Annotated in this window: 51 protein-coding genes and 1 pseudogene (1 of these 52 cut by a window edge); 23 read left to right on the top strand and 29 right to left on the bottom strand. The window is 60.7% G+C overall.

Annotated elements, in window-relative coordinates:
- The 5 genes from P0D70_RS00260 to P0D70_RS00240 form a co-directional block, all read right to left on the bottom strand.
- On the bottom strand, positions 1-91 hold the start of the coding sequence (locus P0D70_RS00260; RefSeq protein WP_408181405.1) for a hypothetical protein. It extends 308 nt beyond the left edge of the window; only the first 91 of its 399 coding nucleotides appear in the window; it begins with the start codon at positions 89-91; its stop codon lies beyond the left edge, outside the window.
- A gap of 78 nt (positions 92-169) precedes the next feature.
- On the bottom strand, positions 170-697 hold the full coding sequence (locus P0D70_RS00255) for an HAD domain-containing protein (RefSeq protein WP_408181403.1): 528 nt from the start codon (positions 695-697) through the stop codon (positions 170-172).
- A 352-nt stretch (positions 698-1049) separates the two neighbouring features.
- On the bottom strand, positions 1050-1658 hold the full coding sequence (locus P0D70_RS00250) for an HAD domain-containing protein (RefSeq protein WP_408181400.1): 609 nt from the start codon (positions 1656-1658) through the stop codon (positions 1050-1052).
- Positions 1655-1867 carry a BPSL0761 family protein gene (locus P0D70_RS00245; protein ID WP_408181397.1) on the bottom strand — a complete coding sequence of 71 codons (213 nt, stop codon included), beginning with the start codon at positions 1865-1867 and terminating at the stop codon, positions 1655-1657. Before P0D70_RS00245 ends, P0D70_RS00250 begins: the two co-directional genes overlap by 4 nt.
- Before the next feature lie 553 nt (positions 1868-2420).
- Positions 2421-2951: a DUF6471 domain-containing protein gene (locus P0D70_RS00240; protein ID WP_408181395.1), complete on the bottom strand. Its 531-nt coding sequence runs from the start codon at positions 2949-2951 to the stop codon at positions 2421-2423.
- Positions 2952-4846: 1895 nt separating this feature from the next.
- Here P0D70_RS00240 and P0D70_RS00235 point away from each other — a divergent pair.
- The 7 genes and pseudogenes from P0D70_RS00235 (at position 4847) to P0D70_RS00205 (ending at position 13026) form a co-directional block, all read left to right on the top strand.
- The gene (locus P0D70_RS00235; RefSeq protein ID WP_408181393.1) at positions 4847-6169 is read left to right on the top strand and encodes a hypothetical protein; all 1323 of its coding nucleotides are present in this window, start codon (positions 4847-4849) and stop codon (positions 6167-6169) included.
- Positions 6170-6834: 665 nt separating this feature from the next.
- A complete protein-coding gene (locus P0D70_RS00230) occupies positions 6835-7767 on the top strand; it encodes a TnsD family Tn7-like transposition protein (protein ID WP_408181391.1) in 933 nt (310 codons plus the stop codon).
- Positions 7658-8005 (top strand): annotated as a pseudogene (locus P0D70_RS00225) (hypothetical protein); the annotation flags it as partial. The gene P0D70_RS00230 and the pseudogene P0D70_RS00225, both read left to right, overlap by 110 nt.
- A gap of 81 nt (positions 8006-8086) precedes the next feature.
- Positions 8087-9118 (top strand): hypothetical protein, encoded by a 1032-nt coding sequence (locus P0D70_RS00220; protein WP_408181838.1) that lies wholly within the window; start codon positions 8087-8089, stop codon positions 9116-9118.
- 10 nt (positions 9119-9128) lie between these two features.
- Positions 9129-10115 (top strand): TnsA endonuclease N-terminal domain-containing protein, encoded by a 987-nt coding sequence (locus P0D70_RS00215; protein ID WP_408181389.1) that lies wholly within the window; start codon positions 9129-9131, stop codon positions 10113-10115.
- Positions 10112-12484 (top strand): TnsB C-terminal domain-containing protein, encoded by a 2373-nt coding sequence (locus tag P0D70_RS00210; RefSeq protein WP_408181387.1) that lies wholly within the window; start codon positions 10112-10114, stop codon positions 12482-12484. Before P0D70_RS00215 ends, P0D70_RS00210 begins: the two co-directional genes overlap by 4 nt.
- Before the next feature lie 68 nt (positions 12485-12552).
- Positions 12553-13026 carry a hypothetical protein gene (locus tag P0D70_RS00205; protein WP_408181385.1) on the top strand — a complete coding sequence of 158 codons (474 nt, stop codon included), beginning with the start codon at positions 12553-12555 and terminating at the stop codon, positions 13024-13026.
- Between the two features lie 316 nt (positions 13027-13342).
- On the opposite strand, the gene P0D70_RS00200 is transcribed toward P0D70_RS00205, so the two are convergent.
- The 4 genes from P0D70_RS00200 to P0D70_RS00185 all read right to left on the bottom strand — a co-directional run bounded on the left by P0D70_RS00200 (position 13343) and on the right by P0D70_RS00185 (position 16664).
- The gene (locus tag P0D70_RS00200) at positions 13343-14758 is read right to left on the bottom strand and encodes a DUF1254 domain-containing protein (RefSeq protein WP_408181383.1); all 1416 of its coding nucleotides are present in this window, start codon (positions 14756-14758) and stop codon (positions 13343-13345) included.
- Positions 14759-14783: 25 nt separating this feature from the next.
- Positions 14784-15581: a hypothetical protein gene (locus P0D70_RS00195; RefSeq protein WP_408181381.1), complete on the bottom strand. Its 798-nt coding sequence runs from the start codon at positions 15579-15581 to the stop codon at positions 14784-14786.
- A 121-nt stretch (positions 15582-15702) separates the two neighbouring features.
- Complete coding sequence (locus P0D70_RS00190; RefSeq protein WP_408181379.1) at positions 15703-16305, bottom strand: hypothetical protein; 603 nt, start codon at positions 16303-16305, stop codon at positions 15703-15705.
- Between the two features lie 98 nt (positions 16306-16403).
- Positions 16404-16664 carry a DUF6723 family protein gene (locus P0D70_RS00185; protein ID WP_091798249.1) on the bottom strand — a complete coding sequence of 87 codons (261 nt, stop codon included), beginning with the start codon at positions 16662-16664 and terminating at the stop codon, positions 16404-16406.
- 305 nt (positions 16665-16969) lie between these two features.
- Between P0D70_RS00185 and P0D70_RS00180 the strand changes: the two genes are divergently transcribed.
- The 5 genes from P0D70_RS00180 (at position 16970) to P0D70_RS00160 (ending at position 22120) form a co-directional block, all read left to right on the top strand.
- Positions 16970-18199, top strand: a complete 1230-nt coding sequence (locus P0D70_RS00180; RefSeq protein WP_408181376.1) for an alkaline phosphatase family protein — start codon at positions 16970-16972, stop codon at positions 18197-18199.
- A gap of 8 nt (positions 18200-18207) precedes the next feature.
- On the top strand, positions 18208-19470 hold the full coding sequence (locus tag P0D70_RS00175; protein WP_408181374.1) for a cytochrome-c peroxidase: 1263 nt from the start codon (positions 18208-18210) through the stop codon (positions 19468-19470).
- A 115-nt stretch (positions 19471-19585) separates the two neighbouring features.
- Positions 19586-20239, top strand: a complete 654-nt coding sequence (locus P0D70_RS00170) for a lytic transglycosylase domain-containing protein (RefSeq protein ID WP_091798254.1) — start codon at positions 19586-19588, stop codon at positions 20237-20239.
- 163 nt (positions 20240-20402) lie between these two features.
- Positions 20403-21089: a DUF2242 domain-containing protein gene (locus tag P0D70_RS00165; protein WP_408181371.1), complete on the top strand. Its 687-nt coding sequence runs from the start codon at positions 20403-20405 to the stop codon at positions 21087-21089.
- Positions 21090-21868: 779 nt separating this feature from the next.
- Positions 21869-22120, top strand: coding sequence for a hypothetical protein (locus P0D70_RS00160; RefSeq protein WP_091798257.1), 252 nt, complete (start codon positions 21869-21871; stop codon positions 22118-22120).
- A gap of 98 nt (positions 22121-22218) precedes the next feature.
- On the opposite strand, the gene P0D70_RS00155 is transcribed toward P0D70_RS00160, so the two are convergent.
- Positions 22219-23151 carry a DMT family transporter gene (locus P0D70_RS00155; RefSeq protein WP_408181368.1) on the bottom strand — a complete coding sequence of 311 codons (933 nt, stop codon included), beginning with the start codon at positions 23149-23151 and terminating at the stop codon, positions 22219-22221.
- Positions 23152-23439: 288 nt separating this feature from the next.
- On the opposite strand from P0D70_RS00155, the gene P0D70_RS00150 reads away from it, so the two are divergent.
- Together P0D70_RS00150 and P0D70_RS00145 are read left to right on the top strand one after the other, a co-directional pair.
- Positions 23440-24192 (top strand): IclR family transcriptional regulator domain-containing protein, encoded by a 753-nt coding sequence (locus P0D70_RS00150; protein ID WP_091798262.1) that lies wholly within the window; start codon positions 23440-23442, stop codon positions 24190-24192.
- Between the two features lie 224 nt (positions 24193-24416).
- Entirely contained in the window at positions 24417-24629 is a 213-nt protein-coding gene (locus tag P0D70_RS00145; protein ID WP_091798264.1) for a hypothetical protein, read from the top strand.
- A 153-nt stretch (positions 24630-24782) separates the two neighbouring features.
- Here P0D70_RS00145 and P0D70_RS00140 read toward each other — a convergent pair whose 3' ends face one another.
- Positions 24783-25061 carry a hypothetical protein gene (locus P0D70_RS00140; protein ID WP_091798267.1) on the bottom strand — a complete coding sequence of 93 codons (279 nt, stop codon included), beginning with the start codon at positions 25059-25061 and terminating at the stop codon, positions 24783-24785.
- A 138-nt stretch (positions 25062-25199) separates the two neighbouring features.
- Positions 25200-25955, bottom strand: a complete 756-nt coding sequence (locus P0D70_RS00135) for a Mut7-C RNAse domain-containing protein (protein WP_091798270.1) — start codon at positions 25953-25955, stop codon at positions 25200-25202.
- Between the two features lie 94 nt (positions 25956-26049).
- On the opposite strand from P0D70_RS00135, the gene P0D70_RS00130 reads away from it, so the two are divergent.
- Together P0D70_RS00130 and P0D70_RS00125 are read left to right on the top strand one after the other, a co-directional pair.
- Positions 26050-26919, top strand: a complete 870-nt coding sequence (locus P0D70_RS00130) for an NAD(P)-dependent oxidoreductase (protein ID WP_408181363.1) — start codon at positions 26050-26052, stop codon at positions 26917-26919.
- A gap of 74 nt (positions 26920-26993) precedes the next feature.
- Positions 26994-27629 carry a LysE family translocator gene (locus P0D70_RS00125; protein WP_408181361.1) on the top strand — a complete coding sequence of 212 codons (636 nt, stop codon included), beginning with the start codon at positions 26994-26996 and terminating at the stop codon, positions 27627-27629.
- A gap of 290 nt (positions 27630-27919) precedes the next feature.
- Here the strand turns inward: P0D70_RS00125 and P0D70_RS00120 are convergent, their stop codons facing one another.
- From P0D70_RS00120 to P0D70_RS00095, 6 genes are all read right to left on the bottom strand, one after another.
- The gene (locus P0D70_RS00120) at positions 27920-28744 is read right to left on the bottom strand and encodes an OmpW/AlkL family protein (protein ID WP_408181358.1); all 825 of its coding nucleotides are present in this window, start codon (positions 28742-28744) and stop codon (positions 27920-27922) included.
- Between the two features lie 205 nt (positions 28745-28949).
- Entirely contained in the window at positions 28950-30194 is a 1245-nt protein-coding gene (locus tag P0D70_RS00115) for a DUF2957 domain-containing protein (protein ID WP_408181356.1), read from the bottom strand.
- 97 nt (positions 30195-30291) lie between these two features.
- Complete coding sequence (locus tag P0D70_RS00110) at positions 30292-31725, bottom strand: DUF2957 domain-containing protein (RefSeq protein ID WP_408181354.1); 1434 nt, start codon at positions 31723-31725, stop codon at positions 30292-30294.
- 492 nt (positions 31726-32217) lie between these two features.
- A complete protein-coding gene (gene argC / locus P0D70_RS00105; RefSeq protein WP_408181351.1) occupies positions 32218-33165 on the bottom strand; it encodes an N-acetyl-gamma-glutamyl-phosphate reductase in 948 nt (315 codons plus the stop codon).
- Positions 33166-33349: 184 nt separating this feature from the next.
- Positions 33350-33922, bottom strand: a complete 573-nt coding sequence (locus tag P0D70_RS00100; RefSeq protein WP_091798284.1) for a flavodoxin family protein — start codon at positions 33920-33922, stop codon at positions 33350-33352.
- Between the two features lie 224 nt (positions 33923-34146).
- On the bottom strand, positions 34147-34749 hold the full coding sequence (locus P0D70_RS00095; protein WP_408181348.1) for a YbhB/YbcL family Raf kinase inhibitor-like protein: 603 nt from the start codon (positions 34747-34749) through the stop codon (positions 34147-34149).
- A 265-nt stretch (positions 34750-35014) separates the two neighbouring features.
- On the opposite strand from P0D70_RS00095, the gene P0D70_RS00090 reads away from it, so the two are divergent.
- Positions 35015-35704 (top strand): response regulator, encoded by a 690-nt coding sequence (locus tag P0D70_RS00090; protein WP_091798289.1) that lies wholly within the window; start codon positions 35015-35017, stop codon positions 35702-35704.
- Positions 35705-35798: 94 nt separating this feature from the next.
- On the opposite strand, the gene P0D70_RS00085 is transcribed toward P0D70_RS00090, so the two are convergent.
- Positions 35799-36485 carry an orotate phosphoribosyltransferase gene (locus P0D70_RS00085; protein ID WP_007179868.1) on the bottom strand — a complete coding sequence of 229 codons (687 nt, stop codon included), beginning with the start codon at positions 36483-36485 and terminating at the stop codon, positions 35799-35801.
- A 398-nt stretch (positions 36486-36883) separates the two neighbouring features.
- Between P0D70_RS00085 and P0D70_RS00080 the strand changes: the two genes are divergently transcribed.
- Both P0D70_RS00080 and P0D70_RS00075 read left to right on the top strand, forming a co-directional pair.
- Entirely contained in the window at positions 36884-38116 is a 1233-nt protein-coding gene (locus tag P0D70_RS00080) for an MFS transporter (RefSeq protein WP_408181344.1), read from the top strand.
- A 312-nt stretch (positions 38117-38428) separates the two neighbouring features.
- The gene (locus tag P0D70_RS00075) at positions 38429-40711 is read left to right on the top strand and encodes an NADP-dependent malic enzyme (protein WP_408181341.1); all 2283 of its coding nucleotides are present in this window, start codon (positions 38429-38431) and stop codon (positions 40709-40711) included.
- A 448-nt stretch (positions 40712-41159) separates the two neighbouring features.
- Here the strand turns inward: P0D70_RS00075 and P0D70_RS00070 are convergent, their stop codons facing one another.
- The gene (locus P0D70_RS00070; RefSeq protein ID WP_408181339.1) at positions 41160-44759 is read right to left on the bottom strand and encodes an indolepyruvate ferredoxin oxidoreductase family protein; all 3600 of its coding nucleotides are present in this window, start codon (positions 44757-44759) and stop codon (positions 41160-41162) included.
- A gap of 361 nt (positions 44760-45120) precedes the next feature.
- Here P0D70_RS00070 and P0D70_RS00065 point away from each other — a divergent pair, with 361 nt between their 5' ends.
- Positions 45121-45321, top strand: coding sequence for a hypothetical protein (locus tag P0D70_RS00065; RefSeq protein WP_408181337.1), 201 nt, complete (start codon positions 45121-45123; stop codon positions 45319-45321).
- Between the two features lie 158 nt (positions 45322-45479).
- On the opposite strand, the gene hppD is transcribed toward P0D70_RS00065, so the two are convergent.
- Entirely contained in the window at positions 45480-46577 is a 1098-nt protein-coding gene (gene hppD, locus P0D70_RS00060; protein WP_091798299.1) for a 4-hydroxyphenylpyruvate dioxygenase, read from the bottom strand.
- A gap of 171 nt (positions 46578-46748) precedes the next feature.
- Between hppD and P0D70_RS00055 the strand changes: the two genes are divergently transcribed.
- Positions 46749-47246 (top strand): Lrp/AsnC family transcriptional regulator, encoded by a 498-nt coding sequence (locus P0D70_RS00055; RefSeq protein WP_408181335.1) that lies wholly within the window; start codon positions 46749-46751, stop codon positions 47244-47246.
- A 97-nt stretch (positions 47247-47343) separates the two neighbouring features.
- On the opposite strand, the gene P0D70_RS00050 is transcribed toward P0D70_RS00055, so the two are convergent.
- From P0D70_RS00050 to paaA, 8 genes are all read right to left on the bottom strand, one after another.
- Positions 47344-48018, bottom strand: a complete 675-nt coding sequence (locus tag P0D70_RS00050) for a GNAT family N-acetyltransferase (RefSeq protein ID WP_091798304.1) — start codon at positions 48016-48018, stop codon at positions 47344-47346.
- Between the two features lie 242 nt (positions 48019-48260).
- Positions 48261-48869, bottom strand: a complete 609-nt coding sequence (locus P0D70_RS00045; RefSeq protein WP_091798306.1) for a TetR/AcrR family transcriptional regulator — start codon at positions 48867-48869, stop codon at positions 48261-48263.
- Between the two features lie 14 nt (positions 48870-48883).
- Complete coding sequence (locus P0D70_RS00040) at positions 48884-49696, bottom strand: DUF1835 domain-containing protein (protein ID WP_091798309.1); 813 nt, start codon at positions 49694-49696, stop codon at positions 48884-48886.
- 114 nt (positions 49697-49810) lie between these two features.
- Entirely contained in the window at positions 49811-50899 is a 1089-nt protein-coding gene (gene paaE / locus P0D70_RS00035; RefSeq protein ID WP_408181331.1) for a 1,2-phenylacetyl-CoA epoxidase subunit PaaE, read from the bottom strand.
- 1 nt (position 50900) lies between these two features.
- The gene (gene paaD / locus P0D70_RS00030) at positions 50901-51461 is read right to left on the bottom strand and encodes a 1,2-phenylacetyl-CoA epoxidase subunit PaaD (RefSeq protein ID WP_091798313.1); all 561 of its coding nucleotides are present in this window, start codon (positions 51459-51461) and stop codon (positions 50901-50903) included.
- Positions 51462-51468: 7 nt separating this feature from the next.
- Positions 51469-52272 (bottom strand): 1,2-phenylacetyl-CoA epoxidase subunit PaaC, encoded by an 804-nt coding sequence (paaC, locus tag P0D70_RS00025; protein ID WP_408181328.1) that lies wholly within the window; start codon positions 52270-52272, stop codon positions 51469-51471.
- An 8-nt stretch (positions 52273-52280) separates the two neighbouring features.
- The gene (paaB, locus tag P0D70_RS00020) at positions 52281-52565 is read right to left on the bottom strand and encodes a 1,2-phenylacetyl-CoA epoxidase subunit PaaB (protein ID WP_007179854.1); all 285 of its coding nucleotides are present in this window, start codon (positions 52563-52565) and stop codon (positions 52281-52283) included.
- Positions 52566-52604: 39 nt separating this feature from the next.
- Positions 52605-53603, bottom strand: coding sequence for a 1,2-phenylacetyl-CoA epoxidase subunit PaaA (gene paaA / locus P0D70_RS00015; RefSeq protein WP_408181326.1), 999 nt, complete (start codon positions 53601-53603; stop codon positions 52605-52607).
- Positions 53604-53819: 216 nt separating this feature from the next.
- On the opposite strand from paaA, the gene P0D70_RS00010 reads away from it, so the two are divergent.
- Positions 53820-55442, top strand: a complete 1623-nt coding sequence (locus tag P0D70_RS00010) for an NAD(P)/FAD-dependent oxidoreductase (protein WP_408181324.1) — start codon at positions 53820-53822, stop codon at positions 55440-55442.
- A gap of 90 nt (positions 55443-55532) precedes the next feature.
- Complete coding sequence (locus P0D70_RS00005; RefSeq protein WP_408181322.1) at positions 55533-56804, top strand: SGNH/GDSL hydrolase family protein; 1272 nt, start codon at positions 55533-55535, stop codon at positions 56802-56804.
- The last annotated feature ends 191 nt before the right edge of the window (positions 56805-56995 follow it).

Here is a 56995-nt window from a genome sequence, read left to right as displayed (position 1 = left end):
AAGACGATAACTCTTCACGCAGCGCATCGTTCAGATAGTCGCGACTGGCTGCCATCCGTATGCTGTCAATTTTCTGCACAATCTCCTCCATTCCACTCCACGCTGGGCTTCTCAAGTTGGTCGTGGATTAGAAAGCCGACCGATAGCTACCCAGAAGACTTGTCGGCAATCAAGGCTTGGAAGCTGTTTCGAGCCACTCTCGTAGCTGTTTGCGAGCTTCCGGCGAGCCGAGTGCTGTTTCCGAATCTGTGTGCAGGAAGTGCTCTTCAAAACCCGGCGGCACGCCCCATGCGTCATCGTCCAATGCCAACCATTTCGCTACGCCGTGTTTGGCTGCGTGCCGCATGATGGACATCGTTTTCGCTGTGCCATCTTTTATTTCGCCTAGTCGAGGCGGCGTTCCAAGCGTCGTGCCAACGACTTTACGGCGCAGATGGTCTGGTAACAGGGCGATGGTCCTTCCGGCGCCCAGGCTTTGCAGCCAGGAAGTGGTGAGGACGAGTTGTACCTGCGAGTAGGGTGCGAGAATGTCAACGAGATAAGGCACAAACTCAAAAGGCCGCCGTCCCGTATCCAATGCGATATCGCCGACCTCATTTATTAGGCCATGACCAACGTTGAGCACGCCTCCGAAATTAAGGTAGAGCGTTGGTTCGTCGGCCAACAAGTGTTGCGAATGCCTGACTGGTATTGTCATCTTCTCCTCCGCTTCCGAGCGCGACGTAGTTCCGTTGATATGCCCGGGACGTTTAGAGTCGCAGGCATATCTGCGGCAGCGAGCGCGAATATAAGGGCGTTCCGCCGTCTTGCCGCCCGCGCTACGTCACCGCGCGGGTTTAGCATTGCCCTCGAGAATGCCTGACAGAGAAGGCAAAAAATGTCTCGATTTGATATCCGTGTTTCACCTCGCCGCGTCAGAGCTTTGCGGCGCCGCGCCAAGTGTCGCCCGAGTAGACGGGCGAATTCCTTCGCGACTCCACTCAGCGCATATGTGAGAACGCGCGATGTCTCGGAGCCGATGGCGACGTGCCGTCCATGGCGCTTAGACCTCATGTCGGGGGCGTCGACTGTGATATGCCGGCGCATGAGGAACTCTGCAATGCAAACATTTGCTCAAGGCGGCGAGCAAGTAACTTCTGCACGTCTTGGTCGCCAAGACCGACACCGTGCTGACAGTGAATTAAACGAGACTCGTAACCGTTAACGCCTCTCCGGTCGTCGTCAATCGCAAGCCAGCGGTTGAGCCCGTAACGTCGCACGTGGCGAAGAACTTGAGCGCCTCTTGGAATCTTGGACCACTCGGACACTGGCCCATCTTCTGGGTGATAAGTTGAGTCAACAATGCGCGCTCTTAGTGAGGCAATCGGGAAGCGCGAGCGGGTTTCCTCGAACCCCAACTCCTGCACCCAGGATGTACTTAACACGATAGCGACATCGCGATACGGAGCAAGAATTCGTTCGAGCAAATCGGCGAACTCGAAGAAAGGGGTGCTTGATGACCCTGGAACAATTCCGTCTTTCGTTCGATAAGCATTCGTGCGGTGCAGGCTGTGGTCGAGGTCCGTGTAAAGGACCTGTGAGGCGGCCGTTATGCGACGCGGACTGCACGATTGGTGGTCGATGGCCCGACCTCTCCTCTCTGGAGACTCGCGGTTCATATCTGCTTGCTCTTCAGTGCGCCCCAGATTTCCGGTAATGCGACTGCGGACAGCTCAAGGTCAACGTCAAGCGGATAGTGCTGGAGCACGCCTACCGCGACGGAGCGGAGCAGATTGACCACAGTGATTTCGTCACCAGCGGCGAGCGTCTGGAGCAACTGCCGAGCGTCTAATATGGCGCGAGTTCTTTCTTCAGGGGTGATGTTCATTGCCAGTTCTCCTGAAACAGTTCGTCCGTAACGTCGGTTTAGCCTGAAACGCCATGACGGTCGCGCCATTCGTCCCGAACATATTGACTGACGACAGCGCCCCCCTGGAGGTCCAATCAACACCTGCTGATGTGATGCCTCGCCGTCGGTCAGCGTCGAAAAATTGAACGGGAGAACTGATGTGGCCGTCGAGTCTATGAACGTTCCTGCCGACAAACTTACTGCTCACTCAACCGCGCTGCCATCCCTATGCCCATTTTCGACTCCGAAGTCTGAGGTGGGCGCAAGTCGGGTGGTTGGTCCGGTGCAGCCCACATGCCTCGCAGGCCATCTAGGACGCAGGAAAGCGCTTTTAGAGAGCGTGCAGGCGGTACGAGCCACTAAGGAAAGGCTCAATGCGAAGGAGTGTCGTCAAATGCCGTCGGTCTGGCGACGCTGTTGGTTGAGATAAATATCTCACTTTCATTCTAGGTCGCGTGAGGGAAAAGGCAAGCCCCGCGACATGTGGAGGCGGCGCTTAACGCGGGCCGGCATGTCGCTCATCCCTGGGAGGTCAGGTGCTAGGGTTGCCCTCGAGAGGCTCGCGGTCGAAATTTGCGGCCGCATGCAAATCGGCGAAGTCCAAGTATTGCTCGAGACTACTGCTGCCGAGCGCGGCGATGCATTGGAGAAATAGGGAGAGCGGGACAGAGCCGGAAGTCAGGTGAGTGGTAAGCGTGCGCTGGGAGATGTTCGTGCCCATTTGTCCTAGGCGCCGATTCAACTCGGCCGGCGTTACCCACGGCTGACGAGCAAGCTCTGCTGCAACCACGGCCCTCGCCCTGTCGTCCCAATCACCACTCGCGTGGATGGCAGTCTGCCAGAGAGCTGGCGCAGTCGCACCAGTTACCGAGATTACCTGAAGGAGGAGGCTCAGCCTCATCGTACCGCGTGAAATTCGGTTCGTCAGGGCGCGTATCGACTCTGGCGAACCGCGTTCTGCGAACTCCTCGATGAGCTCGGCGTAGGACTTGTCCTTGCGCGCGAGCGCAACGCGGATAACTCTGGATGCAAGCCTCTGCCAAACCGAATCGACCTCGCTCACGTTAGATTTCCTTGTTTTCCACCGCGATTGTCCTAGACTGAAAGTGAGAGATAAATCTCACTTGAGAAAGATAAAAAAACAGCGCTTGCGAGCACCCAGCGCAGGAGGGAGTTCGCGCAGAACTGACGGACAGAGCAGTCGATTTTAGATGGATGGGCAGGCGACCACCAGCTTTCACCGCAGCCCCTTACCTCACGTCGGGTATACGCCAGCGATTTCGTCCGGTTGATTTCACTGACGTTACCCAACGTGCATCCGACGAACATATCATTTGCCGGACTGCAGGGGTGCATATCAAGCAACTCAAATGCAACGTTTGCAAACTGAACGGGCATTTGCGCACCTTTGCGTGCGGTCCGCCGACCGTAATGCGCCGGACCTCTGATAGCAATCCGCGTGGACACGCGCAGCGCGGAGATTTTGGGCCAATGCGGTTGGCACTGGAACACGCGTGTACTCGCTCATTCAAAGCGGAAGGGCGAGTAACCATAAATGGGCTTCGTCTTACAGCTGGCGTCTATTCAGCCCTCATAGCGTCCAGTGTGAGAAGACGCATAAGGTTATCTAAAGTGATAGCCCGAACGCGGTGGTCCGATTTGGCTACGATTGCGCAGTAAATTCACTTTAGATTTTTTGAGACGACCGCACGGAAGCCCGATGGAATAAGCTTTTCGTGCTCGACTTTAGGTCGTCAACATTGCGCTCACAACAATGTACACGGTGTATATTTTAAGGATGCCTAATTTCATAAACACATGATTTGTAAGTGATTTATAAATCATCTAAATTTTAAGAAATACAGGTCTTTTTTAGAGGTATGAAGGGGTTATTGACGGACGTCGGGAATTGTGCATCCGAATTTTCGCTGTATCGGAAGCGCGTTAAGTCCAGTTGGCTCAAAAAAGATTTAAATTTTTTTGAAGCTGCCAATTCTTTGTTCAGAAAGGAAAAACGCCTCGACATTGTTGCGAGCGGCGCCGGGAATCAAGCATAGCCTCTTGCAACGAACCGCTCAGCGTGAAATTATCCCCTCCACTTTGAATCACATGGGGCCCAAGGACGTGCCGCGGGAGAAAAGATACGGAAGGGGGCACTTCTAAAGTTATCTAAAACGTTCGAGGCTGAAGTTTGTTTAGCCCGGCGCCCGGATAAGCATACTGCAGGTGTGTCCGACTCGGCGCGCGAAGCGCACCTCTAAGCGGCGCCAATGCGGGGCCAACGGGTTTTGTTCCAGCAGGACGTGTAACTCTAATTAGCGAGCGTATCGGGAAAACGGGTTTGTGCACGGTAGTTGACGAACACGGGCCCGGGGAATCAGATGCAAGGCATCGCGATGACGGCAATCATCGCGGTGAATCGAACCGGCGCGGAATCGCGCTAGGAGTAAGAAATGTAAGAGGCAAATAAATCACCGCCGCGTCGACGGATTCAATCGACCACAGACGACCGGTAAACGAAAAAAGGGACAGCGGCAACCGTCCCCTTTTGTCGTGGCGCGCCCTCAAGAGGGATACACCGCAGTACACAGAACTGCAGTCTCTCATGAGCGAGCGCTGGCGTCAACTCGCGCCTATGCCTCCGCCCGGAAGGCAGGGGCATTCTCGTCCCCAATTTGTAATCGTGAGAGGCAAAAAAGTGTTGTATTTCAGCAAGTTAGATTCATCGCCCAATGTGGCGCCAACCAACATTCATAGCTGCGGACAATCGTGTCGCTGGCGCGCTGATGCGTCTATCGGCGGACGAAGCGCAGTTCTATTCCCTTCGCGCCAGCGCGGAAGCGCATTTGCCCCGGGGATGCGTTGGCTTGCGGCAGCCGGCGAGGGAATCGGCCTCCTCCCGACACGAATTGCATCTCGACAACTGCGCGGTGCGGTGTTCCCGAATCGGGAGTCCGCGTGATGACGACCAAAGAGAGCGGCGCTGATGGCGTAATCGAGATGCTTCAGCCATCCCCGGTTCCAAACAACCCTTGCCTCGACTACCTACCGGTTTGGAATGGATTCGACGATGCGATGGACAGGCTAACCGTAGAGCCTATCCGGCTTGGCAATGGCCGCATGGAGTCTGACGGCGTTGCCAACTTTCCCACCTCAGTTCAAGCGCATCTGACCCGAGCAATCGTTGAGGCGATGTTTTTCAGTGCGCTTGAGCGCAATCCGGCTGATTTTGAGTACCAGCGCCTGATGTTTAACGCATCAGCCGTCCTAGCTGAAACCGAAGACTGTCACGGGCACGCCATATCTACAAAAGCTATATCTGTTCGCAATGACGGAGCTCGAGGCATTTTCGTGTTCATGCCCGCCGAGATGGGCCAGGACACACTGGTGAAAGCTATCGAAGACTATGTTGGCACGGAGAGCAAGTGGTTCTATGTGAACACTCCGCACAGAGGACAAATCGAAGTCAACAAGGTCAAGTCGCTCACGGTCCGGTTTCCGCCAAATGGCTCCCCGAAGCGCTTCGTGAAAACTCTGCTACACGCAATCGACACTGCGGCGCAAACGGGCTATGCAAATGAAACGACCGGCCCGTTCCACCGGCTCCCGGATGAGTGCGCATTCGCGATGTGTGCTCTATGCATCCGGCACAACATTGGCGTGATACTCGTTCCGGACATCACTGCGAAAGCCCTCGAGCAAAGTGGTGCCTCGGTCCTCCTCGGCGAGCTTTCTCAATTCGCGAAGCTTTCAGGCGTGCCTCTTGTCTGCCTTGGGTCCACGGGAGCGGCCTCTCGTCTTGTCGAACTTGGAGCCACAGCCTCATCGCTCTATAGCAAGGGAGGCGTCAGTATCGCAGCGCTCGAACTCGAGGAGGCCCAATGGGGATTGTGGACCGAGTATCTGTGGGACAACTATCTCCGATTCGTCTTCAACCACGTCATGCCCGACTGGCTGCACAAAGAGCTGTGGAACCACTCGCGCGGTCACACCGAGGTGGCCACAAAACTCGTCCGGCACATCTATGAACGTCGTGAGCTGAATGCCGGCGAAGAGCTCACCCCGGAGCGGCTGTCCTCCTTCGCGGAACAGGCGCTAAAACTTGAACGTGCCCCACTCCGAGCAGTCGCGCACGTCCGCGCGAATCGTCCGACCGCACGGGATGGCGCTCTGCGTTACGCTGACTGGATTCCTCTTGATACGTCCATCATGGCGATTCCGGCGGTCAACGAGAGCTATTCTGGCTCGCTTTTTCTGCCGTTGATTGGAGAGGCCTCATGAACGGGCCTACCTACATCCCGGCAGAACCCGGAGAGTCGCTCACAAGCATCACGGATATGGTGGCCAGAACCACCGGCGACAAGGCTGTTAAAAGCATGTTCCGATGTGCAATTCGAGGCGACTTACTCCTTTATAGCACGCTGCCGTGCAGGTCCGCCGGCCTCTGCGAAGCAACCCGTTTGGCATATGGTGACCCCCTGCATGTACTGTCAAAGCATAGTCTGCTTTCTTTCGCGACGTGCGGGATGTCCGCAGACATGGCGGAGAAAGCGGCGCGCAGTATTGCGTATCACCCAACGAGTCGGACTATGTTTCCGCGGATGTTGCCGGGGTTCGAATCTGGCAACCGGTACGGACTGCAGTGCCCGGAATGCACTCTCCTTGCCACCGTGACCGCCGGACGCAGGGTGTCTTACTGCGCGCACTGTATCCCTTACGCGACGAGGTGTCCTTGGCATGGTTGCAGGCTCATTTGTGACCTTGAATGCAGCAGACTGGAAATGCTCCTGTCGAGGGAAGTGAACAAGGCTCGCGCCGAAAATTCACTTCGATATGCACAGCTCGGTTGTTCCATCAGCGAAGATGCTCCGCATGAGCCTCTCTGGCCTCGCATTCTGAGGATTCTCCGTGAGAAGGGGTACGTCACCGAGTACGGGAGACTGCGGATGGCGGAACTGCGCGACTCGTATCGCAAACTGTTCTCCGCCGGTTTTGAGGACGAACGCCTCTGCCATTTCGTGCACGACCCGAGTTTTTTCGATTGCTGCATCGAAGCAGTTCAACGGGCGGACCGCGCGGCGCCGGCCCCGATGCTGGTCCTGCTCAATTACGCTGCCCGCGACATTGATGCCGCCTGTACATCGCATCGGCGGCCACACTCCCCGTCGTCGCCAGTAGACGTCGATGCGGCCTTGCGAACGTCACAACGAACAAGATGGCTCGAACAGAGCGTTGCGCACCCGGAGATGACGCGAACACAACTGCGGCATTCGCTCCCCGACGTTTGGAGCTGGCTGTACCGGAATGACCGGCCGTGGCTGCAAGACCGCCAACGCCCAGCCGCAACACCTGCAGGCGGACGGCGATTCCATGAGATTCCGGAATTCATCAACGCTGCCATCAACCATGGCGACGTCGACCTTCGTGAGCATCACGATGGTCGGGAGCCACTCCCGTCTGCATACCAAACCCGCCTTGCGTACGGCATGAATGAGTATCTTTTCAATCGACTGCCCACGATGCCGCCAGCGGTGGGTCGCCAGGCGCAACTGCCAGGCTTGAAAGAGCTCTTCGTTAGCCGACGCGTCGGCTTTGCCCTCGAACAACTCGCTCGCGATGGCAAGTCACTGGACATCGCAACAGTGTCTCGCGCTGCAAGGTTGCGCATTGCAACGGTCTCTAAATTTGGGTTCAAGGTCTCGCTGACAACACATGAAATTAAGGCGTCTATACCGCCCCGGCCTGGGTCTTTCTATCTCCAAGGGGGAGATGCTCACCCTGTACCTTCGACGCCTCCGAGCAGTGGCGAAACACAACCTCTCTCCGAATCGCGCATGGATGCTCCCGAGCCGCATGCGTCCGGTGATAGAACTCCTTGAGACTACTGTCGGGTCCGTTAATGATGTTCTTACCAACAACACTCTTTCCCCGCTCGCCTCGCGTTTCATCCCGCCAGAAGATTTCCGTTGTGTCACGGCGCATTTCCTTGACGGCCCGGTCGCTGGCTTACAAGCAAAACAGGGAATGGCAGGGCCAAGGTCGGGCTGGGCCCGGCATCGGCTGCTGCGATGCCTGCGGTGCCTGGAAGAGGACATTGGTTGCTGCGGTCGCCCGTTTTGGCGCCGAAACCATCTGCTGCCCGGAAGCATGTTTTGCGGAATTCACGGGCTGCCGCTGTATGAAGCTTGCGAACTATGTATGGACTACGAGAAGCATCCCGAGCGGGTCCTGCACGCTGGCTATCACTGTGGTTGCGGTCTCAGACCCATTGCCGAGGCCACATCACTCCTGGACAGACATGCGGAAACAGAAGTCGAGGTCGCTCGAATCGCATCGAAGCTGCTGGAGCCTGACTACCTCCCTCATCTCAACCATGCCAGCGTAGCCCAGGCAATTGCGGAAGCGGCAACCAGGCATGGACTCATACGCAGCGGTATGTTTTTCTGGGATACCACCAAGGAGTACTTCGCGCAACACTCATTTCGACCGCTTGTCGAGCGCACCGGAATCGCAATTGAACGTAGTCAAACGTTCGGGAACATCCTCAAGGGTCGACAGTTTCTTCGTCACCCAATTGAAGCAATCGGCATGCTCAGGGCCCTGAACGCAAGCTGGGAACACGTGGAGAAAATTTTTATGAACGCACCGAATCCGGCAGCCATTGAAAAGCAATCCAATCCTGTCAAAAGGACACCACACAAGAACTGGACGATGTATCACCAGAGCTACATCAACCGGAACTTCCAAAGCTTGTTCAGTCGCTATGCCTCCCAGTACGACGAACTACGGCGTGAGCGTCCCGAGTTAAGTCATGTTCAGCTGATGCGACTTCTGCCGACCACGGCTAATGACGTCTTGACTGAGAACTCACTTGCGGCAGCCGGCCACGACGTGCCGATGGTTCTTAAGAATGGCGTTCGAAATCGGGCACTCGCTGAGATGCTTGTCGAGTACATCGATACGCGTGCGGAATTTTTGCGTGCGACTCGGTATCCCGGGCGCATCGACCGGCGCGTACTACAGCGGGGATTTGTCCGCCCGAAGGCGCTGAGTGGAAAAGGTATGGCTGAAAAGCTGGTGGGTGTGCCTGAGGCCCTGAAGCGAAATGTGGAGACTGCTGCGGAGTGGAAAGCACGAATCGCGTCATATGACAGGCCAGCAAGCGCCCGGTCCATACAACGCTTTTATCGGTCGCCCACCACGTCGACTTCCGATGTTGCGAACAGCTAAGGAGATTCAAATGGTCTTGCGTCAAACCGGCCGCCCGGGTGAGCGCGGTCGCCGCTCACATACTTACATCTCACCTTTCGACGTCGCGGCTCAACGTTGGCGACATCCTGACTTCGAGTACGATGATGGCGTCGTTCCCGAAGTGCCGGTCAAAGCGAAGGAAGGATTTCACATCTTTGATTTGACGCCGCCTTTCGTGTCGCCGTTCCAAATTGTCCTGCCGGCGCACGACCCGTTCGGATGGCCACACGGAGACGCATACACACCGCTGCTAAAGGCGCGTACGCCACTGATAAGCACGCGCGCGATTATTCCAGGTTTCAAGCTGGACCGATTGCACCAGGCGCTGTCGATGTCCGAGTTTCGTGTGATGGTGAAGCTCGCACTGCATCCAGCCGTCTGGGACTTTCGCGAGCAGTATGGCATCTACGACCGCCAAGCGTATTGGCGCGCTGAGGCGAAAGGTGAGCGCATGCGCCGTTCGGACCTGATGACAATCGATGTCATCGTCACGTATGTCCAGCCGCCAGACTTTAAGCTGAAGTATCACGCCATCTCCATAAAGCATGGCAGCTACCTGCCAAAAGACGAGCAACTCAGGCGCGAGGAGCGTGAACGTGCTGCAATGGCAGAAAGAGGATGGACATGGGAGCTCATTCGAGGTGATGCAATATCGATGACGGAATTTGGAAACCTGAGGCTCGTCCTCACTTTCGCGCGCGAGCAAAACCTTCCGTCCCTCTACTTTGCCGCGCAAGAGTTTGCGCCTATTGTCATTCGTAGCAGCAGCCGAGGTAGCCTGGACGCGGTCATGGAGCGTGTCTCGCGCACAATGTGCATTGGTCTCGACGAGGCGTACCACAGGTTCGCGGCGTCGGTTGCATACGGCTTCCTCCAGCTTGACCACAACGAGGAGCTGGATACGAACTTGAGGCTGCATCTCGTTCGTAGCGGCCGGCGTACGAGGGCCGCCGCCAAAGCGAGGTCTGGAGCATGAGCCAGTCCGAAGCTGAAAGGCTCACGCCCGTATCCAAGTTGAAGCCGCGTGTTGCGGACGCTGCGACGATAGTACGCCTTCAGCAACCGCAGGAAGAATGGCCCAAAGGCCTGTTTCGATTTGCGATGCTGAAACGGTTTCGCGATGGAGAAACCGTGCGCTATCGGGCAATTTGCTGGAATGCCGTCGACAGACAGCTTCATGTGCTTAAGCTCGTATCCCACGGCGCACCGATGGGGCCGGGAGAGTGGTGTGTGTGGGCCGCCGACGCGCCCGATTCCCCACTAAAGGACATCAGACGTGCGGACGAATCTGTAGTGCCCGATTACATGACGAAACCGCTCACTGAGCTTCCAAAGGAATTAACGAAGGGGCTTAACGGCCGCGCATGGCGCGAGCGAGTCGTGCAAGCGTTTTGCTTCCTGGACATTGGAGGAAAGGGCCGGGAAAAGGACCTAGTATTCAACGACGAGGTGGTGGTGAACACCCAGGCGCGACTCGAAGCGCAGCGCTTTGTCCGGGATTCGCTCGGCAAACCGCGCGGTTGGGAGTCGCACGTAAGAAAGCTCTTCCATCAGTTTTGCCATTTCGCAGGCGAAACCGGGGCCATGCTGGCGCAACACAACGAGAAAGGTGGGCGCATCAGGACGCGCGTGGGGACGTTGCGAATCAAACCGGGCAGATTGTCCGATAAGGAGGCTCGAGCCAAGGGACGAAGCGAAGTCACCGGGAAGCCTGTCAAATACAGACGTCGGCCAACGAATCTCGATGACGAGAAGAATTTCGTCGATGTGCTGACACGCTACTGGGCCAACAAGCGCTTCAGCTTAGGAAGGGCGTACGCCAAGCTTGTTCTTGAGCATTACGTGGGCATCGACGAGCGCGAGATTCCGACGGTCGACACTTTCCGATACCACTCAAGGCGCTTGGTAGTCGAGCATGACCTGGTGGCCATCCGAAATCGGACAGTGATTCATGAACAATATTGCGGTGCTCGAGTGGGTACGGCCACTGACTACACTCAAGGGAAAATTGAGATTGTCGATGTTGACGGCTTCACCCCAAAAATTTTCATCAGAGTGAAAGTCAGGAACAAGTGGAAGACCACTCAAGTGAAGGTGATATTTGCGGTGTCCCGCAATACTCATGCAGTACTAGCCGCGGAAATTGTGTTGAGAGGTGAGAACGCGGTTGCTTATCGCAGATGCATCGCCTCATGTTTTTTAGACAAGGCTGGGCGGGCAAAGGAGTTGGGGCTTGAGTCGAGCGATGGGCTCGTCCATGGAAACATAGATGGGGTGTTTGTCGACAACGGCGCGGGACCAGCGAAAGACAACGTTCAGGTCGCCTGCGGGGAGATGAGGCTCTCGTACGAATTGGCGCCGCCAGGACGAGGAGACTACAAACCGGTAGGAGAGAACTTGAACTCGCTGATGGTGCAGTTCTGTGAGGAGGAACCCAGCGGCCATAACCGGAAGCATGACAAGGTCCAACAGGAAGAACGCAGACGCGCCCGAAGAGCGCGCGGTGTGTCGATACGGCAGCTCGAAACGCTTATCTACAAGGCTATGCAGCATCACAACCTCACATCAGACAGGTCGTATCTTCGTGGCCACGCTGCTATGAAAGAGGGTTGGGAAGGCACACCGGCGCAAAACTTTCAGACAGCGAAGTTGGCGCGGCGAGGTGACGCACGGAGGGAATGGACGGAGAGGGACGTGCTCGCTAGATTTGTACCTTGGAAGAGATATAAGGTCCGCCGAGGGTTGGTTCATTTCAAACGCAAGGTTCGATATGGGTCAGCGGACCTGGCGACACTCTGGAACAACCACGTGAAAATTCCAACAGAACAGCGCGGTCCACTTGTGGTGTCCGTCAAACGGTTGGAGGGAAATCCTCACTGTCTTATCTGGAAGATGCCCAATGGAGAGGAAGGCCTTCTGAAGTTAATTGAGGCTGATGCTATGCGTATCCGCCAAATGTCTTGGGCAGAGCTCGACATGACGCTAGAAGTTGCCTCCATGCTGAAACCTGCGGCCGACAGTAAAAGGCGGGCGAGCCGTGACCGCGTGACGGTCGAGCAAGATGAACTGATTACCGCGCGCGAGCAGGTCTTGCAGGCACATAGCGACGTTATCGAGCTCGAGGGGACCTCGGTATCTGACGCCAAGGCACGGGCGACTGCACAGTTTGACCGCAAATGGGGCGATAAGCAGGCCGCCGCGGCCGGCATTGATACCAAGCAGCTTGTTGCGCCCACGCCGACGGAGCCGTCAAAGTCAACTGCGGCTGACCAAGCATACGCGGCAAGAGTCCGGGAGAAAAAGCTGGCGCGTAGCCGTGGCGATGCAGGGACGCATCTTCATTAACGCCCGCGAAGGAAGGTCATGGGCTGGCTTGCCCGCACAGGGTTGCCGGCTCTTTCTAGGAGGATATTATGAACGGTTGGGATGCGGTCTTCTTTCCTCCGTCTAAGCGCTACGGCGAAGAGATGGCACAGCGGCTCAGGCTTGTGGCGGGCGTGCGACGACTGTCAACGATTCGCGCCAGAAACATATTTGCGCGGATGTGCGGCTACGGAGACTGGGACGACCTCGGCGATAACTTGATGAATGACCGGATTACCGTAACGGTTTGGGACGATGAGCTTGACCCTGATACGTTCGGCGAGCGAATGGACATGCAGCTTGGTCCACTGGTTGCCGCTCTGCACGTGTCGGTAAATCGCGCGATGGCCATTCTTGATGCTTTGCAGCCGTCGCGGCGTCAGCACTCACCGACGGACGACGGTCTGGACGATTTCTGTGCGAAATTCGACGAGTGGCGCGTCCACATGCGCACGCTCCCGGTCCGTCCGACATCGAAGAAGATTGCCAAGTGCCGCAGGGCATTTGGGAAAGATGGTCTGTGACGGCCCGACTTTCTACGGAAAACCACGGAAGCCAAGGGGGACGGCGCGTAAACGCTTTGACTCCGGTGCTGGGCAAATTCAGCTTGGCGTCATTCTCGTGAGATTTCGGGGCGACTTGCGTGTGTCCAGAAGCGTTTACGCTTTCCGTAAGGCATTCATTGCACATGACGTTTTGTCGATGTGGTTCAAAATCCGGCTTCTGTAAACGCATCTAATTCCGATGCGCACGACGACTCGCGAGCGACGCAAGCAAAACCGCTGTGACCCACGTCGCCGCCTTTCCATTCATGTCTCACTCCGATCCCTCCACACAGGCTTACTGCTTCTGTGGGACGGGGAATTTCCAGGTGCCGTCAAATACTGACTGTCCCGGGCCGTAAATCCGGGCGATGACGTTGTATGCGCCCGTCGGTGCGGGCAGCCAGTTCGACTCCTTCTCCTTGCCGGGCGAGTCGTGCTGAACGTAGATATCGAGAGAACCGTCGGCACCGTATTTCAGGCCCTTCGTGCGGTCACCAATCGAATAACGATTAATGGAATTCGCCACGAGATGACGTCCGGGCAGGTCGTACATTGTCATCGACCAAAAGAACTTCGCGGGCGGCAAGTCCTTCTTGTCAAAGTGAATGACATACGGCTGGGAACCTAGCAACTGTTCGCGGTCTGCATTGACGCGCGTGCCTACGTAGACGGCTTCTTCCTTGGTGTTGCCGTAGATGCCCATGGCCGCGGCGACAGCCCTCTTCATATAGTCGCCGTTCATCTCCTGCCGGGAGCCAAAGATGTCGTAGGAACTCGTCGTATGCTTTTCCGCATCGGCTAGCGCAGCTTTGCCATCCGCCACACCTGCTTCGATAGCTTGCCGTATATCAACTGGTAGCGCGGAAGCATCAAAGGGTCTGCCGGGCGCGATACCAATCTTTGAAAACCGCTCCATCAGTTCGACTTCCGACGGCGCAGGCGGCTGCGTATATTGCAGCAGGAAATTCACGTATGAGATGAAGTCGATGGATGTCGCCTTCGGCTCGTCCCACTTCGGAAAGGCCACCTTTGGAACAGAGGGCGGTGCCTTGACATGCTCAAACGAAGAAAGCGGCGTGAGGCGGTATTGCTTCTGGATAGCCTGCATGGCGCTCACGTCGCCGGGGCCATTTAATGCTGTGCGTCCCAGCGTCAGAATGAAGTCGGTCTCCGAACGGAAGACCTTGTCGATACCTTTGGGCGTCTCGCCGTGCCAGTTCGGTCCCGCAAACAGGTAGTGGCCGCCTTGGTTGCCCGTCGTTCGCGAGCCGACGTAGGCGAAGTTATAGGTGAACAGGTCAATCCATTGAAAGACAAAGTATCGATTCTCGGGTACCGGAGGAACAGTCAGCACCCAAGGCTCTCGCCGGAGGTCGAGCCATGCCCATGAATAAGGCGTGTCGTTATTTGGAGTGACGATTTCCTTGTTCTCAGGGCCATAGGGCTGCGAATAGTTTCTGAATTTCCCAAATCCCCCTACGTAGGCCTTGGCAGTAGGGTCAATCGCCTGCTCGTACATCGTCTTGTAGTTGTAAAGCATCGGATACGCATAGATGAACGCATCTTTTGCAATCGTCCTGGCTTCCTCAGGAGTTGCCGTTACCGATGTCGCTGCCGTTGTTGCACTGGCTGGAGCAGAGGTCAGGCAGCACATTCCCATGGAAATCAATAAGCATATCGAGGTGGAAATAAAGAGCTTGGAAAGTTTCACTATTTAACCTCTCAGAGTCGCTTCGTTATTTTCCGAATGTCAGGTTCAGCCCGGCGAATAGCGTGAACTGAGGTACCCCGGCGCCAGAGTGAGCCACCGAATACTGAGGTTCGATAAATGCGTTATAGATGGTCGAGCCGCTCTTCCATGCTTTGCCCGCACCGAGGCCGACCGGAATGTAATACGTACCACGCTGGAGGTCGAAGGTCCATGTGCCGGTTGACCGGATGTACCATCCGTCAGGTAGATTGAAGATGCCGAATGGCTGGGCCGTGAGCGATTGTGTTGTGGGTCGCCCGCTCTGGCCAGCGAAGGAATGCTGCCACTGTACAAGCGCGCCGAGCAGACGCGCCTTCGTGGCACTGACGGCGACCGCGGCAAGTCCCGCCTGCCATTTCCCTGTGCCCAAGCTTGGGTCCGTGGCGGTCGGCGCCGTGATCAACGGGCCGACACCTATCTGGATATCCGACTGCGATAGTAAAAAAATGTCGAACAGATTGATGTCGCCAAGGCCCGTGTTGTAGCCGCCCGAGGCGTCCGGGCGAGTGCTGACCGGCACCGTCGCCCGGAAAATTTGTGGGACGCCAATGGGCCCAATCGGGCCGACCGGAACTGTCGGCCGCAAAAGTAAATCGTTGGTGTGACCGCTGACCCCGAACAGGTTTGGCGTGAAGTAATTCTGTATGTTGAACGAGGGCGCCGCGTTGAGCGGGTTATTACTCCTGTTCGCGTCGTCCGCTGAGCTTTGTGCGATGGCACTGCTTGCGAGCATGCCGAACAATATCGCGCAAAGAGACTGGCTGCGTAGGTTGGATCTTCTCATCGTTTGAACCCCGGAGAAACGACCGCTTTGAACGCACAATGCCCTATCCCGTTTGGATCGCATGCTGGAAAAAACACCGGCCAGGTCTTTCTTTCGGGCCTACGGTTGCCCGCAAACAACCTTACTCCCGCACCAACTCCACCGCTGCCGCCGAAACAAACTCCGCACGCACGCTATCGCCGACTTTCAACTGTCCAAGCGGAATCCCCTTTGCGGCCCTGAGTTCCTGTTGATGCTTTGGGCCACGCAGCGTCACCATGCGGTTCTTGCGATCGATCTTCATGACCGTCGCGACCACCTTCACGCTATGCGCCGACGAAGCATAGCCTGCCGAAGCCGGTATCGCAGCGGTCGTCTCCACGCGTTCGCGCACACCCCTGGTGGACAATCTGTCGATGCTAAGCAGCAGCGCCTGCTGGTACGCAACGTTGAGCTTGTCGCCGACTCTGAGCCGACTGACATCCGCGAGAGCGGGATTGACGTCCACGTCCGCCAGGTTGCCGCGCGGGCCGCGCAGCGTGACGCTATTCGTGGCGGTGTCGATGGCGACCACACGGACTTGAGCGTGAACGAGCTCGGCGCGTGCGAGCGCCTGCTGCCCGGCGTGGGCATCGGCGTCCTGAGCGAAGCTGGATTGACAGGGCGCAACGGTGAGAATGCTCACCAGCGCGGCCGCCCGCCACATGACAGCGGCCGATGAAGCGAATCTGCGCGGACAGGTCATTCGCTGCTCCCGAAGTGATCATCACGATCGATTAACGCAAGCGCGCAACGCAATCGAAAAACCCCAGCGATCAACGCAAAAACGGCGACTTCTCGCGCCTACAACTCCGGGCGCGCCAGGTCGCTGGCGACAATGTGTTCGCCGTACACCTGGGCCGCCGCAATCGCTTCCAGCTTGGTCGCATACGGCCCGAGCTCTGGCGCGCCGTCGAACGGAAAGAGCACGCGTGCGTCGGTGGTTCGAACCACTTTCAACACGCCGAAAAAACGCTTGTATCCGGCGAGCTTCGACGTCGCTGAAATTTCAAAATCGTCCTCGGACGTCGCGGGGACGCTGGGAATAAATGCGGTCTTGGCCATACCTGAAAACATCGCTTGTTCAATGGGCCGACAGAGGCAAGAACGCCAAGCCTACACCCGGTTGTACCGGGAAAACATTCGCCGGCGGGTTTCATTGTCTCAAATCCCGGCGGATTCGGCCGGTGGGTCCACAAGCGAACCGGCGAGCGGCCGTCGATCAAGCCGGTCGCCGGCATCGTCAGGCGCGTTTATGTGCCGCGCGAGATGACCGTTATATGGCAAGAATGTAGTGCGATTCACGGCTGCGTCATACGCGCTGCATAAAGTTTGTCCCCACTAAAAACGCCAATACAAAGGGGCACTCCATGTCACAACGCAGCGGCTTGCGTGCATTCTTCATGGTCGCTTGCGCGGTCCTGATCGGCCTGATCGTCGCCGCGTGCGGATCGTCATCCTCGTCGCTCAAATTGAGCGGTCAGCAGCAGATCCGCCACGTCTTCGTCATCACGCTCGAGAACGAAAACTACGCGACCACCTTCGGTGCGAACAGCAAGGCGCCGTATCTGTCGCAGACGCTCGCTTCGCAGGGCGCGATGGTGCAGCAGTACTACGGCACGGGGCATGTGAGCCTCGACAATTACATCTCGATGATCAGCGGCCAGGCGGCGACGCCGGAAACGGATAACGACTGCATCACCTATCAGGACTACAAGCTCACGGGCGTGACATCGGACGGCCAGGCGATCGGCTCGGGCTGCGTCTACCCGGCGAGCGTCAAGACGTTGCCGGACCAGTTGAAGGCCGCGGGCTACACGTGGAAGGGCTATGAAGGCGACATGGGCAACGATCCGACGCGTGAAGCCGCCACTTGCGGCCACCCGACGCTCAACACGACCGACCTGACGCAGTCTGCCGAAGCGCCGAGCGCCGCCGTGCCGCTGGGCGACCAGTACGCGACGCGTCACAACCCGTTCATGTACTTCCACTCGATCATCGACTCGGCGGACTGCGGGCAGAACGTCGTCAATCTGAACAAGCTCACGACCGACCTGCAGTCGATCTCGACCACCGCCAACTTCAACCTCATCACGCCGAACCTGTGCGACGACGGCCATGACGCGCCGTGCGTGAACGGCCAGCCGGGTGGCCTGACGAGCGCGAACACGTTTCTCCAGAAGTGGGTGCCGATTATCACGGCGTCGCCGGCGTTTCAGCAGGACGGTTTGCTGATCATCAACTTCGACGAAAGCAGTTACGCGACGGTGACGCAGTCGGGCACGGGCGAGGATCTGGTTTTCACCGGCGCGACCTGCTGCAGCCAGCAGCCGGGGCCGAATCTGCCGTCGTTCCCGCAGACGTCTTCGCTGACGTACAAGGGTTTGACGATCAACCTGACCAAGCAGAGCTTCGGCGGCGACCAGACCGGCGCGGTCATGATCTCGAAATTCATCAAGCCGGGTACGGTATCGACGGTGCAGTACAACCACTATTCGATGCTCAAGAGCATTGAAGACATCTTCCAGCTGGACCACCTCGGCTACGCGGGCCAGGCCGGCCTCGTCGGGTTCGGCAGCGACATCTTCACGAACCTGTAAGCGATTCGATGCTGTCTTCTGCAATGCGATTGACCGCGCGCGCCGGCGTGAATTGGGCGGCGCGTGCCGCGCTGCTCGGCGCCGCGCTGATGTCCGGTGCGGCCGCGGCAGCGCCGGCCGCTACGAACCCCGCCTATAGCGACGCCGCCGCGCTCGGCAAGCTGATGTTCTTCGACGCCTCGCTGTCGGCCTCGGGCAAGATGTCGTGCGCGAGCTGTCATAGCCCGTCGCATGCGTATGGGCCGCCCAACGGCCTCGCGGCACAGTTGGGTGGGGCGGACATGCACTCGCAGGGCACGCGCGCCGTGCCGAGCCTGCGCTACGTGCTGAACCGCACGCCGATGTGGAGCCACGCGCAGGCTGCCAGTCTGTCCGAGCGTCTGAGCGAAACGGACAACGCGCCGGTGGGCGGTTTCGGCTGGGACGGGCGCTTCAACCGTTTGCGCGATCAGGCGAGTTTCCCGCTGTTCAATCCCAACGAGATGGCCAACACGGATCCGGTGGCCGTGCTCGCAAAACTGGAGCACGCGCCCTATGCGGCGCGTTTCAAGGAAGTCTTCGGTCAGAACATCTTCGTTGATCGCGCCAAGGCGTTCACGCAGGCCATGTACGCGATTGAGCGTTTCGAGCTTGAAGACCCGAGTTTCCATCCGTACACGAGCAAGTTCGATTACTATCTGGACGGTAAATTGCAACTAACGGCACAAGAATTGAGAGGCAAAAAGCTGTTCGACAATCCCGAGGGTGGCAATTGCGCCTCCTGCCATATCGACCAGGTCGGCGCCGACGGCTCCCATCCGCTTTTCACCGACTTCAACTTCCAGGCGCTCGGCGTGCCGCGCAATCCGGAATTGCGGGCCAACTCCGATCCGAAGTACTTCGATATGGGTCTGTGCGGACCGCTGCGCACCGATCAGGCGAGCGACAAAAGTAATTGCGGGCTCTTCAAATCGGTCTCGCTGCGCAATACGGCGACGCGTCAGGTGTTTTTCCACAACGGCCGGTTCCATACGCTGAAGGACGCGTTGCGCTTCTACGTGCAACGCGACACCAATCCGGCGAAGTGGTATCCAGAAGATGCGCACGGCAAGATCGACAAATTCAACGACTTGCCCGTCGCGCTACGCGTCAACGTCGACACGACAGACGAGCCGCTCACACGCAAAGCCGGCGAGCGTCCGGTCTGGTCGGAGCGCGATATCGACGATGTCGCCGCTTTCCTCGCCACGCTGAACGACGATTACGTTCCAAAGCCGAAACCCACGCATTGAACGCGAAAGAAGCACGGGCGGCCGCAATTCCTAAGACGAATTTCGGCTCGTTCTGGGTCTAATTTGGGGGCAGAGCTATAATGGCCGGATCCCCTTTTCTTTCCCGTCCTCCGTTATGAGCCGGTTACTTTGCCTGATCGTGCTGTCGCTCGGCCTGATGCAGACCGCGGCGGCCGACGAAAACACCGAGCGAATGTCCGCGTATCTCACGCATAAATTCGGCTTGGCAAAGGAAAAGGCTGAAAAGATTTCCGACGCGGTGCAATCCGCCGCCTCGAAATATTCCCTCCCGCCGGCGCTCCTGCTGGCGATCATCTCGATCGAATCCCGCTTCAAGGAAAAGGCCAAGGGCGCCAACGGCGCGACCGGGCTGATGCAGGTGGTGCCTGGCGCGCATCGCGGGCTGCTGAGGAACGTCAAGGATCTCACCGAGCCGACCGCGAACATCGAAGTGGGTTCGGCGATTCTCTACGGCTACATGCGCTCGGCCAACGGCGACATGAACGCCGCGCTCAAGAGCTACGGCGGCTCGCAGGCCTACGCGCAGAAAGTGAGCCTGAAGGTTGAAGATTTCGCGGCGGTCGCCACGCCTCAAGACTCTGATCGACAGGCGGATGCGCAGGCTGTCGCGTGCGCGGCGCAACCCGCGCCCGACCATTGCGCTGCGCTGGATAGCTGGGCCGATGCGTTCACGATTCCGGCCGTCAGCGCCGCCGGGAAAAATGGCGCGACCGCGTCGTCAATGGGACTTCCCGCTACGTCGCACTGAGCGACATCCCGTTTTTGCTGTTTCTTCTCTCACGGCGTCGCGGCCGTGGTAATGCGCTGTCACGTCCCGTGATATGCCGGAGTGCGTGCTTTTTACGCATATTTGGCAACCGCTCTACAATGCATTCCCATTCGCGCTCACGCGGCGTCTCTTCCGATCGACCATGCCGACCTCGTTTTTTAAAGCCCCTGCCGCCGCGCTCGCCGGCCTGCTGACCCTTGCCGCCTGTAGCAGCGCGCCGCAGCAGAAATTCCAACAGGAACTGTTCGAAACTGGCGCGAGCCCGTATGCACGCAATTTCAATTCGAGCGCGACGGATACCTGCGAGGCCGCGCGTCGTGCGCTATTGAGCCAAGGCTATCTGACGACGATGACGCGCAACGACACCGTCGATGGCACCAAGAATTTCCAGCCGACCGGCGATAGCCACGTGGTCGTCGAATTTCACGTGGTCTGCACGCCCGGGGAAGAGGCGAGCGACACCAGCATCGTCTACGTCAATGCCGTTCAGAACGGCTTTGCGCTGAAGAAAAGCGACACCTCGGCGAGTGTCGGGCTGAGTGTGCTGGGTTCGCTGTCGCTGCCGATCCGCTCGAACAGCGATGCGATGGTCAAAATCTCGAGCGAAACGATTCCCTCGGGCAAGTTCTACGACCGGTTCTTCGGCCTTGTCGATCACTATCTGCAAACGGTGGTGCGCACGCAGCCGGTCGCGAACAGCCGCATCGAGACGCGCCTCCTGCCGGTGCCGGTTCAAGCGGCGGCTCCGGCGACTGTTCGCGAGATGCCCGACGCGATCGGCACGGCGGCGTCCGTGCCACCGGCGAGCGGAGTCGGCGTGGCGCCTTGAGTGATCTACGGGAGTTCGCCGGGTGGAGGTTGATCAAGCGCTGATCAGCCTTCAATCTCACCGCGAAGCATCACTTATCCTATGTCTTTTACTTCATACGTATATATATGTAGTAATAGTTAACAAGGGTTAACCCCTTCTGTGGATAACTCCCAAATGTTCCGTCACATCAATGTCATGCAAACTCCATAACCCTGCGGAACACCTCTGTAGAAAAAATACAACTCTGGGATAACTTCGATGGCGCCTGGCTGACGGGCCGTCTTATCAAGATTCCGCACACAGGCTGTTCCACGCGCTATCCCGAAGTTATTCATAGGAAACTGTGGATAACTCGCCTTCTAGCCCCTTTCTTCAACTGCTGCCGGGCAGGTTTTTCAACTTCGCCATGCGCTCGCCACCGTACAGACCGCAGCCGCCCAGACGCGCACATTCAAGACGGACGGTACAAAGATTGCGTCTCTCTTTTTGCAAGCGCGACTGTTGCTATTTAGTCAAAACCATTTCGGTAACGGCCGATCCAGGCATAGAGTTAAAGTGTTTTCTGAAGTTAATGGTGCGGTGCGGGGGTGTGGAATGAAACGTAGAACAGCACGACAGCTTGTCCGTCTTCTCTCGGATATTCGACATGCCACCCATTGCAGCACGCTACGGGCGGCAGCCACCAACCGGGCCATTACGCTCGCATCCGCTGAACACGACGCGGACGTTGCAGATAGCGACGACAATACCGATCCCACGCGCGACGCGCATCAAGACAAGCCGGCCCGGAGCGGATCATGAGAATGGCAAGCGAACAGTCGCTGCGGTTTCTAGTGGAAAAATGGCTTGCGCCGGAGCCTTCCGTACCGGTTCATGTCACCGAATTCAGCCGTACCCGCCTGGGTGGCCGCCGCTATGTACGCGTCGAGACGTCGCTCGAGGCGGGCTCACGCGGGTTGTTCTTCTTTCGTCACGACGACGGCTGCTGGTGTGTGTTTCCGCCCACCGCGGACACGCCGGCTTTGTATGCGCAGTCGCGAGCTGCGTGAAGACGGCCAGCAATCCAGCAACGCCGACCGCCTACGCAAATAGCTCGCACTCCTCGACACGCGATAGGTCGACCGTCTACATCCTCAAGCCGATGCATTCAGGACGATGTATGAGGCAAGCGTTCACGCCCGCGTCGCCATGCCGGCATCACCTGACACACGATCAATCCCGCCAGCATCAACGCGCACCCGAACAGCGCGCGCGCCGACAGTGTCTCGCCAAGCACGAGCCAGGCCGCTAGCGCGGCGAACACGCCCTCCATGCTGAAGATCACCGCCGCATGCGACGGCGCCGCATGCTTTTGCGTGACCACCTGAATCGTGTAGGCGATGCCGACTGACAGCGCTCCGCCGTACAAAATGGTCGGCGCAGCACGTGTAATTACCGCCACACTGAACGGTTCGACGGCGAGACCGACGACAAGGCACGCTAGCCCACACGTCACGAACTGCACGAGTGCGAGCATGAGCGTGTCATGACGTAGCGCGAAGCGCCCGACCAGCATCATCTGGATGGAGATGACGAGCGCGCCGGCCAGTTGATACCAGTCGCCGTACAGCATCGAAAACTGCGCGTTCACGCTCAGAAAATACATGCCTACCGCCGCGAGCGCCGCACCGAGCCACGTCCCGATTCCCGTGCGATGTTTGAACAGCACGCCCAGCAGCGGCACGATTACCACGTACAACGAACTGATGAAGCCCGCATTGGCGACCTTCGTGTATTGCAGGCCGATCTGTTGCAACGAAATCGAGGCGGCCAACACCACGCCGAGCAGCACGCCGGCACCTAAGAGCTCGCGAGCGCCACCGGGTTCGCGCTTCGACAGTTCGGCCAGCGCGGAGCGCCGGACACAAACAATCAGCGTCAGCACGACGAGTGCGCCGAGCAGGAAGCGCAGTCCCGTGAAGAGAAACGGTCCGATCGCGTCGAGACTCAGGCGTTGCGCGACGAACGCTGAGCCCCAGATCATTGCGGCGATCAGCATCAGCATATTGGCATGCAGGTGTTGGCGGGTTTCGGCTTTCAAAGGTGGTCTTTCAGGTTCGATGGGATGACAACGCGTTCGCGGCTGACTGGCGGCGTCGACTCGATGAGCGCGTCGCCGTTCGGCCGCAGACATGATACGTGTGCACCGCGAGGGCTGATGTCCGGACATCCCTCACTATCGGCATCTTCGATCAGACGCACTCGACCTTGAATGATCCGATCGATGCATCTCGTTCGCAGCGCGCCCGACTCGGGCGATAATCGCGCGACGGCCAACAGTTCAGTGCACGACTGACCCAGCGAGCCGGCTGATTTTCAGGCAAACGCAATGGATGAGAAAGACTGGATCGCCGGCGCGGCCAAAGCGCTGGCGATCATCGAAGCATTCGACGAAGAGCACGCCCGCATGACACCGACCATGGTGGCTGGGCGCGCGGGCCTGTCGCGCACGGCGGCGCGTCGCTATCTGCTGACGTTGCGCGAACTCGGCTACGTGGACACCGACGGCAAGCTATTCTGGCTCGCGCCGCGTGTCTTGCGGCTCGGCCAGTCGTATCTGGATTCAGCGCGCTTGCCGCGCACCGTGCAGCCGTTTCTCCAACGCATTACCGCAACGGTGCAGGAAACCGCGCTGGTGGCGATCCTCGATGAACACGACGTGGTGTATGTGGCGCGCAACGGCGTGAACCGGGCGATGGCGGTCGGCTTCGTGCTCGGCTCGCGCGCGCCCGCGCCGTTGTCGTCGGCGGGACTGGTTTTGCTGGCGTTTCAGGCGCCGGAGAGCATCGAGCAGTGGCTCGCGTCTTACCCGATCAAGGTGTTCACGCCTCACACCTACTCGACGATCGAACAGTTGCGTGATGTGCTCGGCGAAATTCGCCGCAATGGCTACGTGGTCACCGACCAGCAACTGGAGTTGGGCGTGCGCGGCGTCGCGGTGCCGTTGCGTGACCGGCATGGTTCGGTCGTGGCGGCGATCAGCGTCAGCATGCCGATCGGACAGGAGTCGGCGAACGCCGCGTTGCATCGCGTGTTGCCGACCCTTCTGGAGAACGCCAGCCTGTTGCGCAACCTGGTTTGAGGCGGTCTAGGTGAATCCCCTGGTAAGCGGCGCTTGACGAGTGAAAGCGTGTCGAAAGCAAGCTGTCTCCCGGAAAATACATATCGAGTTTTGGGCATGACAAACCGCCTACACTGCGTAATACTCTCCCGCGGGGAGCGGGAAGGCGCCTCAAGCCCTGTCTGCTTCACCGTGCAGCTTATTCATTCACATTGACTCAGTCGTCCAGGTTTGGGGAACAACACATGAAAAAAGTTATCGTCTCGCTCGCAGCCGCTTCGATCGCGCTGGTTTCCGTTCAAGCTTTCGCACAAGCGTCGGACGCAGCAGCACCGGCTGCTGCAGCAAGCGCGCCGAAGAAGCATCACGTCAAGAAGCTGAAGACGCACGGCAAGCGCGCTCCGGTTTCGGCAGCCGCTTCGGCAGCTGGCACGAACGACAAGGGCACGCAAAACTAAGTTGCGGCCCGATTTTTCGGGCCAGCCTCGCCGGTTGACCGTTCCGAGCCGCTTGTCGGCAGGTGCAATGTGATCCGGATGAAGGCGTCGTAAGCAAAAAGGCCAGAGCTCGTGCTCTGGCCTTTTGCATTCCGGGCGCGGTTGTCGCGGCGATTAGCCTGCCAGGCCACGCTTGATGACTTCGTTCAGCAGTCCGCTCATTCCTTCGGGATGGGTCGCGGCCCGCTCTTTCAGCTCGGTCACCAAATCGCCGTTCAGCTTGCACGCGAATGCGACGAGGCCCTGCGCCTGATCGAGCTTGCGCTGTTCGCGGCGATCGAGCTTCGGCTCTGCGGCCGCGGCTTTGCCGAAACGGTCGGCCGTCGACAGCTTCATTGCATTGTTCAGCTTGAGTGCCTTGTTCTTTTCAAGGTCGGTCTTTTTCATCGCCATACGGAAGGCCTCTGCCAGATAAGTAATCCCGCATTGTACGCACCGCGCCGGACGTCGGGCGAGCGCGCGGCGCCAGGGGCTTCACCTGCATCGATCGCCGCGCAAAGTGGGATCCAGAGTAAGCACCTCAATCGGAGCTCAGGCAGACCGGCCAGGCGCGGCCGCCACGCTGTCCATGAGCGCGCGCATTCTCTGCCAATGGGTGCCTTCCCAAAACACGCGACGGCACACGTCGCAGGTAACGAACTGTGCATGCCTTTCCAGCACGCCGTCGGGAGCGCGCGTGCCGACTTCCTCCTTGGGGATGCGCCGTAGCGGCACATTGCACATCAGACACAAGCGAAACGGTTGCGCGCTGCCGGCCAGATCGAGCCGTTCAAACACTTCGCGCAATTGTTCGCGTGGTCTGAGCGTGCGGACATAGCAGCCATGCGTGATGCTGCGGCGTTTCAATAACTCGCGGTCACGTGTCAGGACGATGCGCTGTTGCGCGGCGGCCAGCGCTTCGATGTCAGCGTCGGGAAAGTGGTTGTCGTACAGCGTATCGAAGCCGGCAAGCCGCAGGAGCGGCGCGAGGCCGCCCAGATGCGCGTCGGCGATGAAGCGGACCACGCGCAGCGGCCGTTCGCGCACGCGCAGAAGCGGCTGGATGTCGAGCGCTTCAAACTTCGGATACACGGCTATGCGATCGCCGTCCGAGAGCGGATGATTGAAACCGACCGACTCGCCGTTGACCAGAATCAGCTCGACCTCGGTGTGCGGCACGCCGAGCACCTCGATCATGTGCTTGGCGGTGGCGCCCGGCGCGCAGGCATAACTGAACGCGCGCCGGCGTAGCGGGCGCGCGAGAAAATCGTTCAGCTCCTCGTAGAAGCGGAATGTCGCGGTCACCATCACCGCAGTATCGCACCGTGTTTCATTGCGTGCTGTCCTGCACGTGTCGCATGGGTGTGCTTTACTTCCAGTTCTTTAGAAGACGGAGCGACAGATGGACATCGGTTTTATCGGTCTCGGCGAGATGGGCGCCGCGATGGTTGCAAACATTTTGAAAGCCGGTCATCAGGTGCGCGTGTGGAATCGCTCGCCGGAACGTGCGCAGCCGCTCGTCGATGCAGGCGCGCGGATCGTCGCGACGCCGGCCGAAGCGTTTGCGGGCGACGCCGTGTTCTCGATGCTCGCCGACGATAGCGCGTTGCGCGAGGTCATCACCGCCGCCCTGCTGGAACATGCTCCGCGTGGACTGATTCACGTGAACATGGCGACGATCTCGGTCGCGCTGGCCGAGGAACTGGCGACGGCGCACGCATCGCGCGGCGTTCACTACGTGGCCGCGCCGGTGTTGGGCCGGCCCGATGTCGCTGCGGCGGGCAAGCTGACCATCGTGGCGGGCGGACCGGCGGAGTCGATCGACCGTGTTCAGCCGATTTTCGACGTCATCGGCCAGAAGACCTGGCGCATCGGTTCGCTGCCGCAGCAGGCGAATGTCATGAAGCTCGCGGCTAACTTCATGCTGGGCGCGGCGGTCGAGACGCTCGGCGAAGCGGCCACTCTGGTGACCGGGCATGGTCTGGCCATGCAGGATTTCCTCGACGTGATTACGAGTGGCCTGTTTCCGGGCCCGGTCTATGCGGGCTACGGCAAGCTGATCGCGGAGCAGCGCTACGAGCCGGCACTGTTCAAGGCGCGTCTTGGCCTGAAGGACATGCGTCTGGCGCTGGCCGCGGCGGAGGCCGTGACGACGCCGCTGCCGATCGCCAGCGTAGTGCGTGACAGTCTGATCGAAGCGGTGGCTCACGGCGACGGCGAGAAGGATTTCGCCGTGCTGGGCCAGGTCGCCGCACGGCGAGCAGGGCGCTAAGAGGCACTGACATGCGGTGGTGACGGGCGCGGGCGGGCATAATAGGCGCCCGATCCTATTTCGCCGTGATTCCCATGAGCCTGCATACTTGGTGGTTGTTCGTCGCCACTGTCTTTGTCGTTTCCGCGATTCCCGGTCCGAACATGCTGCTCGTGATGACGCACGGCGCCCAGCACGGCTTGCGCCGCTCCAGCGCCACCATGGCGGGCTGCCTGTCGGCGCTGGTGCTGATGCTGGCGGTATCGGCGGCGGGGCTTGGCGTGTTTCTCGAAGCCTGGCCGGCCATGTTCAACGCGCTGCGGATGATCGGCGCGGCCTACCTCGTGTATCTCGGCATCAAGGCATGGCGCGCGCCGGCCGACGAAGCCGCCGCCGGCAACGCCGACGAACTGGCCGCCAGGCCCGCGCGTTCGCGCCTCGCGCTGTTCCGCAACGGGTTCCTCGTCGCGGGCAGCAATCCGAAGGCGATTCTGTTTGCCGCGGCGCTGTTGCCGCAATTCATCGACGCCGCTCAGCCCAAGCTGCCGCAATTTGGTGTGCTCGTGGCGACTTTTGCCGTGATCGAGGTGAGCTGGTATCTGGTGTACGCGGGGTTTGGCACGCGCATTGGCGCGAGATTGAAGAGCCGCAGCGTCGCCAGGATGTTCAATCGGCTGACCGGCGGCGTGTTCGTCGGATTCGGCACGATGATGGCGCTGGTTCGCCACTGAGCGGACGGGGCAGCGCCTTCGACAACGGTGGAAGCACAAGACACCTGGGAGGCTGTTGCATTTTTGCAACGTTGAGGGTCTACCCTAATTTGCATGTTGCGCCGCACCAAAGCATTTGCTATATTCTGTCTTGTCTCCTCCATGTCTCCTCTGATATGGATTCAGCCCGCCCAATTAGGCGGGCTTTTTTTTGCCCTGAATTTTTTGCCCTCGGTTCGAGGCATCCCCGAAAAACACAAGCCGGCTGGCCCTTGCGCAGGGCCGCCGGCTTTGTTGCGTCGGCACGGAACTCAGAACTTGTACGAGACGGCGAGGAAAGAAATGATCGGATCGGCGCTCAAGTCCGCCTTCGAGACCCCCAGCTCCGTGCCATCCGCCGCCTTGATGATGACCGACGAGGTCGTCTTCAGCGGGATGTAGGTGACCGACGCCACGAGCCCCCAGTGATCCGTGATGTTGTACGCGAGCCCCGCGTTGAACACCGGCGCCCACGACGACGACGCCTTCGCCGACACCTGCGTCTGCCCCGGCTTGCCCGCACCGGCCGCCAGTACCGCGCCGAGGTTGTTCTGCGTCGACTGGACGAAGTTCTGGCTCAACTGAATGTCCGAGAACCAGTTGTACGACACACCCACGCCGACAAACGGGCGGAACTTCGCCGTCGGCTCGTTGAAGTAGTACTGGAACAGCAGCGCCGGGCTCCACTGGCGCACGCTCTTCACGATCGGATTGGCCTGCGGATCGCCCAGATCCTGTTGACCGAGCGCGCCTGCCGGTCCCGGCGGTTTGATGACGCCGTGCCCATAGATCTTGAACACCGGCGGCACACCGGCCACGGTCGTCACGGCAATGTGATCGGTGAGGTAATGGCTGAACACCAGGCCGACGGTATCGGCGCTGCCGGTCGACAAACCCGTACCGGCCGAAGTGAACGAGCTTGGCAGGCGCAGCGGCGTGTTGATCGGCGTCGGCGCGACGTTGGTGGTGAGCGGCGTGCTCGAATCCTGCGGCATCACGTGAAACCAGCCGAGTACCGCGACGTTGTCGCCCGCATGTTGGGCGTGCGCGCCGGCTGACAGGCAGGCGGCCATTAACGCGAAACAGATTCTTTTCATGTTGTTCCTCCTGAGGCGCGCGTGAAGCTGATCGCGCGCGGCAAGCGACGGCAGGTCCGCGACCGCGCCGGTGCGCTGCTTATTCGGTGGGCGCCGGCTGCCGCGCTGTGACGCCGCTGTGACGCCGCTGTGACGCCGCTGTGACGCCATGCGGCAGCCGGGACGCGAACGCCACGTTGCAAAGTGGCGGCGCGTGCGGCGCCCATTACTGGACGAAGGCGCCGATCGTGAAATACGGCGAAGCCGCGTTGGTCAGATCGAGGTAGCCGAACACCCCGCCCGTGAAGATCATCTTTCCGGTCGGCGTGGTGCCGGTCGAGGCGCCCACTCGCGTCGTCGTTACCACGCCCGGCACGGCTTGCGTGAAGTCCAGATTCAGCGCCGTCGCGAGCGATGCCTGCGATGCGTTGAACGGATCGAGCAGCGTGGCCTCGGTGCCTTCGAGCGCGGTGGTGCGGTAGTCGAACTGGCTATCCACGCCGATGTACTCGCCGTTTTGCGAGTTCACCGTGATCGCGCTTCGCGGCGCCAGAATCGAGATGCCCGACTCGTCGTCGGCGTAAGGCCCGAGCGCGCCGTTTTGCGGCACGGTCACCGACGAGTTCGCCGCGCCCGTTCGCACCAGAATCGGCACTAACTGGTTACGCAGCTTGCCGACGATCATGTAGCCGCGCGCTTCCGGGGTCGTCGCGAGGGTGGGCTTCGCCTGGCCAAGGAAGTTGTTGGTCTGGAACGCGCCGCTGCCGTCCGCCGACTGCGCGAAGTTGCCGCCGGGTTGCTGACACTTGCCGGCGTTGATGCCGGAATTGTCACACTCGGTCCACGTGCCGTCCGCATTGATCGTGATCTTCGAATCGACCGCGACCGGCGCGAAGTTTTGCGACGGTACCTGGTGATAGCCGAGCTGGTTGTACGTGCCGGCCACGTTCGCCAGATTCGTTTCAATCGAAGAGAAGCCGATGAACGGGTAGTACGGGAACTTGGTATCCGGCACGGCGCCTACGCCGAGAATCCCGCCGAACGAAATTTCCGCGCCCGGGATCGTGCCGCCCGCCACGCCTTCGCCGACGAAAATCCGCGCCGGACGATTCGGGTCGAGACTCGCGCCGTTCAGGCGGAATGCGCACTGGTTGAGCTTGTTGGTCGGCAGCAGGGTTTCCTGGGTGAGCGTGCCGCTGGCTGACTGCCCTGCGCGCGTTGGGACGACAGTGCCGGTGGTTGCCGGAATCGGCGACTCGATGTAACTGATCTGCCAGGTCATCTTGGTCGTGTCGAGTTGCAGCTTGACCAGCTCGCCGTCACCGCCGCCGCCCGTGAATACCGTGCCGTAGTCCAGCGACGCAGGGCACAGCCTGACTTCCGTCACGGGCCCGTCACCGCCGCCGCCGCCACCACACGCCCCCAGCAACGGTGCAGCAAGAGCGAGCACCGAAAGGATTCTCCATTTCATACCGCCTCCAGAATTTTCTCGTTGTGTGTGGCCGGCTCCCAGTCCAGCCACCTGATTTATTTATGTCTCGTACTGCGAACTGCCGGTCCGTTGCGACTTACTTGCTGATTTGCGCGCCGATACCGAAGTAAGGTGCGCTCGAAGCCGTCCCGTTGAGTTGCGACGTCGGCGCTACGCCGCCATTGACGGTCCCTTGAATCTCGATCGCATAGAGGCCGCCCGAAGCGATCGCGAGGCCTTTTTGGCCGTTGGCCTGCTGGACACCGACCAGTCCGGGACTCGGCAGGCCGTAGCCCAGACCGAAGCCGTCTTCCGCCGCCGAAGTCGACGGGTTGATGAAGGTGCCGACGCCGCCCTGGATCAATGCGGCGGTGTACTTGAAGTTGGAGTCGGCACCTACGTAGCCGCCGTCGAAGCCGCCGGACGCAAGCGGTGTAGCCGCGGCCAGCATCGCGATGCCGGATTCGTCGTCGACCTTGGCGTCGGAGTGCAGCAATACCGCGGTGCCGAGGTTGACAGAGCCCGTGCGAATGACGAGCGGCACCGTTGCGCCGTTGATCTGGCCGAGGATCATGTGCGCCTGAGCCGACACGCCGCTCGGCTGGTTCAGTGGCGGCAGCTTGAGCTGAGTGCCGATCTGCGGCGCATTCTGGCTGTCGAAGTAGCCGCTGGCATTGGCGGTCCACGCCGTGCCCGTCGTCAGGCAGCCGCTCGCGCTCGGCGTAAATGCCGCGTTGGCCGGATTCGAGCCCGTGCAGTTGCCGGCCGCGTCGAAGGTTTCGACGGTGTTGGTGGCGGTCGCCGCGTACGAGCCGGACGGCACGAGGTGATACAGGAGACCGTTGTAGGTGCCGGCCAGCTTGGTGATATCGGCGGTCGTGCTGGCAAATCCGAGGAACGGGTAGAAGTCGAAGTGTCGGTTCGGTACCGCGCCGACGTGATCGATGATGCCGGGAATGATGGTCAGGCCGTCGTACTCGACGGTCGCGCCCGGAATGCCGCCGCCGGCCACGCCCTGGCCGACCAGAATCATCGGCGGGTTCGGGTTGTTGACGAAGTCGGGCGTCGTGTAGGTCGTGCCGTTCGCGGGCGCGGTGCCGGTGCCTTTGCCGAGAATGAAAGCACAGCGGGTTTGCTCCGCGGTCGGCAGCATGCCGGTTGGAGGATGGATCACTGCACCGGTAATCTGTGTGCCTTCGCGCGTGATGGTGACGTCGGCGCTGGTCAGCGGGATCGGCGACTTGAGCCACTTCAGCGAGTAGGTCATCGCTGTCGCGTCGATATTGAGTTGCACGACTTCGCCGCTACCCGCTCCGCCGAGGAACGTGCTCTTGACGATGTCGGCCGTGGCGGGACACAACGCAGTCGCACCGGCGCTCGAGGTCGGCGGACCTTGCACGCCGCAACTCGCGCCTGAGCATTGCGCGGGGTTGACCGGGCCTGGATTGTCGGCCTTGCCGCCACCGCAGGCGATCAGGAATGGGGCCGTGGCAATGGCCATCGCCAAGCCTCGAGTAATGGCGTGCGACATGCTGCTGTCTCCCTTCATGTAATTGTGCGAGCTAATTTCGCTGTGCGGATAATGGCTGTCAATTGAATGAGCCGTCTAAAAAGACTGATTCAAACAGCGTTCCTTTTCGAGGACGCGCACCGCGTGGACACTGGCGGCCCTTTTAAACAAAAAATGTTTTTTCGGCTTGGGGATGACATCGTTGCTTCGCCGCACTGCCTTGCCAGGCAAGCGTTACAGCAAAATGGCTCTATGATCTTCGAACGACCGTTCGCGAAAAAATCCGGAGTTTCCCTATGCGGAAAACTATGCTGTGGGCGTGGTTCTCAGGAATGAATTACCGGCAGTTTCTCAGGTAATCGGATTTTTATTTTTTAAGTAATGCGGGCTACTACCGATTAACTGCGGGAAATGGAATTGAAATCGGCGGGATTTAAAACAGAAAGGCCGATCCTGGTGGACCGGCCTTTTTTGTGACTCGACGGCGCATTGCCGCCGGTAGCGCAGGGTTGATCAGCGTTTCAAGCCGCTGTCTTCGCTGGCGCCGATCGCGAGGTTCATGCACTGGATCGCCGCGCCCGACGCGCCCTTGCCCAGGTTGTCCAGACGCGCGACGGTCACGAAGCGTTCTTCGTTGCCGAACACGAACAGGTCGACGCGGTTGGTTTCGTTGTTCGCCTGCACGTCGAAGAAGCCGCTGTCGAGGTTTGCTTCCGCGTCGAACGGCGCAACGTGCACGAAGGTCTCGCCCGCGTAGTACTCGGCAAACAGCGCCTGCACGTCTTGCGGTGTGGCCTTCTTCGCCAGCTGGTTTGGCGAGAAGAAGGTGGTGACCGCGAGACCCTTGTAGAAGTCGCCGACGATCGGCGTAAAGACCGGCGCCGATTTCAGGCCCGTATGCGCAGCCATTTCCGGCAGATGCTTGTGAGTCAGACCAAGCGCGTACGGACGCGGGCTCTTGAGCTTGTCGTTGCCGCCGGCTTCGTAGTCGGCAATCATTTTCTTGCCGCCGCCGCTGTAGCCGGTGATCGAGTAAGCATGCGCGGCGAACTCGGGCGCCACCACGCCTGCTTCGACCAGCGGACGCATGGCGAGCACGAACGCCGACGCATGGCATCCCGGCACCGCAATGCGTTTCGCCGTGCGCAGACGCTCGCGCTGCGAGCGCGCCAGCTCGGGCAGGCCGTAAGCCCAGTCGGCGGAAGTACGGAACGCGGTGCTGGCATCGATCAGCACGGTGCGATCGTTCTCGACCAGCGAAGCGGATTCGCGCGATGCGACGTCGGGCAGGCACAGGAACGTGACGTCGGACGCATTGATGAGACGACGGCGCTCGTCGAGGTCTTTGCGCTTCGCTTCTTCGATACGCAGGATCTCAACGTCGGCGCGTTGCGACAGGTATTCGAAAATCTTCAGGCCGGTCGTACCTTCCTGTCCGTCGACAAAAACTTTCGTGCTCATCTCGATCTCACTGGCTTGCTGGAAACAGGGCGCGACACCGCGCCGGAACGTTATTTTAAGACCTGATGGCGGCCGACGTGCAAAAGGGGTGAAAAAACGACGATGCACGCCGAACGTGACATCGGCGTGACCCGTTGTGCGGCAGATGCCAGCCGATGCCGGCCGGATCGCGGCAATCCGTGCGTCAGCGGGCGGCGGCGATCCAGCGTGCCGTGACGCCGGCCACCCGTGCGCCGAACATCCGCGCCGTTTCCAGGTCGCCGGCGGGCGGTGCTTCTTCCGGCGACGCATCGGCCGGTGACTGCGTGAGCAGGCCGGTCGAGCCGCCTACATAGTTCAGGTCGTTGCGGGTCGCCGCCTTGGTGTTGGACGGCATCATGCCGGTGCCCGCCCAGATCATGCCGTGCTGCATGGCCAGCGTGACGAAGTACTGGATCGTCGAGAACTTGTCGCCGTTCATGGTCGCGGAGTTGGTGAAGCCGGCCGCGATCTTGTCCTTCCACGTCTGTCCGAACCATGGTTTCGAGCTCGCGTCGGCGAACTTCTTGAAGTCGGCGGAAGGGCCGCCCATGTAGGTCGGCGCGCCGAAGATGATGGCGTCGGCCGCGGCGAGTTCGGCCCAGGCCGCCTCGTCGATCTCGCCGACCGGCAGCAATTTCCCGTCCGCGCCGGCTTCGAGGGCGCCCGCCAGCACGGCCTCGGCGACTTTCTTCGTGTGGCCGTAGCCGCTGTGATAAACGATGACGATCTTCGACATGTAACATTCTCCAGCAAAATGAACGAGGATGGGTGAGGCACGGCAATGGTGCGCAGTGGTGTCGGCGCTGCCCCGGCAAGCATGACGCGTACCGTCGTGCTGCACATTAGCGTGCGCGAATGACAGAATTTCGGCGCGGGCGGCAATACGACGCAAGCCGTGCGCCAAGCGAGGCTCCGGCCGACGCTCGTGCGCCTGGCTTGCGCGCGCTGCAAGGCGCGAGTCTAGCGACCGTAATTGACCACGAGCCGAGCACTGCCAAGTGTGGTGGTGCTGATCTCGTGGTCGAACATCAGCGCGGGGCGGCCTTGCGCGAGGCGCAGGTCGGCGCTGCTGAGCGCATAAACGGTGATGATGTAGCGATGCGGTTTGCCGGGCGGCGGACACGGACCGCCGTAGCCGTCGGTATCGAAATCGTTGCGCGCTTCGACCGCGCCCAGTTTGCTGAGGAACCCGGAAGAACTCGCATTCTCCGGCAAGCTGCCGACCGTAGCCGGAATGCCCGCAACTGACCAATGCCACCATCCGCGGCCTGGCGCATCCTGATCGAACATGGTGACCGCGAAGCTGCGCGTGCCGGGCGGAGCGTCGTGCCAGGAAAGTTGTGGCGAGCGGTTGCCGCCTTTGCAGTCGTCCTGATTGAAAACCTGAGCGGCTTCCACGGTGCCGCCCGCCCGGAAGCTGGCGCTAGTCAACGCAAACGCCCCCTCGGCGAAGGCGTATGGCACGTGCGCCACCCATAGCGCGAGCCCGAGCATAGCGCAGGGAAAAAGCGGCGAACGGCGCAACGGTGAAGCATTCGAAACGACCAGGCAACGCGAGTGCATGTGCCGGTTCTCCAGTGAGGGCGCGAGGCGGTAGCGCTCGCGAAAGTTATTGTCCCTATTTTGTGCCCCAAGGTCGGTCCAAGTCTAACATTAGCTCTGCTACGCACCATTGTTGCGCAGTCCGGTGGAATATACGGGCGAGAATCGGCTATAGTCGGAGGAATTGTCCGCGCGAACGCAGGCCGCGTCCTCATCCGTTTACGAAATAGAAAACAAAGGCATGTCAGAAGTTCTGGAGAGTGTTTTATCTGTCGAGGGGAGGGCAATGCAAGATCCTGTCAGGGTCGTGGTCGCTGACGACCACCCGGTTATTCTGTTCGGGGCCGAGCAGGCTTTGCTCAAGTTTCCTGGTCTGCAAGTGGTCGCGCGTGCGCGGCAGTCAACCGAATTGATCAAGGTGCTGCAAACCATGGCTTGCGACGTGCTCGTCACGGATCTGGCCATGCCGGGTGGCCAGTATGGCGACGGCTTGCCGTTGATTGGCTATCTGCGCCGCAATTTCCCCAACCTTCCCATCGTCGTCCTGACGATGCTGGAGAATGCCGCGTTGCTGAAGCGGCTGAGCGAACTCGGCGTCACCTCGGTCGTCAACAAGTCGGACGATCTGAGCCACATTGGGCTCGCGGTGCAGCATGTGAGCCGGAACCTCGAGTACATGAGCCCGTCGGTCAAGGCTTCGTTAGATGCGCTGCGCATGAATGCCGGCGGCAAGAACGACGAAGTCATGCTGTCCAAACGTGAGCTGGAGGTGGTGCGTCTGTTCGTGTCCGGCATGACGATCAAGGAAATCTCCGAGCAACTCAACCGCAGCATCAAGACGATCAGTACACAGAAGAACACCGCCATGCGCAAACTCGGCATTGAGCGGGATTCCGAATTGTTCCAGTACGCGCAGAGCAATGGCTTGCTGAATCTGTCGTCGCATTCGGCGGAAGAGCCCGGTGGAACGTCTTAAGTTCGTTTGCTTTTGCTGAGGCAAAAATAGAAAAAGGGCGCCTGTCGATAAGACAGGCGCCCTTTTTTATTCAATCCGCGTCAGGTGGCGAGGCTTATTGCGGCGTCGAGGTCGCGCCACCGTGTGCAGCAGACCATTCAGCCGGTGCGTGCAGGAATTTCTCCACTTCGTCGAGCGTCTTGGTGTCGAAGTACTTGTTTTCCTTCGCGACGCGCAACACGTCCCACCACGTGGCGAGCGCGTGCAGATCGACGTCGATGTCTTTCAGCACCGACACGCTTTCCTTGAAGATGTTGTAGTGGAACAGCACGAAGCAGTGGTTCACCGTCGCGCCGGCGGTGCGCAGCGCGTTGATGAAGTTGATTTTGCTGCGGCTGTCCGTGGTCAGGTCTTCGACCAGCAGCACGCGTTGACCTTCGGTCAGCAGGCCTTCGATCTGCGCGTTACGGCCGAAACCCTTCGGCTTCTTGCGCACGTATTGCATCGGCACCATCAGGCGATCGGAGAGCCATGCCGCGAACGGGATGCCCGCGGTTTCGCCACCGGCGACGGCGTCGATCTGCTCATAGCCGACGTCGCGCAGAATCGTGGTCTCGGCCATTTCCATCAGGCCGCGGCGCACGCGCGGGTACGAGATCAGCTTGCGGCAGTCGATATAAACCGGGCTCGCCCAGCCGGACGTGAAAATGTACGGTTTCTCCGCGTTGAAGTGCACTGCCTGTACTTCCAGCAGCATCTTGGCGGTCGTGTCGGAGATCGTCTGGCGATCGAAGCCTGTCATGGGCGGATCCTTGGGTGTGAGCGGGGAGAAGCGGGCGCGGAGCCCGGTGGCGCAGCAAGCGAGGTATGCCGCACCATGTTGGGCGGCGCCTTGATAGGCAAATACGCAGCCGGTCAGCGGAGTGCGGGCCGGATTTTGCTACGCGCGCAGGCCGATATTTTACCCGAAATGAGTCCTCCCGAGGAGGCCGTCTCGCCTGCCTGCTGCGGATGACGGCGATAACGGCCGCGCTGCGCCGGCTCGGCGTGCGCTGAAGGGACGCGCCGGCAGGCCCGATCCGCTCGCGCTTTTTGGTTCGCTTGTGAGCCGCCTGGGGCGCCTTTACACTCACGCGAATTTATCGGGTGCTTGCCGCCGTCGCCGCCGCCGTTGCCTATCTGACCTACGGAATGCTTTCAATGAATGTCGCTCCTTCCGCCACCGAGACCCGCGCATCCGCGAGGGAAGGCTACGCCGGCCGTGCGCTGATCGCCTCGGTACTCGGTTACGCGATGGACGGCTTCGATCTGCTGATCCTCGGCTTTATGCTGCCGGTGATCGCCGCCGATCTGCATCTGAACACCGCGCAAGGCGGCTCGCTCGTCACGTGGACGCTGATCGGCGCGGTGGCGGGTGGTGTGATCTTCGGCGTGTTGAGCGACTATTTCGGCCGCGTGCGCATGCTGACATGGACCATCCTGATCTTCGCCGTCTTCACCGGCTTGTGCGCGTTGGCGCAGGGCTACACCGACCTGCTGATCTATCGGACTATCGCCGGGATCGGGCTCGGCGGCGAGTTCGGCATCGGCATGACGCTGGTGGCCGAAGCCTGGCCGGCGTCGCAGCGAGCACGCGTGTCGTCCTATGTCGGGCTGGGATGGCAACTCGGTGTGCTGGCGGCAGCCTTGCTGACGCCGCTGCTGTTGCCGCTGATCGGCTGGCGCGGCATGTTCGCGCTCGGGCTGCTGCCGGCCGTGGTGTCGTTCTTTGTGCGGCGCCGCGTCGAAGAGCCGGCGCTTTTCACGGAGCGCGCGGCGCGCGGCAGGCGCAAGCTGCCGCTGAAACTGCTGGTGACCGATGGCCGCACCACGCGCGCCAGCCTCGGTGTGGCGATTCTCTGTTCGGTGCAGAACTTCGGCTATTACGGTCTGATGATCTGGCTGCCGAGCTATCTGTCGAAAACCTTCGGCTACTCGCTGACCAAATCCGGGCTGTGGACCGCCGTGACGGTTCTGGGCATGGCGTGCGGCATCTGGCTGTTCGGCATCGCCGCCGACCGCTTTGGCCGCAAGCCGACCTTTCTGTTCTACCAGGCGGGTGCGGTGGTAATGGTCTTCGTCTACGCGCACCTGAGCACGCCGGTGGCGCTTCTGATCGGCGGCGCGGCGATGGGCGTGTTCGTCAACGGCATGATCGGCGGTTACGGTGCGTTGATCTCCGAACTCTACCCGACCGATGCGCGAGCCACTGCCCAGAATGTGCTGTTCAATCTCGGCCGTGCGGTAGGCGGTTTCGGGCCGGTGGCCGTGGGCGCTTTGGCCGCGCGCTACTCGTTTGCTGCGGCGCTCGCTCTTCTCGCGTCGATCTATTTGCTCGACATCTTCGCGACGCTTTTCCTGATTCCCGAGCGACGCGGCGCCGAGCTCGAATGAGCGCGAACAGCTCGCGTATGACCTGCGAATGACAAGCGGCCAGAAGTCCGCCGAATGCGGCGCTGCAGCATGGCAGTCCGTTGTTTCGCGGATGGCGAGCAGCGTTAACCACTCAGTCCATCGACGCTTTCGGGGTGTACACTAACCGACCCGCTAAGCACTCCGCACCGTCCCGTCCTCCGGTGAGGTTCAACGCCGCGCCCAACCGGCGCATGCGAAAGCCGCGTCGGTCGATTATCCATTCGATAGATGTAAGCGACGCCAACTGTGCGGTGTGCCGGGCCCGATTATTTACGTCTCGCAGGTCAAAAAATGGACGAACAACTCAAGCAAAGCGCTCTCGCATATCACCAGAACCCGAAACCCGGCAAAATTTCGGTCACGCCCACCAAGCCGCTGTCGAACCAGCTCGACCTGTCGCTCGCGTACTCGCCGGGCGTTGCCGCCGCCTGTATGGCGATCTTCGAGGAGCCGCTCGACGCGCAGAAGTACACCTCGCGCGGCAACCTGGTCGGCGTGATCACGAATGGCACGGCCGTGCTCGGCCTCGGCAACATCGGTCCGCTTGCAGCAAAACCGGTCATGGAAGGCAAGGGTTGCCTTTTCAAGAAGTTCGCCGGCATCGACGTGTTCGACATCGAACTCTCGGAGTCGGATCCGGACAAGCTCGTTGAAGCGATCGCCATGCTCGAGCCCACGCTCGGCGGCATCAACCTCGAAGACATCAAGGCGCCCGAGTGCTTCTACATCGAGAAGAAGCTGCGTGAGCGCATGAAGATTCCGGTCTTCCACGACGATCAGCACGGCACGGCGATCATCGCGTCGGCGGCGATCCTGAACGGATTGAAAGTGGTCGGCAAGAAGCTCGACGAAGTGAAGCTGGTGTGTTCCGGCGCGGGCGCGGCAGCGATCGCGTGTCTGGACCTGCTGGTGAACCTGGGTCTGTCGAAGAAGAACGTTCTCGTGACCGACTCCAAGGGCGTGATCTACGAGGGTCGCGGCAACCTGGATCCGTCGAAGGAACGTTACGCGGCGAACACCGAAGCACGCACGCTCGCCGACGCGATTCGCGGCGCCGACGTGTTCCTCGGCTGCTCGAGCGCAGGCGTGCTGAAGCCGGAGATGGTCGCCGAAATGGGCACCCAGCCGCTGATTCTCGCGCTGGCGAATCCGGAGCCGGAAATCCGCCCGGAAGACGCGAAGAAGGTTCGTCCGGACTGCATCATCGCGACCGGCCGTTCGGACTACCCGAACCAGGTCAACAACGTGCTGTGCTTCCCGTTCATCTTCCGCGGCGCGCTGGATGTCGGCGCCACCACGATCACGGAAGAAATGAAGCTCGCCTGCGTGCGCGCGATCGCCGAACTGGCCGAAGAAACCGATCAGGGCGATGAAGTCGCAAAGGCGTACGAAGGCCACTCGCTGGAATTCGGTCCCGAATATCTGATTCCGAAGCCGTTCGATCCGCGCCTGATCATCAAGATCGCGCCGGCTGTCGCGCAAGCGGCAATGGATTCGGGCGTTGCGACCCGTCCGATCAAGAACATGGACGCGTATCGCGAAGAACTCGGCACGACCGTGTATCGCACGGGCATGGTGATGCGCCCGGTGTTCGCCGCGGCGAAGTCGGAACCGGCGCGCATCGTGTTCGCCGAAGGTGAAGACGAGCGCGTGCTGCGTGCCGCGCAGTTCGTGTTGCTGGAAAAGATCGCCAAGCCGATTCTGGTCGGCCGTCCGTCGGTGATCGAGATGCGTCTGAAGAAGATGGGCTCGAAGTTGAAGTGCGGCGAAGACTTCGAAGTGGTCGATCCGGAAGACGATCCGCGCTATCAGCAATCGTGGCAGGCTTATCACGAACTCGGCGCGCGCGAAGGCGTGACACCGGACGTGGCGAAGGCCGCCATGCGCAAGTTCAACACGCTGATCGGCGCGATCCTCGTGCGTCTCGGCGAGGCCGACGGCATGATCTGCGGCATGATCGGCCAGTACCACACGCACCTGAAGTTCATCGAGCAAGTGCTGGGCAAGGCGGAAAACGTTCAGAACTTCGCGGCGATGAACCTGCTGATGCTGCCGGGCCGGAATCTGTTCATCTGCGATACGTACGTGAACGAGACACCGACCGCCGAGCAACTCGCCGACATGACGCTGCTGGCAGCGGGTGAGATCGAGAAGTTCGGCATCACGCCCAAGGTCGCCTTGCTGTCGAACTCGAACTTCGGCAGCGCGCCGTCTTCGTCGTCGCAACGCATGGCGGCGGCTCGCAAGCTGATTGTTGAACGCGCCCCGACGCTCGAGATCGACGGCGAGATGCACGGCGACGCGGCGTTGTCGGAAGCGGTGCGCAAGGCCGCATTCCCAGGCACGACGCTGAGCGGCGAAGCCAACCTGCTGATCATGCCGAACGTGGAAGCGGCGAACATCACGTACAACCTGTTGAAGATGATCGGCGGTGAAGGCGTGACGGTCGGTCCGTTCCTGCTGGGCGCGGAGAAGCCGGTGCACATTCTGACGCCGGCGGCGACCGTGCGCCGGATCATCAACATGACGGCGGTGGCGTCGGCCAACGCGCGTAAGCCGGTGAACGCGAAGTAATGCGCATGCTTTGAGGATCGAAACGGCGCCTCGTCGAGGCGCTCGCGACGAACCTGCGAAAACGCCACGGAAGTTGATTCCGTGGCGTTTTTTTCGTGCGCGTGCACATGCATGCGTATCCACAGCAGCGCTGTCGTCCCAAACATTCTTACTGTGTTTTCGCGCGTTTGGGAATGCTCCTATTCGATTGCCAGCGACTCGTTTGTAAAGTGACTTCTGAAGCACAGCACATCACGACAACCGCGGAACAGTCGGCGGGTCAGTCCTCGCTGTCGTCGTGTGCCGCGCTTCGTCTTGTAAATGTTCGTTGTGTAGCAGGAAGTAGCAGTACCGCCCGGTCTCGCGCACATGCATGACGTGTCGAAGCTGGAAACAAAAAAAGGCGACTGTCCGCGAGGACAGCCGCCTTTCTCATTTGAGCCCGACGAGTCGGCTCAGGTGAACACGATCACGCTGCGTGTTGCGTTGTTCCGGTCGCCGGCGAGCGCCACCGCGCCAGCAACTCGTTCCATTTGACGCGCACGCCCTTCAGGTTGTTCTCCTTCACGTGGCCATAACCGCGGATGCCGTCCGGCAGATTCGCCAGCTCTATGGCCAGCTCGCGCTTCTGCACAGTCAGGCCGCCAATCAGTTCCCGCACCAGCGCCTCGTACTCGGTGATCAACGCCCGCTCGGTGCGTCGCTCTTCTGTCTTGCCGAACACATCGAACGCCGTGCCGCGCAGGAACTTGAACCGGGCCAGCACATGCATCGCGCTGAAGACCCAAGGACCGTACTTCTTCTTCACCAGATGGCCCTTGGCATCCTTTTTCGAGAACGTCGGCGGCGCGAGGTGAATGTGGAGCTTCCAGTCGCCTTCGAAATTCGCCTTCAGCTTTTCGATGAACGCCGGATCGCTGTACAGACGGGCGACTTCGTACTCGTCCTTGTAGGCCATCAGCTTGTGCAGATTCTTCGCGACCGCCTCGGTGAGCGGCAACTGGCCGTCGCTCGAATCGAGCGCCGACTCCGCCGCGCGCACTTGCGACACCAACCCGCGATAACGGTCGGCATACGCGCTGTTCTGCCACGCCGCCAGGTACTCGGCGCGTTTGTCGATCAGCGTGTCGAGCGCCTTCGGCGTGTGCAGCGAGATGATCTTGCTGCTCATCGCTTCCGCTGCGGCGCCGCGCCCTTGCGATTGCGCGAGCTTGCGCACCGCGGCCAGATCGTGCGCTGCACGGCGGCCCCATTCGAACGCTGCCCGGTTCTTTTCGATCTGGACGTTGTTCAGCTCGATGGCACGCATCAGCGACTGATAGGTGAGCGGCACCCAGCCGCGTTGCCACGCGTAGCCGAGCACGAACGGATTCGTGTAGATCGCGTCGCCGAGCAGAGCGACGGCGAAGTGATTCGCGTCGACCGTATCGACACCGTCGTCACCCGCGCCGGCCCGCACGTCGGCTTCCGTGCTGCTGCCCGGGAAGCGCCAATTCGGGTTCTTGATCAGCTCGGCGGTCGGCGTATGCGCGGTATTCAACACGACGCGCGTGCGGCCTGCCTGCATGCGCGACACGCACTCGTCGCTGGCGGTGACGATCGCATCGCAACCGATCACGAGACTGGCTTCACCCATGGCGATACGCGTCGCGTGAATGTCGGCTGGGTTTTTCGCAATCTGCACGTGGCTCATCACGGCGCCGCCTTTCTGCGCAAGGCCGGTGACGTCGAGCACCGTGACACCCTTGTTTTCGAGGTGCGCGGCCATGCCGAGCAGCGCGCCGATCGTCACGACACCCGTGCCGCCGACACCCGTCACCAGCACACCGTAAGGACGTTCCATGGAGGGCAGTTCGGGTTCCGGCACCGGCGGCATTGCGTCGCCGACAATACCGGAGGCGGCCTTGGGCTTGCGCAACTGACCGCCTTCAACCGAGACGAAGCTCGGGCAGAAGCCGTTCACGCACGAAAAGTCCTTGTTGCAGGTCGACTGATTGATCTGGCGCTTCATACCGTACTCGGTATCGAGCGGCTCGACCGACAGGCAGTTGGACTTCACCGAGCAATCGCCGCAGCCTTCACACACGGCCTCGTTGATCACGACGCGGCGCGCCGGATCCGGATAAGTGCCGCGTTTCCTGCGGCGGCGCTTCTCTGTCGCGCAGGTCTGGTCGTAGATCAGGATCGTCGTGCCGGCCACTTCACGCAGTTGGCGCTGCACCTCGTCGAGTTTGTCGCGATGATGCACGTCGATACCCGGCGCAAGGCCGACGTTCGCCGAGTACTTCTCCGGCTCATCGGTGACGATCACGATTTTCGTCGCGCCTTCTGCGGCGAGCTGGTGGGTGATCTGCGGCACGGTCAGCACGCCGTCGACCGGCTGGCCTCCCGTCATGGCGACCGCGTCGTTATAGAGAATCTTGTAGGTGATGTTCACCTTCGACGCGATCGCCGCGCGAATGGCCAATAGTCCGGAGTGGAAGTAGGTGCCGTCGCCGAGATTGGCGAATACGTGCTTGTCGTTGCTGAACGGCGCCTGGCCGATCCACGCGACGCCTTCGCCGCCCATCTGGCTGAAGGTGCTGGTGTTGCGGTCCATCCAGACCGTCATGTAGTGGCAGCCGATACCGGCCATCGCGCGCGAGCCTTCCGGCACGTTGGTCGACGTATTGTGCGGGCAACCCGAGCAGAACCACGGCTTGCGTTCGGCTTCGACGCGCGGGCGTGCCAGCGCCTTTTCCTTCGCTTCGATCACTGCGATGCGCGTGGCGATGCGAGCGCGCACGTCGGACGGCAGGTCGAATTTGTCGAGCCGGGTGGCGATGGCCTTCGCGATGATCGCAGGCGAGAGTTCGTAATGCGCCGGCAGCAGCCAGTTGCCCATCGGCACCGACCATTCGCCGCCCGCGCCGTCCTTTTCGTCGAACTTGCCGAACACGCGCGGGCGCTGTGCGTCGGGCCAGTTGTATAGCTCTTCCTTGATCGCGTATTCGAGAATCTGGCGCTTTTCTTCGACCACCAGAATTTCATCGAGGCCGCGCGCGAACGCCTGCGCGCCTTGCGCTTCGAGCGGCCAGACGCAGCCGACCTTATATAGGCGGATGCCGATGCGCGAACACGTTTCGTCGTCGAGACCGAGGTCGGTCAGCGCCTGACGCACGTCGAGATAGGCTTTGCCGCCGGTCATGATGCCAAAGCGCGCATGCGGCGAATCGATTTCAACGCGGTCGAGCTTGTTGGCGCGCACATAGGCGAGCGCCGCGTACCACTTGTAGTCGAGCAGACGCGCTTCCTGCACCAGCGGCGGATCCGGCCAGCGGATATTCAGGCCGCCCTCGGGCATCGCAAAGTCTTCCGGCAGGACGATCTTCGTGCGGTGCGGATCGATATCGACCGAAGCGGACGATTCGACCACATCGGTCACGCACTTCATCGCGACCCACAAGCCGGAGTAGCGGCTCATCGCCCAGCCGTGCAGGCCGAAGTCGAGATATTCCTGCACGTTCGAGGGGAACAGAACCGGCAGGCCGCACGCCTTGAAAATGTGTTCGGACTGGTGTGCCAGCGTGGAGGATTTGGCCGCATGATCGTCGCCGGCGAGGACCAGAACGCCGCCGTGTTGCGCCGAGCCGGCCGAGTTGCCGTGCTTGAAGACGTCGCCGGAACGGTCGACACCCGGGCCTTTGCCGTACCACATCGAGAACACGCCATCGTATTTGGCGCTCGGGTACAGATTGACCTGCTGCGAACCCCAGACGGAGGTCGCCGCGAGGTCTTCATTGACGCCTGGCTGAAATACGACCTGATGCGCAGCGAGATGCTGTTTCGCCTTCCACAGGGATTGGTCGAGCCCGCCCAGCGGCGATCCGCGGTAACCGGAGATGAAGCCGGCAGTATTGAGCCCGGCGGCCCGGTCGCGTTCCTGCTGCAGCATCGGCAGACGCACCAGCGCCTGGATGCCGCTCATGTATGCGCGGCCGCGTTCGAGGGTGTATTTGTCGTCGAGCGTGACGGAAGACAACGCGGCTTCGAGCGAGGCTCGCTGACCTGCGTCTAGCGGGGCATTCATTATGTGTACTCCTCCAACCAGTTTGGGATCACCAAAACTTTTTTTGAGCCCCGGCATCTTGTGAATGCGGAGGGCCGGGGCCGCCATATTGACGTGTTTTAAGTGATGGTAGCACTGGTGAAAACCCGCCGCAGGTCCTTCGCAAATGCCGCGTCCCGGCGATCTTGACTGGGTCTTGCGACGTTTTGCGAGCGATGCCACCAGTGCTTGCGCAAATGGCTGTAACAAGCTGTAAAAACTACAAATTTGCGGAACCGTAGTTGAAATTGCTGTCTAACACCCCACCTGCGAGCAATGTCAGCGCAACGCTCCGCATTCTGCGGAGCTTCACGACAGCAGGGCAGTTAGAAAAGGAGTACGCATGAACACGAGAAACATTCAGACCTTCCTGATGGTTTCGGCCGCATTTTTCGCCATGAGCGCACCGGTGCGCTCGAACTCGGGCAGCGCAGGAGCGCTGTCGAACGCAATCACGCGCACGGCGCAGGTCGCGCCCGCACGCATCGCCATGGGTAGCGTCACGCGATCCACCAAGGCCGACGGGCAAGACCAGAATTCGTGATACGCCGCTCATGCGGCGTGTCGCTTAAATAACCGGCCGCTGTTCCATCAAGCCACGCAGGGTCCGCTTGAGACAACGGCTTCAATGAAAAGGGCGAGGATCGTGAGATCCTCGCCCTTTTCATTTGCTATCAATCCGTTCCTGCGCAGCCAGTGGCGTCAGGCCTTGTCTTGCACTACGCCACGGCGAATCTGATCCAGTTCGATCGACTCGAATAGCGCCTTGAAGTTGCCTTCGCCAAAGCCCTGATTGCCCTTGCGCTGAATGATCTCGAAGAAAATCGGTCCGATCTGGTTTTCCGTGAAGATCTGCAACAGCAAATCGTCGGGCGCGCCGTCGATCAGAATCTTGCGTTTGCGCAGTTCGTCGAGTGGCTCGCCGTGATTCGGCACGCGGCGATCGACCAGTTCATAGTACGTGTCGATGGTATCGAGCAGCGAGATGTTCGCGGCGCGCAAGCCGTCCACCGTACGGTAGATGTCGTTGCTGCCCAAGGCAATGTGCTGAATGCCTTCGCCGTGATACGCGTCGAGATATTCCTGAATCTGCCCGGCGGTGTCCGAGCCTTCCTCATTGATCGGGATACGGATCTTGCCGCACGGCGAGGTCATCGCCTTCGACTTCACGCCCGTCACTTTGCCTTCAATGTCGAAATAGCGCACCTCGCGGAAATTGAACAGGCGCTCGTAGAATTCCGCCCACTCCTGCATGCGGCCGCGATGCACGTTGTGCGTCAGGTGGTCGATGTAGGTCAGGCCATGGCCGACCGGGTTCGGGTTCGCACCGGGAATGGGCTCGAAGTCGACATCGTAAATGTCGATGTTGCCCACGCTGTTCGGTTCGGCGCCGTTCTTGCCGCGCCAGCGGTCGACGAAATAGATCAGCGAGTCGCCGATACCTTTGATCGCCGGGATATTCAGCTCCATCGGGCCGGTTTTATTGTCGAAGCCCCAGGCGCCTTTTTCCAGCGCCTGCTGGTACGCCTTGGCGGCGTCCTGAACCCGGAAAGCGATTGCGCAGATCGACGGGCCGTGCAGACGCGCGAAGCGTTGCGCGAACGAATCCGGCTCCCCGTTGACGATGAAGTTGATTTCCCCCTGGCGATACAGCGTCACGTCTTTATGGCGATGCCGCGCGATGGCGGTGAAGCCCATCTGTTCGAACAGTTTGCCCAGCGCTTTCGGATCCGGTGCGGTGTATTCGATGAACTCGAAACCGTCGGTGCCGAGCGGATTTTCCCAAGTTGCAACCTGCATTGTCTGTCTCCTGATATGCACCGGCGCGCGGCGCGAGCGGGGATGCGCGGTTAAACGCGACCGAATGGCGCAAGTGTAAAGGCCTGACTGCGGCGAAAACTTGCGAACTTAATCGTGTCTCGATACGCTTGCGCTAGTTTCTAGCTCAATAACGTGAAAGGACGGCAGAAAATGGCCAGCATGGAGATAGACGCCATCGACAGACGGATTCTGGCAATTCTTCAGGAGAACGGCCGGCTGTCGAATCAGGAGATCGCCGAGCGCGTGAATCTGTCGCCGAGCCCGTGTCTGCGGCGTATCCGTCGGCTGGAAGAGAACGGTGTGATCCGCGGCTATGTCGCGTTGCTCGATGCGCAGCGGCTCGGGCTCGACTTGCTCGCGTACGTCAATGTGCGGTTGGAAAAGCGCGGTGGTTCGGCGCTCAGTCCGCGCGGCGACGCTACGCACGCCGATCTGTTTCGCGCGGCCGTTCAGGCGTGGCCCGAAGTCGTCGCCTGCCATGCGATGACCGGCGACATGGACTATCTGCTGCGTGTCCAGGTGGAGGACATGGCGCACTTTTCACGCTTCGTGCAGGACCAGTTGCTGCACCATCCGTCGGTGATCGACGTGAAAACGAGCTTCTCGCTCGAAACGATCAAGGAGACGACAGCACTGCCGATTTTGTGAGTACGACAGGACACGACGCGGCGGCGCGTGCGCGGGTGACGGCAAACAAAAAGGGCGGCCAGAAGGTCGCCCTTTGTTATTCCGACGCGTGAGGCTATCAGGCTGCGGCTGCAACCGCCGCAGGCATGAGCGTTTCGAACAGCTTGGACGCGTGACGCGCCTGGCGCTTCAGCGCGTAGTCGAATACCGCAGCCTGCTCTTGCAGCATTTCGGCGATGATGCTCGATTGGTCCGCCGGCGGCAGCGTCAGGTAGGCATCTGCCTCGCCGTACGAGTATTCGATCTTCATGCCGGCCTTCTTCGCGATGTGCATCATGGTCGAATTGCGCGACAGGCAGTGCATGTAAAGCGTGGTGACGTGTGTATTGCGGCTGCGAATGGCGGCGCGCTCAAAGAGCTTCGAGCCGATACCCTGGCCACGAACGCTTTCCAGCACGGACACGCCAAACTCGGCCGTACGCTTGTCGCCTTCAGCCGGCAGATAGGCGAGGTGGCCGACGCCGGTCAATTGCAACTGGTTGTTGAAGACGCCGAAAACGGTGTCGCGCGTGAAGTCGATCGCGCGGACATAGTTCTCGATGACGTGGTCCGGCACGATCTGGCCGAAGCGCAGCAGACGGTCGTCTTCGTCGAGCGCGAGGAAGTGGGTCAGCAGGCGCTCGCGGTCGACGGCGGTGAGTTCGCGGACCAGAGCTGGTGCACGACCGGCGGGCTGCGTCAAACGATCGTGCGCGACGATCGGCTCAGCGGCGCGGGGTGTAATCAAGTTCATGGTCGGGTTCTCCTTTTAATCGAACGGCGTGGTGCACTGCAAAAGCGATTTTAGCCGAAATGCATGCCGATCACTAGGGAAAACCCGTATCTAAATTTGAATGGAGTGCCTAAAAAGTTTGCGCCCTATTTATATGTAATTGATTTTTATAGGTAAATAAATTGGATGAACGGTCGGGGTCAGATACTACCCGACGGCGACTTGAGCCCATTGTTTCGTATGAATATTGTTGCGGTGCGCAATCAGGCAGGATTCGAGCTCAATCCGTGGTCCACCATGCCGACCACCTGCTCGGCGAATTCGCGGTAACCGAGGCGGCCGTCCGGCTTTAGCCACGTGAACGTCCAATTGATCATGCCGAACACCATCATGGTGAGCGCGGTCTGGTTTTCGCGCGTGGCGCGCTCCGGGTAGGCACGCGCCAACTGCCGCGCGAACGCCGCAACCACGTCGCGCTGGCGGTTCAATATCACTTCGCGCTGCGTGTCGACCAGATACTTCACATCGTTCAGCAACGCGACGTGCCGGCTATGGGATGTCTCGTATTCCGACAGAAACGCCCGAATCAGCTCGGCGAAGGTTTCCCGCTCTGACAACCCACGCCGTTGGCTTGCGCCTTCCACCTCGGCGATGATCAGCATGAGCCGCTTGGTGTAACGGTCCAGCAGATCGAACAGAATGGCTTCCTTGCTCGCGTAGTAATGGTAGAGCCGTGCTTTCGAGGTGCCGCTCGCGGCCGCTAGGTCGGCCATCGAGGTGCTGGGGTAGCTGGTTTGCGCGAATTTGGCCGCGGCGAGTTCGAGAATCTGTTCGCGTTGGGTTTCGTGGTCGGGGGCGCGGGTGCGGGCCATAATCGTTGGTTCTATTAGTGTGGACAGGGGGCGAACGCCGCGCACAATTCCAGCGTGCGCCATGCGTTTGCGTCGCCGCGCAGCTTGATGCGCCGGGTCGCGGCCAATTCGCGGATGCGCCACAGCGCAATGCTGTCGCTGACCAGAAATCCGAATTCGGCGCTCATCAATTCGGCGGCGACGCGCGCGGCGGGCTGCCAGTTTTCCGTGACGTGCTCGAGGATGAACGCATCCAGTTCCGCGAAGCTGCCGCTCGTGAACGTGTTGTCGCGCCAGCGCCGCGTTTCGCCGTTCGCGTGTTTGACTTCCTGCCATTCGAGCGCGAGCCGGCTGATGCGCAGCACGGAAATCGGCGCGGCATCGGGCAGTCGTTCTTGCAGCACCGCTGGCGCGAACATGCCGACAGAGGTCGCGCGGTCTTTGCGGCTGTGCGCCCACGCGCCCGGATCGGTGAGGTCGCGAATCGACAGACGCACCTCGTTCAAACGCTGCGGGCTGTTGCGCAAGTGATAACAGACGCGCCGCAGCATCAATTGATCCGACGCGCTGTCGCCGTGCCAGACCACCACATTCGCGTCATCGCGCGCGACATTCTCCAGCGCCGCGGCCTGCTCGCGGAATTCCCGAAGGAAATCGCGCCGGGTGTCCGCGCTCACGCGCTCCCAGAAGTCCGCGCGCACGTCGGGTCCGTCGTCGACACCACGCAGCGGGCCGACCGCGAGATCGTCTCGGAGCGCGTGCACGCGTTCATCGCGGCCCGCATCCCGCAAGGCGGTGCGCAGTGACTCGGCGGCGACGTCGCCGTTGGTGAGGTGGATCGTGCTCATCGGCAGTGGCGTAGGGCAGTTAACGACATTAGGGGCCGCTCATCGGCCGGAACGGGAGTCCGGTCGCGAGCGGCCCCTAGTGTAAGCGGATCGCGGAACTGCTCAAAGCGCGGCTCAACGTTCGTCGTAGCTCACCACCACGCGGTCGCTGACCGGATGGCATTGGCACGTGAGCACGAAACCATCACGGATTTCATGTTCTTCGAGCGTGTAGTTCTTTTCCATTTTCACTTCGCCTTCCACCACCTTCGCGCGGCAGGTGCAGCAGACGCCGCCCTTGCAAGCATAAGGCAGCGCGAGGCCGGCGCGTAGGCCGACGTCGAGCACGCTCACGCCCTGATACGGCAGGCGCAGCTTGCGGCGTTTCCCGTCGAGCACGATTTCGAGGTCGGCGGCCGGCGTGTCTTCGGTAATTTCGACCGGCGGCACGCCCGCTTGCGGCAGCGGCGAACCGAAGCGCTCCACGTGCACCTTGTCCGACGGCACACCGGCGGCTTTCAGCGCGGCCTCGGCGGCGTCCATCATCGGCGCGGGGCCGCAGATGAAGGCTTCGTCGATCGCGTCGGCCGACAGCAGATTCTCAATGAAGGCCGCGCACTTTTCCTGGTCCAGCACGCCGTTGAACAGCTCGACGTCCTGCAGGTCGTCGGACAGCACGTGATAGAGCACGAAGCGGTTCATGAAGCGGTTCTTCAGGTCTTCGAGTTCTTCCGCGAACATGATCTGATCGACGCTGCGGTTGCCGTACACGAGCGTGAAGGTGCTGCGCGGTTCGATTTCGAGCGTCGTCTTGATGATGGCCAGCACCGGCGTGATGCCCGAGCCGCCCGAGAAGGCCAGATACTGTTGGCCCTGATCGGCGTTCAGATGGGTGAAGAAACGGCCGTCCGGCGTCATCACGTCGATCGTGTGGCCGGGCTGCAGGGTGTCGAAGGCGAAGTTCGAGAACCGCCCGCCACGCACGCGCTTGATGCCGATACGCAGTTCGCCGTCGCGGTCGTAATCGGTGACGCCGACGCAGATCGAATACGAACGGCGTGTTTCCTCACCGTCGATGTGCGTCTTCAACGTAACGAACTGGCCTTGCGTAAAGCGATACTGTTCACGCAGTTCAGCGGGGACTTCGAAGGCGACCGAGACCGAGTCGGCGGTTTCGGGCCGCACTTCGCGGATTCGCAGCGGATGAAATTGCGGGGTGGCCATATCAGTATGGTTTGAAGTAGTCGAAGGGTTCGCGGCAGTCGAGGCAGCGGTACAAGGCTTTGCAGGCGGTCGAGCCGAATTGCGCGAGACGCTCGGTATGCGCCGAGCCGCACCGTGGGCACGACGGCGCGGGCAGCGCCCGTGGCACGAAGCGCATCACTTTTTCCTGCGCGGGCGCGGCCGAACCGCAATTGCCCGTGGGCGGCGCGATGCCATAGGCGCGCAGTTTTTCGCGCGCGTCGGCGGTCATCCAGTCGGTGGTCCACGCCGGCGCGAGCACGGTGGCGATCCGATACGGCTTGAGTTCCGCCACGTCGAGCGCATGTGCGACGTCCTCGGCAATCTGCGACATTGCCGGGCAACCGGAATAGGTCGGCGTGATCACGACTTCGAGCGTGCCGTCGGCGGCGCGCCGCACGTCGCGCAGAATGCCGAGCTCGCGAATCGACACCACCGGAATCTCCGGATCGGGCACCGTTTCGAGCACGGCCCACGCGCGTTCGAGCGCGGCATCAGTCATGCCGGTCGTATCGGTCGGGCCAAAGGCGGTCGAAGTCGTCATGGTCGGTTTACCAGGTGGCGCCAGGGTGCTGACGCGCAAGGCTCTGCATTTCGGCGAGCACGAAACCCATGTGCTCGGAATGCTCGCCGTGCTTGCCGGTGGTGATGTGCTTCACCGGTTCGGGCAGCTTCAAGGTGGCTTCGTCGAGCGTGGCGCGCACGTCGTCGAGCCACGCTGCTTCGAGGTCCGAGGTCAACGGACCGATACCGGCTGCAGCGACTGTCTCCTCCACCGCATCCGCACTGAAGAATTCGCGGGTGTAAGGCAACAGATAGTCCAGCGCGGCTTGCGCGCGGCGATGCGACTCCTCGGTGCCGTCGCCGAAACGGATCAGCCATTCGCGTGCGTGATGCACGTGATAGCTGGTTTCCTTGATCGACTTCGACGCGATCGCCGCCAGTTGCTCGTCGGAGGACGCCGTGAGCGCCGTCCAGAGATGAGCCATCAGCGTCGAGTAGAGGAAATTGCGCACGATAGTGACCGCGTAATCCTTCTCGGCCTTCGCGGTAGCCGACAGTGGCCCGACGTGCGGCAGCTCGGCGAGCGTGTAGTTGGCGAACTCGCGCTCGGCACGAAAGTAAGCGTAGTCGTCTTCCGTGCGGCTCTTGCCGGTGAGCTGCTGCTCAAGCGAGGCGGCGTGCGTGTAGAGCAGGCGCGCCTGGCCGATCAGGTCGAGGCTCATGTTCGACAGCGCGATGTCCTCTTCGAGGATCGGGCCGTGGCCGCTCCATTCGGTATTGCGCTGACCGAGGATCAGCGCGTTATCCGCGAGGCGCAGCACGTATTGGAGATGTTGAGGCGTGATGTCCATGGCCGCGCTTACATGTGGTTGACTTCGTCGGGGAGCGTGTAGAACGTCGGGTGGCGGTAAATCTTGTCGCCAGCCGGTTCGAACAGCTCCGCCTTGTCTTCCGGCGCGGACGCCGTGATCGCCGAAGACGGCACCACCCAGATGCTCACGCCTTCCTGGCGGCGCGTGTAGACGTCGCGCGCCATGCGCAGCGCCATCGGCGCGTCGGCGGCGTGCAGGCTGCCGCAGTGCTTGTGGTCGAGTCCCTGCTTGCTACGCACGAAGACTTCCCAAATCGGCCATTCCTTGTTCATTGCAGATCTCCTGATTCGTTCTCTGGCGTGCCGCGCGGTTCAGGCGGCGTGCTGTTGTGCGCGCTGGCGCTGCTTGTCGGCGTGGGCGAGGGCGGCTTCACGGACCCAGGCGCCGTCGTCGTGGGCTTTGACGCGGGTAGCGAGACGCTCGCGATTGCACGGGCCGTCGCCATTCACCACACGCCAGAATTCTTCCCAGTCGATGTCGCCGTAGTCGTAATGCCCGCGCGCTTCGTTCCACTTCAGGTCCGGGTCGGGCAACGTGACGCCGAGCACCTTGGCCTGGTCGACCGTGGCGTCGACGAATTTCTGACGCAGATCGTCGTTCGAAATGCGCTTGATGCCCCATTTCGACGACTGGCTGCTGTGAACCGAATCCTTGTCGCTCGGGCCGAACATCATCAGCACCGGCCACCACCAACGATTCACGGCCTGCTGGACCAGCTCACGTTGGGCTTCGGTGCCGGACATCATCGCCATGAGCGCGTCGAAACCCTGGCGCTGGTGAAACGACTCTTCCTTGCAGATGCGGATCATGGCGCGCGCATACGGGCCATACGTGCAACGGCACAGCGGAATCTGGTTCATGATCGCGGCGCCGTCCACCAGCCAGCCGATCACGCCCACGTCCGCCCATGTGGGCGTCGGATAATTGAAGATGCTCGAATATTTGGCTTTGCCCGAGTGCAGCGCGGCGATCAACTGGTCGCGCGACACGCCCAAGGTTTCCGCCGCGCTATATAGATAGAGGCCGTGGCCGGCCTCGTCCTGCACCTTGGCGAGCAGAATCGCCTTGCGCTTCAGGCTCGGCGCGCGCGTGATCCAGTTGCCTTCCGGCAGCATGCCGACGATTTCCGAATGCGCGTGCTGCGAGATTTGCCGTACCAGCGTTTTGCGATAGGCCTCCGGCATCCAGTCCTGAGCTTCGATCTTGCCGTCGGCGGCCATGATCGCGTCGAATTGCGCCTGCTCAGGCGAGTTCGCGCCCGCATCGAGCGGAGCGACATTGCCGGGAATATCCAGGGATTGCGTGTACATGGGGACGCTCTCTGCGGAAAGTTGTCTGTGTGCGCACAGTATAAGCCAACCGACCGGTCGGTTAATAAATTTTTTGAGATGGGTCGGTCGGGTCAATAGGGGTGAGGCGGTTTCGCCTTCAGGCGTTTCGTCGGCGCCGATGCCCCGCGCCGACGCTAAACCTATAAAATTGCGAATTGGCCGCAATTTGCGGCCTTCCCGCATCCCCCGGTACTCATGTTACGTCTAAGCGAAATCAAACTCCCGCTCGATCATCCCGAGAGCGCCCTCGAAGCCGCCGTGCGCGCGCGCCTCGCGGAACTCGGCGTGGCCGCGGACGGGCTCATCCGATACACCGTGTTTCGCCGCGCGCACGACGCCCGCAAGCGCGCCGACATCAAGCTCACGTATATCGTCGACGTCGAGGTCACGGATGAAGCGGCCGCGCTCAAGCGGTTAGCCGACGTGCCTCACTGCGGCGTGACGCCCGATATGACCTACAAGTTTGTCGCTAAAGCGCCCGCGCAGATGACCGCGCCGCGCCCGGTGGTGATCGGCATGGGGCCGTGCGGGCTGTTCGCGGGGTTGATCCTCGCGCAAATGGGCTTCCGCCCGATCATCCTCGAGCGCGGCAAGGCCGTGCGCGAGCGCACCAAAGACACGTTCGGCCTGTGGCGCAAGTCCGTGCTCAACCCCGAGTCGAATGTGCAGTTTGGCGAAGGCGGCGCGGGCACCTTCTCGGACGGCAAGCTGTACAGCCAGATCAAGGATCCGAAGCACTACGGCCGCAAGGTGCTCGACGAATTCGTGCGGGCCGGCGCGCCGGAAGACATTCTGTATCTGAGCCGGCCGCATATCGGCACGTTCCGGCTGGTGAGCATGGTCGAAAAAATGCGCGCGACCATTCACGAGCTGGGCGGCGAGGTGCGTTTCGAAACCCGCGTCGATGATATCGAGATCGATCAGGGCAAAGTGCGCGGGCTGAAGCTGTCGACCGGTGAAACGCTGCGCTGCGATCATGTGGTGCTGGCGGTCGGCCATAGCGCGCGCGACACCTTCCAGATGCTGAGCGATCGCGGCGTCTATATCGAGGCGAAGCCGTTTTCACTCGGTTTTCGCATCGAACACCCGCAGGGTTTGATCGATCGCAGCCGTTTCGGCAAGTTTGCCGGCCACAAGCAGCTCGGCGCCGCCGACTATAAGGTGGTGCATCACTGCAGCAATGGCCGAGCCGTCTACAGTTTCTGCATGTGTCCCGGTGGCACCGTGGTGGCGGCGACGTCCGAGCCGGGCCGCGTCGTGACCAACGGCATGAGCCAGTACTCGCGGGCGGAGCGCAATGCCAACGCGGGGATCGTGGTCGGCATCACGCCGGACGATTATCCGGGCGGGCCGCTCGCCGGCATCGCTTTCCAGCGCAAATGGGAAGAGCGGGCGTTTGAGCTCGGCGGCGGCAACTATATGGCGCCGGGCCAGCTCGTCGGCGACTTCATTGCCGGCCGGCCGTCCACCTCGCTGGGTTCGGTGGTGCCTTCGTACAAGCCAGGCGTGCACCCGACCGACCTGAGCACCGCGCTTCCGGATTACGTGATCGAGGCCATTCGCGAAGCGTTGCCGCAGATGGACAAGAAGATCGCCGGCTTTGCGATGCACGACGCGGTGCTGACCGGTGTCGAGACGAGAACGTCGTCGCCGATTCGTGTGCGGCGCCGGGGCGACTATCAGAGCATGAACGTCGAAGGTCTGTATCCGGCTGGTGAAGGAGCGGGCTACGCCGGTGGGATCTACTCGGCGGCGATCGACGGGATCGAAGTTGCTGAAGCGCTCGCGCTGAAGATGAGCGGTATGCAAGCGGCCTGAGTCAAGCGGGAGCGAAACGCCGTCGCGCCCACCCGCGACGGCTGCGGCGATCGGGCACAATGCACGTTTTGCCTCGAACCGACCTCCCGAATGAGCTTTCGCACCCTGGCTGCCGCATGCGGCGCGGCACTGTTTGTCCAATTTGCCGGGTCCCCGGCTGTTTTCGCCGCCGACGCCCCGGCACATTGGGTCACCGCTTGGGCGACCGCGCTGCAACCCATTCCACAGCGCGCGGACTTGCCGCCGCTCTATCGCGCACCGGAAGTCGCCGGGCGCACGGTTCGTCAGATCGTCTATCCGACCCTTTCTGGAAGGTCGGCGCGAATCCACCTTAGCAACCGGTACGGCAAGACTCCGCTCGTCATCGAAGATCTGCGCATCGCACGCTCGGCGGGCGGCGCGGCGACGGCTGGGACCGGCGACACGCGCGTGACGTTCGGTGGCAAGAGCACGGTCTCGATTCCGCCCGGCGGCGAGCTGGACAGCGACCCGGTCGCGATCGATATCGCTGAAGGTTCGCCCTACGCGGTCAGCGCCTTCTTGGGGCCGGAGCAGCGGATCGTGGCGTGGCATCGCGTATCGAACCAGGTGAATTACGTTTCCGCGCCGGGCAATCATGCGGCGGACGCGTCTGCGCAAGCGTTTCGCGGTCGATTTACGCAATATGTGTGGGTGACGGGGTTGGCGGTCGACGCGGCGCCTGCATCTGCCGCTGTTGCCGCCATCGGCGACTCGATTACGGACGGCATGCGCTCCAGCCTGAACCAGAATCGACGTTGGCCCGACGCGCTGGCTCGCCGTTTTGAGGCTACCGGCGACCGTTCGACCGCGATCGTCAATCTGGGCATCAGCGGCAACCGCCTGCTGAGCGACTCTCCATGCTATGGCGACGCTCTGGCGAAGCGCTTCGAGCATGACGTGCTTGGGCGCCCGGGCGTCAAGACGGCGATTCTGCTGATCGGCATCAATGACATCAATTTCGCGGCGATGCCGCCGCATGGCGGTCTCGACTGCGACTTCCCGCATACCTCGGTGACGGCTGCGGACCTGATCGCCGGATATCAGCGCTTGATCGCCTCGGCTCGGCACACCGGTGTGAAGGTCTTCGGCGCGACGTTGACGCCGGCATCCTTGCCGCCGCAGCGAGAAAGCATCCGGCTTGCCGTCAACCAATGGATTCGGAGCAGTCACGCCTTCGACGGCGTGGTGGACTTCGACGTTGCGCTGCGCGATCCGGCGCAGCCGGATCGCCTGCAGCGTGGCTTTGATAGTGGGGACCACATCCATCCGAGTGACGCCGGCTATGCAGCAATGGCCGACGCCATTCCCTTGGACGCGGTAGTGAAATCGACTCGCAACTGAGACGCCAAAAAAGAATTCGGTCAAACCCTTGTCATATGGCCGATGTTCGCCTAAGATTCGCCTCCTCGTTTGCGAACGAGGGCCGCGGCAGAAACCAGCGGCCGTAGCGTCAACAAGGTTTTAAGCGAAAGCGAAAAAATGTTGTTGACGAAACGAAAAAGAGCCTTCATAATCTCGTTTCTCTGCTGCTG

Origin of the sequence: Paraburkholderia sp. RL17-381-BIF-C, from assembly GCF_046026435.1 — a bacterium.
In the GTDB taxonomy this organism is placed as follows: Bacteria; Pseudomonadota; Gammaproteobacteria; order Burkholderiales; family Burkholderiaceae; genus Paraburkholderia.
The sequence above is the reverse complement of the archived record's forward strand: the minus strand, read 5'-3'. Positions and strand labels throughout refer to the sequence as shown.

Bases quoted from the DNA above. Each gene is read 5' to 3' on its own strand.
- P0D70_RS00100 (WP_091798284.1), bottom strand. From the start codon at position 33,922: ATGTCGAAGATCGTCATCGTTTATCACAGCGGCTACGGCCACACGAAG.
- P0D70_RS00220 (WP_408181838.1), top strand. From the start codon at position 8,087: ATGGACTACGAGAAGCATCCCGAGCGGGTCCTGCACGCTGGCTATCAC.
- P0D70_RS00195 (WP_408181381.1), bottom strand. From the start codon at position 15,581: ATGAGAAGATCCAACCTACGCAGCCAGTCTCTTTGCGCGATATTGTTC.
- P0D70_RS00215 (WP_408181389.1), top strand. From the start codon at position 9,129: ATGGTCTTGCGTCAAACCGGCCGCCCGGGTGAGCGCGGTCGCCGCTCA.
- P0D70_RS00145 (WP_091798264.1), top strand. From the start codon at position 24,417: ATGAAAAAAGTTATCGTCTCGCTCGCAGCCGCTTCGATCGCGCTGGTT.
- P0D70_RS00175 (WP_408181374.1), top strand. From the start codon at position 18,208: ATGCTGTCTTCTGCAATGCGATTGACCGCGCGCGCCGGCGTGAATTGG.
- P0D70_RS00065 (WP_408181337.1), top strand. From the start codon at position 45,121: ATGAACACGAGAAACATTCAGACCTTCCTGATGGTTTCGGCCGCATTT.
- P0D70_RS00250 (WP_408181400.1), bottom strand. From the start codon at position 1,658: ATGAACCGCGAGTCTCCAGAGAGGAGAGGTCGGGCCATCGACCACCAA.
- P0D70_RS00055 (WP_408181335.1), top strand. From the start codon at position 46,749: ATGGCCAGCATGGAGATAGACGCCATCGACAGACGGATTCTGGCAATT.
- P0D70_RS00190 (WP_408181379.1), bottom strand. From the start codon at position 16,305: ATGACCTGTCCGCGCAGATTCGCTTCATCGGCCGCTGTCATGTGGCGG.
- paaE (WP_408181331.1), bottom strand. From the start codon at position 50,899: ATGGCCACCCCGCAATTTCATCCGCTGCGAATCCGCGAAGTGCGGCCC.
- P0D70_RS00135 (WP_091798270.1), bottom strand. From the start codon at position 25,955: ATGGTGACCGCGACATTCCGCTTCTACGAGGAGCTGAACGATTTTCTC.
- P0D70_RS00150 (WP_091798262.1), top strand. From the start codon at position 23,440: ATGGATGAGAAAGACTGGATCGCCGGCGCGGCCAAAGCGCTGGCGATC.
- P0D70_RS00110 (WP_408181354.1), bottom strand. From the start codon at position 31,725: ATGTCGCACGCCATTACTCGAGGCTTGGCGATGGCCATTGCCACGGCC.
- P0D70_RS00245 (WP_408181397.1), bottom strand. From the start codon at position 1,867: ATGAACATCACCCCTGAAGAAAGAACTCGCGCCATATTAGACGCTCGG.
- hppD (WP_091798299.1), bottom strand. From the start codon at position 46,577: ATGCAGGTTGCAACTTGGGAAAATCCGCTCGGCACCGACGGTTTCGAG.
- P0D70_RS00040 (WP_091798309.1), bottom strand. From the start codon at position 49,696: ATGAGCACGATCCACCTCACCAACGGCGACGTCGCCGCCGAGTCACTG.
- P0D70_RS00095 (WP_408181348.1), bottom strand. From the start codon at position 34,749: ATGCACTCGCGTTGCCTGGTCGTTTCGAATGCTTCACCGTTGCGCCGT.
- P0D70_RS00210 (WP_408181387.1), top strand. From the start codon at position 10,112: ATGAGCCAGTCCGAAGCTGAAAGGCTCACGCCCGTATCCAAGTTGAAG.
- P0D70_RS00205 (WP_408181385.1), top strand. From the start codon at position 12,553: ATGAACGGTTGGGATGCGGTCTTCTTTCCTCCGTCTAAGCGCTACGGC.
- P0D70_RS00230 (WP_408181391.1), top strand. From the start codon at position 6,835: ATGGCGGAACTGCGCGACTCGTATCGCAAACTGTTCTCCGCCGGTTTT.
- P0D70_RS00080 (WP_408181344.1), top strand. From the start codon at position 36,884: ATGAATGTCGCTCCTTCCGCCACCGAGACCCGCGCATCCGCGAGGGAA.
- paaC (WP_408181328.1), bottom strand. From the start codon at position 52,272: ATGGACATCACGCCTCAACATCTCCAATACGTGCTGCGCCTCGCGGAT.
- P0D70_RS00185 (WP_091798249.1), bottom strand. From the start codon at position 16,664: ATGGCCAAGACCGCATTTATTCCCAGCGTCCCCGCGACGTCCGAGGAC.
- P0D70_RS00010 (WP_408181324.1), top strand. From the start codon at position 53,820: ATGTTACGTCTAAGCGAAATCAAACTCCCGCTCGATCATCCCGAGAGC.
- P0D70_RS00070 (WP_408181339.1), bottom strand. From the start codon at position 44,759: ATGAATGCCCCGCTAGACGCAGGTCAGCGAGCCTCGCTCGAAGCCGCG.
- P0D70_RS00165 (WP_408181371.1), top strand. From the start codon at position 20,403: ATGCCGACCTCGTTTTTTAAAGCCCCTGCCGCCGCGCTCGCCGGCCTG.
- P0D70_RS00075 (WP_408181341.1), top strand. From the start codon at position 38,429: ATGGACGAACAACTCAAGCAAAGCGCTCTCGCATATCACCAGAACCCG.
- P0D70_RS00090 (WP_091798289.1), top strand. From the start codon at position 35,015: ATGCAAGATCCTGTCAGGGTCGTGGTCGCTGACGACCACCCGGTTATT.
- P0D70_RS00120 (WP_408181358.1), bottom strand. From the start codon at position 28,744: ATGAAAAGAATCTGTTTCGCGTTAATGGCCGCCTGCCTGTCAGCCGGC.
- P0D70_RS00085 (WP_007179868.1), bottom strand. From the start codon at position 36,485: ATGACAGGCTTCGATCGCCAGACGATCTCCGACACGACCGCCAAGATG.
- P0D70_RS00005 (WP_408181322.1), top strand. From the start codon at position 55,533: ATGAGCTTTCGCACCCTGGCTGCCGCATGCGGCGCGGCACTGTTTGTC.
- paaA (WP_408181326.1), bottom strand. From the start codon at position 53,603: ATGTACACGCAATCCCTGGATATTCCCGGCAATGTCGCTCCGCTCGAT.
- P0D70_RS00170 (WP_091798254.1), top strand. From the start codon at position 19,586: ATGAGCCGGTTACTTTGCCTGATCGTGCTGTCGCTCGGCCTGATGCAG.
- P0D70_RS00050 (WP_091798304.1), bottom strand. From the start codon at position 48,018: ATGAACTTGATTACACCCCGCGCCGCTGAGCCGATCGTCGCGCACGAT.
- P0D70_RS00140 (WP_091798267.1), bottom strand. From the start codon at position 25,061: ATGGCGATGAAAAAGACCGACCTTGAAAAGAACAAGGCACTCAAGCTG.
- P0D70_RS00180 (WP_408181376.1), top strand. From the start codon at position 16,970: ATGTCACAACGCAGCGGCTTGCGTGCATTCTTCATGGTCGCTTGCGCG.
- P0D70_RS00045 (WP_091798306.1), bottom strand. From the start codon at position 48,869: ATGGCCCGCACCCGCGCCCCCGACCACGAAACCCAACGCGAACAGATT.
- argC (WP_408181351.1), bottom strand. From the start codon at position 33,165: ATGAGCACGAAAGTTTTTGTCGACGGACAGGAAGGTACGACCGGCCTG.
- P0D70_RS00255 (WP_408181403.1), bottom strand. From the start codon at position 697: ATGACAATACCAGTCAGGCATTCGCAACACTTGTTGGCCGACGAACCA.
- paaD (WP_091798313.1), bottom strand. From the start codon at position 51,461: ATGACGACTTCGACCGCCTTTGGCCCGACCGATACGACCGGCATGACT.
- P0D70_RS00160 (WP_091798257.1), top strand. From the start codon at position 21,869: ATGAGAATGGCAAGCGAACAGTCGCTGCGGTTTCTAGTGGAAAAATGG.
- P0D70_RS00130 (WP_408181363.1), top strand. From the start codon at position 26,050: ATGGACATCGGTTTTATCGGTCTCGGCGAGATGGGCGCCGCGATGGTT.
- paaB (WP_007179854.1), bottom strand. From the start codon at position 52,565: ATGAACAAGGAATGGCCGATTTGGGAAGTCTTCGTGCGTAGCAAGCAG.
- P0D70_RS00115 (WP_408181356.1), bottom strand. From the start codon at position 30,194: ATGAAATGGAGAATCCTTTCGGTGCTCGCTCTTGCTGCACCGTTGCTG.
- P0D70_RS00125 (WP_408181361.1), top strand. From the start codon at position 26,994: ATGAGCCTGCATACTTGGTGGTTGTTCGTCGCCACTGTCTTTGTCGTT.